General features: G+C 75.6%; 46 protein-coding genes and 1 tRNA gene (1 of these 47 running past the window's edge). 19 read left to right on the top strand and 28 right to left on the bottom strand.

The window, feature by feature from the left end:
* Positions 1 to 13 precede the first annotated feature (13 nt).
* From G6R13_RS06845 to G6R13_RS06805, 9 genes are all read right to left on the bottom strand, one after another.
* Positions 14 to 1,759, bottom strand: a complete 1,746-nt coding sequence (locus G6R13_RS06845; protein ID WP_163721281.1) for an LpqB family beta-propeller domain-containing protein — start codon at positions 1,757 to 1,759, stop codon at positions 14 to 16.
* Positions 1,756 to 3,696, bottom strand: a complete 1,941-nt coding sequence (mtrB, locus tag G6R13_RS06840; protein ID WP_163721279.1) for an MtrAB system histidine kinase MtrB — start codon at positions 3,694 to 3,696, stop codon at positions 1,756 to 1,758. The genes G6R13_RS06845 and mtrB overlap by 4 nt, the downstream gene beginning before the upstream one ends.
* A gap of 4 nt (positions 3,697 to 3,700) precedes the next feature.
* Positions 3,701 to 4,381 carry an MtrAB system response regulator MtrA gene (gene mtrA, locus G6R13_RS06835; protein WP_061867002.1) on the bottom strand — a complete coding sequence of 227 codons (681 nt, stop codon included), beginning with the start codon at positions 4,379 to 4,381 and terminating at the stop codon, positions 3,701 to 3,703.
* A 152-nt stretch (positions 4,382 to 4,533) separates the two neighbouring features.
* Positions 4,534 to 5,649 carry a hypothetical protein gene (locus G6R13_RS06830; protein ID WP_002854876.1) on the bottom strand — a complete coding sequence of 372 codons (1,116 nt, stop codon included), beginning with the start codon at positions 5,647 to 5,649 and terminating at the stop codon, positions 4,534 to 4,536.
* Entirely contained in the window at positions 5,642 to 6,031 is a 390-nt protein-coding gene (locus G6R13_RS06825; RefSeq protein ID WP_002854878.1) for a chorismate mutase, read from the bottom strand. Before G6R13_RS06825 ends, G6R13_RS06830 begins: the two co-directional genes overlap by 8 nt.
* A gap of 9 nt (positions 6,032 to 6,040) precedes the next feature.
* On the bottom strand, positions 6,041 to 7,177 hold the full coding sequence (gene mnmA / locus G6R13_RS06820) for a tRNA 2-thiouridine(34) synthase MnmA (protein ID WP_163721277.1): 1,137 nt from the start codon (positions 7,175 to 7,177) through the stop codon (positions 6,041 to 6,043).
* Positions 7,178 to 7,216: 39 nt separating this feature from the next.
* Positions 7,217 to 8,419, bottom strand: a complete 1,203-nt coding sequence (locus G6R13_RS06815) for a cysteine desulfurase family protein (RefSeq protein WP_159833285.1) — start codon at positions 8,417 to 8,419, stop codon at positions 7,217 to 7,219.
* A 37-nt stretch (positions 8,420 to 8,456) separates the two neighbouring features.
* Positions 8,457 to 9,146 carry a TrkA family potassium uptake protein gene (locus tag G6R13_RS06810; RefSeq protein WP_044659771.1) on the bottom strand — a complete coding sequence of 230 codons (690 nt, stop codon included), beginning with the start codon at positions 9,144 to 9,146 and terminating at the stop codon, positions 8,457 to 8,459.
* Positions 9,139 to 10,497, bottom strand: a complete 1,359-nt coding sequence (locus G6R13_RS06805; protein WP_205521337.1) for a potassium transporter TrkG — start codon at positions 10,495 to 10,497, stop codon at positions 9,139 to 9,141. Before G6R13_RS06805 ends, G6R13_RS06810 begins: the two co-directional genes overlap by 8 nt.
* 65 nt (positions 10,498 to 10,562) lie before the next feature.
* Here G6R13_RS06805 and folP point away from each other — a divergent pair, with 65 nt between their 5' ends.
* The 5 genes from folP to G6R13_RS06780 are packed head-to-tail and all read left to right on the top strand — an operon-like array spanning position 10,563 to position 15,332.
* A complete protein-coding gene (gene folP / locus G6R13_RS06800; protein ID WP_036315981.1) occupies positions 10,563 to 11,555 on the top strand; it encodes a dihydropteroate synthase in 993 nt (330 codons plus the stop codon).
* Complete coding sequence (locus G6R13_RS06795) at positions 11,552 to 12,343, top strand: pyrimidine reductase family protein (protein WP_036315978.1); 792 nt, start codon at positions 11,552 to 11,554, stop codon at positions 12,341 to 12,343. The genes folP and G6R13_RS06795 overlap by 4 nt, the downstream gene beginning before the upstream one ends.
* On the top strand, positions 12,340 to 13,293 hold the full coding sequence (locus G6R13_RS06790) for a DnaJ domain-containing protein (RefSeq protein ID WP_163721276.1): 954 nt from the start codon (positions 12,340 to 12,342) through the stop codon (positions 13,291 to 13,293). Before G6R13_RS06795 ends, G6R13_RS06790 begins: the two co-directional genes overlap by 4 nt.
* Before the next feature lie 40 nt (positions 13,294 to 13,333).
* Positions 13,334 to 13,894 (top strand): tRNA (cytidine(34)-2'-O)-methyltransferase, encoded by a 561-nt coding sequence (locus tag G6R13_RS06785; RefSeq protein ID WP_044659766.1) that lies wholly within the window; start codon positions 13,334 to 13,336, stop codon positions 13,892 to 13,894.
* Positions 13,895 to 13,901: 7 nt separating this feature from the next.
* A complete protein-coding gene (locus G6R13_RS06780) occupies positions 13,902 to 15,332 on the top strand; it encodes an anti-sigma factor (protein ID WP_041105211.1) in 1,431 nt (476 codons plus the stop codon).
* 22 nt (positions 15,333 to 15,354) lie between these two features.
* Here the strand turns inward: G6R13_RS06780 and G6R13_RS06775 are convergent, their stop codons facing one another.
* Positions 15,355 to 16,134 (bottom strand): PIG-L deacetylase family protein, encoded by a 780-nt coding sequence (locus tag G6R13_RS06775; protein WP_036314367.1) that lies wholly within the window; start codon positions 16,132 to 16,134, stop codon positions 15,355 to 15,357.
* Positions 16,131 to 17,411: a trypsin-like peptidase domain-containing protein gene (locus tag G6R13_RS06770; RefSeq protein ID WP_240335716.1), complete on the bottom strand. Its 1,281-nt coding sequence runs from the start codon at positions 17,409 to 17,411 to the stop codon at positions 16,131 to 16,133. Before G6R13_RS06770 ends, G6R13_RS06775 begins: the two co-directional genes overlap by 4 nt.
* A gap of 254 nt (positions 17,412 to 17,665) precedes the next feature.
* On the opposite strand from G6R13_RS06770, the gene G6R13_RS06765 reads away from it, so the two are divergent.
* The 3 genes from G6R13_RS06765 to G6R13_RS06755 all read left to right on the top strand — a co-directional run bounded on the left by G6R13_RS06765 (position 17,666) and on the right by G6R13_RS06755 (position 22,313).
* A complete protein-coding gene (locus G6R13_RS06765; RefSeq protein WP_159833295.1) occupies positions 17,666 to 19,798 on the top strand; it encodes a TPM domain-containing protein in 2,133 nt (710 codons plus the stop codon).
* Positions 19,799 to 19,914: 116 nt separating this feature from the next.
* Positions 19,915 to 20,733, top strand: a complete 819-nt coding sequence (locus tag G6R13_RS06760; protein WP_002854906.1) for a PspA/IM30 family protein — start codon at positions 19,915 to 19,917, stop codon at positions 20,731 to 20,733.
* A 179-nt stretch (positions 20,734 to 20,912) separates the two neighbouring features.
* On the top strand, positions 20,913 to 22,313 hold the full coding sequence (locus G6R13_RS06755) for a sodium:glutamate symporter (protein WP_049147311.1): 1,401 nt from the start codon (positions 20,913 to 20,915) through the stop codon (positions 22,311 to 22,313).
* A 133-nt stretch (positions 22,314 to 22,446) separates the two neighbouring features.
* On the opposite strand, the gene G6R13_RS06750 is transcribed toward G6R13_RS06755, so the two are convergent.
* From G6R13_RS06750 to G6R13_RS06740, 3 genes are all read right to left on the bottom strand, one after another.
* Positions 22,447 to 22,520: transfer RNA gene (locus tag G6R13_RS06750), tRNA-Met, on the bottom strand.
* 176 nt (positions 22,521 to 22,696) lie between these two features.
* The gene (locus G6R13_RS06745; protein WP_049147309.1) at positions 22,697 to 25,840 is read right to left on the bottom strand and encodes a UPF0182 family protein; all 3,144 of its coding nucleotides are present in this window, start codon (positions 25,838 to 25,840) and stop codon (positions 22,697 to 22,699) included.
* 126 nt (positions 25,841 to 25,966) lie between these two features.
* Positions 25,967 to 27,037, bottom strand: a complete 1,071-nt coding sequence (locus tag G6R13_RS06740; protein ID WP_236601343.1) for a PDZ domain-containing protein — start codon at positions 27,035 to 27,037, stop codon at positions 25,967 to 25,969.
* A gap of 196 nt (positions 27,038 to 27,233) precedes the next feature.
* Between G6R13_RS06740 and G6R13_RS06735 the strand changes: the two genes are divergently transcribed.
* A complete protein-coding gene (locus tag G6R13_RS06735; RefSeq protein WP_044659760.1) occupies positions 27,234 to 28,634 on the top strand; it encodes a zinc-dependent metalloprotease in 1,401 nt (466 codons plus the stop codon).
* A gap of 64 nt (positions 28,635 to 28,698) precedes the next feature.
* On the opposite strand, the gene G6R13_RS06730 is transcribed toward G6R13_RS06735, so the two are convergent.
* Positions 28,699 to 29,370, bottom strand: a complete 672-nt coding sequence (locus G6R13_RS06730) for a M48 family metallopeptidase (protein WP_078025608.1) — start codon at positions 29,368 to 29,370, stop codon at positions 28,699 to 28,701.
* A 97-nt stretch (positions 29,371 to 29,467) separates the two neighbouring features.
* Between G6R13_RS06730 and G6R13_RS06725 the strand changes: the two genes are divergently transcribed.
* Complete coding sequence (locus tag G6R13_RS06725; protein ID WP_078025607.1) at positions 29,468 to 30,196, top strand: ThiF family adenylyltransferase; 729 nt, start codon at positions 29,468 to 29,470, stop codon at positions 30,194 to 30,196.
* Positions 30,197 to 30,238: 42 nt separating this feature from the next.
* Here the strand turns inward: G6R13_RS06725 and G6R13_RS06720 are convergent, their stop codons facing one another.
* On the bottom strand, positions 30,239 to 32,368 hold the full coding sequence (locus tag G6R13_RS06720) for an ATP-dependent DNA helicase UvrD2 (protein WP_078025606.1): 2,130 nt from the start codon (positions 32,366 to 32,368) through the stop codon (positions 30,239 to 30,241).
* A gap of 15 nt (positions 32,369 to 32,383) precedes the next feature.
* Positions 32,384 to 33,373 (bottom strand): NAD(+) diphosphatase, encoded by a 990-nt coding sequence (gene nudC, locus G6R13_RS06715; RefSeq protein ID WP_159833297.1) that lies wholly within the window; start codon positions 33,371 to 33,373, stop codon positions 32,384 to 32,386.
* Positions 33,374 to 33,445: 72 nt separating this feature from the next.
* Here nudC and G6R13_RS06710 point away from each other — a divergent pair, with 72 nt between their 5' ends.
* Entirely contained in the window at positions 33,446 to 34,552 is a 1,107-nt protein-coding gene (locus G6R13_RS06710; protein ID WP_060774607.1) for a phosphotransferase, read from the top strand.
* Here the strand turns inward: G6R13_RS06710 and G6R13_RS06705 are convergent.
* Genes G6R13_RS06705 through G6R13_RS06695 form a run of 3 tightly spaced genes read right to left on the bottom strand, consistent with a single transcriptional unit; the run spans position 34,527 to position 41,886 of the window.
* Positions 34,527 to 38,051, bottom strand: coding sequence for an ATP-dependent DNA helicase (locus G6R13_RS06705; protein WP_159833299.1), 3,525 nt, complete (start codon positions 38,049 to 38,051; stop codon positions 34,527 to 34,529). The genes G6R13_RS06710 and G6R13_RS06705 overlap by 26 nt on opposite strands.
* Positions 38,039 to 41,479, bottom strand: coding sequence for an ATP-dependent DNA helicase (locus G6R13_RS06700; protein WP_159833301.1), 3,441 nt, complete (start codon positions 41,477 to 41,479; stop codon positions 38,039 to 38,041). The genes G6R13_RS06705 and G6R13_RS06700 overlap by 13 nt, the downstream gene beginning before the upstream one ends.
* Positions 41,476 to 41,886, bottom strand: a complete 411-nt coding sequence (locus G6R13_RS06695; RefSeq protein WP_098092311.1) for an MGMT family protein — start codon at positions 41,884 to 41,886, stop codon at positions 41,476 to 41,478. Before G6R13_RS06695 ends, G6R13_RS06700 begins: the two co-directional genes overlap by 4 nt.
* A 44-nt stretch (positions 41,887 to 41,930) precedes the next feature.
* On the opposite strand from G6R13_RS06695, the gene G6R13_RS06690 reads away from it, so the two are divergent.
* A complete protein-coding gene (locus tag G6R13_RS06690; RefSeq protein ID WP_036381094.1) occupies positions 41,931 to 42,617 on the top strand; it encodes a 3'-5' exonuclease in 687 nt (228 codons plus the stop codon).
* 28 nt (positions 42,618 to 42,645) lie between these two features.
* Here G6R13_RS06690 and hemL read toward each other — a convergent pair whose 3' ends face one another.
* Together hemL and hemB are read right to left on the bottom strand one after the other, a co-directional pair.
* Entirely contained in the window at positions 42,646 to 43,971 is a 1,326-nt protein-coding gene (gene hemL / locus G6R13_RS06685; protein WP_036381097.1) for a glutamate-1-semialdehyde 2,1-aminomutase, read from the bottom strand.
* On the bottom strand, positions 43,968 to 44,954 hold the full coding sequence (hemB, locus tag G6R13_RS06680) for a porphobilinogen synthase (RefSeq protein ID WP_036381100.1): 987 nt from the start codon (positions 44,952 to 44,954) through the stop codon (positions 43,968 to 43,970). Before hemB ends, hemL begins: the two co-directional genes overlap by 4 nt.
* 107 nt (positions 44,955 to 45,061) lie before the next feature.
* Here hemB and brnQ point away from each other — a divergent pair, with 107 nt between their 5' ends.
* From brnQ to G6R13_RS06665, 3 genes are all read left to right on the top strand, one after another.
* Positions 45,062 to 46,456 carry a branched-chain amino acid transport system II carrier protein gene (brnQ, locus tag G6R13_RS06675; protein WP_036381103.1) on the top strand — a complete coding sequence of 465 codons (1,395 nt, stop codon included), beginning with the start codon at positions 45,062 to 45,064 and terminating at the stop codon, positions 46,454 to 46,456.
* Between the two features lie 10 nt (positions 46,457 to 46,466).
* On the top strand, positions 46,467 to 47,567 hold the full coding sequence (locus G6R13_RS06670) for an NYN domain-containing protein (RefSeq protein WP_134377033.1): 1,101 nt from the start codon (positions 46,467 to 46,469) through the stop codon (positions 47,565 to 47,567).
* A 99-nt stretch (positions 47,568 to 47,666) separates the two neighbouring features.
* On the top strand, positions 47,667 to 47,948 hold the full coding sequence (locus G6R13_RS06665) for a hypothetical protein (protein WP_134377034.1): 282 nt from the start codon (positions 47,667 to 47,669) through the stop codon (positions 47,946 to 47,948).
* Between the two features lie 27 nt (positions 47,949 to 47,975).
* On the opposite strand, the gene G6R13_RS06660 is transcribed toward G6R13_RS06665, so the two are convergent.
* From G6R13_RS06660 to hemE, 6 genes are read right to left on the bottom strand one after another with little or no spacing between them, the layout of a single operon-like run.
* Positions 47,976 to 48,815, bottom strand: coding sequence for a uroporphyrinogen-III synthase (locus G6R13_RS06660; protein WP_036314324.1), 840 nt, complete (start codon positions 48,813 to 48,815; stop codon positions 47,976 to 47,978).
* A gap of 1 nt (position 48,816) precedes the next feature.
* Positions 48,817 to 49,950: a hydroxymethylbilane synthase gene (gene hemC, locus G6R13_RS06655; RefSeq protein WP_134377035.1), complete on the bottom strand. Its 1,134-nt coding sequence runs from the start codon at positions 49,948 to 49,950 to the stop codon at positions 48,817 to 48,819.
* Between the two features lie 4 nt (positions 49,951 to 49,954).
* Positions 49,955 to 51,304 carry a ferrochelatase gene (locus G6R13_RS06650; protein ID WP_163721274.1) on the bottom strand — a complete coding sequence of 450 codons (1,350 nt, stop codon included), beginning with the start codon at positions 51,302 to 51,304 and terminating at the stop codon, positions 49,955 to 49,957.
* The gene (hemQ, locus tag G6R13_RS06645) at positions 51,304 to 52,020 is read right to left on the bottom strand and encodes a hydrogen peroxide-dependent heme synthase (protein WP_041103343.1); all 717 of its coding nucleotides are present in this window, start codon (positions 52,018 to 52,020) and stop codon (positions 51,304 to 51,306) included. Before hemQ ends, G6R13_RS06650 begins: the two co-directional genes overlap by 1 nt.
* Before the next feature lie 50 nt (positions 52,021 to 52,070).
* A complete protein-coding gene (locus G6R13_RS06640; protein WP_036381112.1) occupies positions 52,071 to 53,579 on the bottom strand; it encodes an FAD-dependent oxidoreductase in 1,509 nt (502 codons plus the stop codon).
* Positions 53,576 to 54,799 (bottom strand): uroporphyrinogen decarboxylase, encoded by a 1,224-nt coding sequence (gene hemE / locus G6R13_RS06635; protein ID WP_041103347.1) that lies wholly within the window; start codon positions 54,797 to 54,799, stop codon positions 53,576 to 53,578. Before hemE ends, G6R13_RS06640 begins: the two co-directional genes overlap by 4 nt.
* 136 nt (positions 54,800 to 54,935) lie before the next feature.
* Between hemE and G6R13_RS06630 the strand changes: the two genes are divergently transcribed.
* The 4 genes from G6R13_RS06630 to G6R13_RS06615 all read left to right on the top strand — a co-directional run.
* Positions 54,936 to 56,288: a glutamyl-tRNA reductase gene (locus tag G6R13_RS06630; RefSeq protein ID WP_122054455.1), complete on the top strand. Its 1,353-nt coding sequence runs from the start codon at positions 54,936 to 54,938 to the stop codon at positions 56,286 to 56,288.
* A gap of 25 nt (positions 56,289 to 56,313) precedes the next feature.
* Positions 56,314 to 56,970 (top strand): TetR/AcrR family transcriptional regulator, encoded by a 657-nt coding sequence (locus G6R13_RS06625; RefSeq protein WP_044659417.1) that lies wholly within the window; start codon positions 56,314 to 56,316, stop codon positions 56,968 to 56,970.
* Between the two features lie 120 nt (positions 56,971 to 57,090).
* The gene (locus G6R13_RS06620; protein WP_002854967.1) at positions 57,091 to 57,315 is read left to right on the top strand and encodes a DUF3107 domain-containing protein; all 225 of its coding nucleotides are present in this window, start codon (positions 57,091 to 57,093) and stop codon (positions 57,313 to 57,315) included.
* Between the two features lie 68 nt (positions 57,316 to 57,383).
* Positions 57,384 to 57,671, top strand: the 5' portion of a protein-coding gene (locus tag G6R13_RS06615; protein WP_063189558.1) for an RNB domain-containing ribonuclease. It continues 1,278 nt past the right edge of the window; only the first 288 of its 1,566 coding nucleotides appear in the window; it begins with the start codon at positions 57,384 to 57,386; its stop codon lies off the right edge, out of view.

Raw genomic sequence — 57,671 nt, 5'->3', positions numbered from 1 at the left:
GCGCCGGCCCGGCTCAGTCCGGGAACGAGAGGTCGCGTACCCCGCGGTCGAGCTCCTGCGCCCGCCACGAGGAGCCCACCAGCAGGAACACGAACTCCTCCGTCTCCGCGTAATAGGCGCCGTCGTCGCCGGCGGAGATCCCCCGCAGGCCGCCCAGTGGGTTGAGCTCCCGGACGGTGCCATCGACCGAGACGATCCGCGGCACCACGCGCTCGTCGGGCTTCGCGGCGTACGCCGAGACGAGCAGGTTCGTGTCGCCGGCCCACTCCACCGAGTCCTCCGACCCGGAGGAGGGCAGCAGGATCGGCTCGGTCAGGGCGTTCGGCACCCCGTCCGAACCGCGCACGACGCCGGACACGCGCAGGGTGGTCCGCTGGCCGTCGTCGACGAGCATCGCGGCCCGGGCCCCGCTCCGGGCCAACCGCAGGTCGACGATCCGCTCGCCGGGGCGCAGCCAGGTGGCCGTCACGATGCGCTCCTGCCCGCCGGGCTGGGCCGAGACGGCGCGGATCCGCGAGGTCGTGCCCCGGTCGGCCGCCCACACCCAGCCCAGGAGGTCCAGCGACGGGACGGTAAGCCCGGTGCCGCGCAGCACCTCCCGCAGGGAGCCGTCCGTGCCGGCGACGTGGACCGCCGTCCGGTCACCGGTGACGAACGCGAATCGGCTGCGGTCGCCGGACATCGTCGGGCGGACCGGATCGAGCGCGGTGACGTCCGGAGCGCCGCCCACCGGCGTGACGCTGCTCCCCTGCACGTACACGAGTCCGCCCGTCGCCGCGTCGATGCCCACCTGGACCGATCTGACGGCGGGGTCGGTCTGGACCGGGGCGGGGCCGTCGTCTCCCGACGTGGACAGCTGGGCACCGGCGACGGTCACCTCGACCTCCTTGACCGACTGGAGGCCCCTCAGGGTCAGCTCCAGCTGCTCCCGCATGCGGTGCCGCCGCTCGGCGTCGGCCCCCTCGGCGGCCGCCTGGGTGAGGTCGACGTGGGCCACGCCGTCGTCGTCGACGGGCACCGTGGGCGCGGCCAGGTCCGTGCCGGTGCGCAGCGGGAAGGCCGTCTCCACCGCCCCGGCCAGATACGGTGCCGGCCCGCGCAGCAGCGCTCGCGTCACCGCGGTCACGGTGGTGCCCCGATTGACGAACCACCGCACGTCCGGCACGATATAGCGCTTCGCGGTGTCGTAGAAGGCGAGCTCGTGCGGCGCGAACAGCTGTCCGAACTGCGCCTGGGAGAGCAGCGTGCCGTTCTCCGTGGACGTGATCCGCATGCCCTGGGGCCGTTCCTGCACGGTGACCGCCCAGGCCCGTGTGGTCCCCGGCGGCGCGACGGTCCGCAGGCCGTACTCGTCGATCTCCGAGTCGACCTCGACCTGGATCTGGTAGTCCCCGTCGCCGTCGCCCCGGGTGATGCGCGGCTCCGCCGAGTACACGAGGGTGCGCTGCCAGGGCGTCCACTGGGTGGCCGCGGGGCCGTCGAGGAACTCGCGCGCCACCGCGTAGTCGTCCTGCGGGCTCGTGCCCGCGAGCAGGAAGCCCCGGATGGCCTCCTCCGCCGTGTCCGACTCGGCGGGTCCCGGCGGATGGAACTGCGGCGCGTCGGCGGCCGCGCTGGCCCCGTCGACCGGGTCGGCGCTGCGCACTTCGGAGCTCTGGGGGATCTGGGTGCAGCCGCTGAGGGCGAGCACCAGGGCGACGATCACCGCGACGACGGCGACACGCGGCGGGCGGGGCGGCTGCGGATCCACGGTGGTCATCGGGCCTCCTCTGCCGCGTCCTCGCCGGTCCGGTCCCCGGCGGCCGGCCCGTCGGCGGGATCCCCCGGAGGGGCCACGCGCACCGGCCGGGTCGGTGCGGTCAGGGCCTGCTCGGCCTGGCGCGCGGACGGTGGGGCGTCCGCGGCCGTGGCGGCGACGTCCGCGACCCTGCCGACGGCGTCGGCGTCGGCGTCCGCCTCCTGCGGGACGGGTCGGGACAGGTCATCGGCGTACCGGCGGTCCGCCGTGCTGTAGCGGGGCGGGATGGGCAGCACGGAGCGGCCGATCGGTTCCGGGGCCTCCGCGCCCTGCGCGGCCGGGCGCGGCGCCCGCGGCAGGGTCACCATGAACGTGGACCCCTCCCCCAGCTCGCCCCACGCCTCGAGCCGGCCGCCGTGCAGCCGGGTGTCCTCGGTGGCGATCGCCAGACCCAGTCCGGACCCGCCGGTGGTGCGCTTGCGTGAGGGGTCGGCCCGCCAGAACCGGTCGAACACGCGCTGCACCTGCTCGGGGCTCATGCCGATGCCGTGGTCCACGACGGCGAACGTGACGGCCTCCTCGTCGGCCGCCACGAGCACGTCCACCGGCCGGCCCTCGGCGTGCTCGATCGCGTTGTTCACCAGGTTGCGCAGGATCCGTTCGATCCGCCGCGGGTCGACCCAGGCGACGTGGCCGTCGGCGCGGTCCCGGTCCATGGGCACCACGTACACGGGCACGCCGCTCTGATCGGCCAACGGCTGAGAGGTGAGCACGACGTCGCGGGCCAGCTCGAGCATGTCCGTGGCCTCGAGGGCCGGGGTGGCGGCGCCGGCGTCGAACCGGGTGATCTCCAGCAGGTCCGCGAGCATGGCCTGGAAGCGATCGACCTGGTGGTAGAGCAGCTCGGTCGAGCGTCGGTTGACCGGGTCGAAGTCCTCGCGCGAGCCGTACAGCACGTCGGCCGCCATCCGCACGGTCGTCAGCGGCGTGCGCAGCTCATGGGAGACGTCCGAGACGAACCGCTGCTGCATCTGGGACAGCTGGGCGAGCTGGCCGATCTGGTCCTGGATGCTGTCCGCCATCCGGTTGAAGGACATGCCCAGGCGGGCCATCTCGTCCTCACCGTCGACCGGCATCCGCACGGCCAGGTTGCCGCTCGAGAGGGACTCGGCCGCCCGGGCCGCCTGCTGCACGGGCAGGGTCACACGCCGCGAGACCCACCACGAGACCAGCACGTTGATCACCAGGAATCCGACGCCGAACACCAGCAGCACCCCGAGCACCGAGTCCAGCGAGCTCTGGACGTCCGCGAGGTCGTAGACGAGGTAGAGCCCGTAGGTGGCACCCGGGGGCAGCACCACCTGGGCGCCGAACACGAGGCCGGGCCGGGTGCCGCCGCCGGGGTCCGGCAGCGCCACGCTCGCGTCGTACACGCCCGGCCCGGAGGCGACCGCGTCCTGCAGCTCCTGGGGGATCACCGCGGGATCGAGACCGGCGGAGGAGATCGTCCCCACGTACGCGGACTCGGAGCCCGGCAGCGGGGCGAGGTGGTAGCGGCGGCGGATCGTCGTGCCCGAGTCCCCCTCGAGGGCACGCAGGGTCTGGGTCACCAGCACGTCCGTGCTCTGCGCGTCCGTGGCGGTGGTCTGCGCGAACGTCTCGCGCACCTGACTCAGGCCACGGCGGGCCTCGGCCTGGACCTGCTCGTAGCGGGCCTCGAAGAGGGCCTGGGTGATCTGCTGCGTCAGGAACGCGGCGACCACGAGGCCCGCGAGGATCGAGAGCAGGGCCGCGAGCACCGCCGTGCGCAGCCGCAGGGACCGACGCCACCGGCGGCGCAGCGCACGCCACGCGGGGCCGGGGACCCACGACCGTGGGCGGCCGGCGGCGGGCTCGACCGGCTCGGCGCCGGGCTCGGCCGCCGGGGCCGCGCTCAGACCCGGGCCGGACACCGTCATGCCCTCAGCCCTGGCCGGCCTTGTACCCGACGCCGCGGACGGTCAGCACGACGCACGGGTTCTCGGGATCCGGCTCGACCTTCGAGCGCAGGCGCTGGACGTGGACGTTCACGAGCCGGGTGTCGGCCTGGTGCCGGTACCCCCAGACCTCCTCCAGCAGCATCTCGCGGGTGAAGACGTGGCGCGGCCGCCGGGCGAGGGCCACGAGGAGGTCGAACTCCAGCGGGGTGAGGGCGATGCCGACGCCGCCGCGGGTGACCTCGTGGCCCGCCACGTCGATCTCGAGGTCCCCGATGTGCAGGACCTCCGCCGGCTTGGCCTCCCCCTCACGCAGGCGGGCCCGGACGCGGGCCACGAGCTCGGCCGGCTTGAACGGCTTGGGCACGTAGTCGTCCGCACCCGACTCGAGGCCGCGCACGACGTCCGCCGTGTCCGACTTGGCCGTGAGCATCACGATCGGCACGTCCGACTCGTCTCGGATGAGCCTGCAGACCTCGATGCCGTCGATGCCGGGGAGCATGAGGTCCAGCAGCACGAGATCGGGACGCTCGCGGTGGAACGCGGGCAGTGCGGAGGTGCCGTCCGCGGCGAACGCCGGCTCGAAGCCGTCGTTGCGCAGGACGATGCCGATCATCTCGGCCAGCGCCTCGTCGTCGTCCACCACCAGGATCTTGGCCTTGCCCATCCTGACCTCCTCGTCAGCGCTCCCCCCGGCGCCGCAGGCGGGACCGGCCCCGGGCACAGGAAATTTTCAGGATCAGCCCGATGATACCCGCCGGGCGGGCCCGTCCACGGCCGACGACGCCGGAGGTCGTCCCGGTCCGTCGGGGCGCCGGCTCAGCCGCGCAGCTCGGCGAGCCGCGCGGCCAGCTCCTCCGCGTCCCGCCGCAGAGTGCGGAGCACGGCGGGGTCGTGCGGCCCCGCCGCCGTGAGGCCGACGTCGCCCACCCGTCCGGGGTCCACCCCCAGCCGTTCCCACGTGCGGACGACGTCGACCGGGCGCACGCCCGGCTCGGGGGCCAGGGTCAGCCCGCGCCCGACGTCGGCCCAGCCGGCCGCCGCCTCCCACGCCTCGCGGGTGCCGGGCGAACCGTCCGCGCCGTCGTCGAGGGGGCCCACGCCCACCACGAGCGAGACCGGGGCCCGGGCGGGCGCGTCCGCGGCTGCGTCGGGCCTGGGCAGGGACTCTCCCGTCAGCGTCGCCAGCGCGGCGGGCCCGGGCAGCTCGGCCCCCGGGGAGGCGGCGCGGCGGCCCGGCGCGAGCCACACTCGGGCGACGTCGGGCAGGGCGGTGAGCCTGGCGAGGGCGGCGCGCCACAGTCCGCGGGCCTCCTCGCGCGGCAGCGACCGGACGGTGCGGTACCCGCTCGCGGTGGGCAGGGTCCCGGCGAGGACGGCCCCCGCCCACGGCTCGTCGACGACGACGCCGAGGCGGGCCGCCCCGGTGGCCCTCCGGAGGCGGGGCAGGGCGTCCTGCAGTCCCTCGAGATAGGACTCGGCGACGTCGCGGCGGGCGCCGTGGTCGCCGAGGACGCGCTCTCCCCCGGGCAGCCAGAGGCCGGCGAGCAGGCTGAGCGGGCCGCGCACCCGCACGGCCAGACGTTCGACGACGGCGCCCTCGGCCCCCGCGGTGTCCGCCCAGCGGTGCGCGTCCTCGCGCCAGAGGGAGACGGCGCGGCGTCGGTCGCGGCCGGAGCCGGCGGCCCCGGGCGGGCTGACCCGCCAGCCGTGCGGCTGCAGGTCGACGGCCAGCTCCTGCAGGAGGGCGGCCGAGCGGCCGGTGGCGTCGGCGCCGGGTCCGCGCTCGGGCAGCTCGGGGAGCACCGGCCAGTGGTCCGCGCCGAGCTCGCCGAGCGTGACGCGCTGCGCCTCTGCGACGTCGGTGCCGCGCCACGGCGTGCCGCCGAGGGCGACGGGGCCGGTGGCGCCGTCGTCGTGGGCGGCCTCAGTCATCCGCGTCCCCGGAGCCCGCCCCCGGCTCCGCCTCGGCGTCCGGCCGGCCCTCGGCCGCCAGCGCGCGGTGGTGGCGGATGACCTCGGCGATGATGAAGTTCAGGAACTTCTCGGCGAACGCGGGCTCGAGGTCGGCCTCGAGCGCGAGCCGGTGCAGCCGCGCGATCTGGGCGGCCTCACGCCCGGGGTCCGAGGGCGGCAGGTCGTGGCGGGCCTTCAGCGCACCGACCCGCTGCGTGAACTTGAACCGCTCGGCCAGGAGGTAGACGAGCGAGGCGTCGATGTTGTCGATGCTGCCGCGGATCGCGAAGAGCTCGTCGAGGACCGCCGGGTCCGCGGTGCCGGGCAGCGAGCTGGCGTGGGGGTCGTAGTCCGGGCTCATGGCCGAAGCCTACGCATCCGCGGGGGCGGACAGCCGGGCATTGCGGGCGGTGTCGATGGTGGCCTGGCCGAGCACGCGGGTGCCCCGGTACAGGACGGCCGTCTGACCGGGGGCCACGCCGCGCAGGGGGCGCGCCGGCTCGATCTCCCACCCCGGATTCCCCGCCTCGTCCGCGCGCTGGCGGGCGCGGGCCTCGACGATCTCGCCGTGGGCCCGGAACTGCAGGGCGCAGTCGAACCAGGCGCCCGTGCGGGCTTCGGGCACCGGGGCGCCGGCCCACGACGGGCGGATGCCGGTGATGCGGTCGACGTCGAGCAGCTCGCGGCCGCCGACGACCACGGTGTTCTCCTTCGGCCGCACCTCGAGCACGAACCGGGGCTTGCCGTCGGGCGCGGGACGGCCGATGGCCAGGCCCTTGCGCTGGCCGACCGTGAACGCCTGGGCGCCCGCGTGGGTGCCGAGCTCCCGCCCCTCCGGGTCGACGATGGGGCCGGGGGCCAGGTCGATGCGCTCGGCGAGCCAGCCGCGGGTGTCGCCGTCGGGGATGAAGCAGATGTCGTGGGAGTCCGGCTTCGCCGCCACGGACAGACCGCGCTCGGCCGCCTCGGCGCGCACGAGCTCCTTGGACGGCGTGTCCGCGAGCGGGAAGAGGCAGTGGGCGAGCTGATCCGCGGTCAGCACGCCGAGCACGTAGGACTGGTCCTTCGCGTCGTCCGCGGCGCGGTGCAGCTCCAGCGAGCCGTCCGGACCGGGCCGCACGGCGGCGTAGTGGCCGGTGCAGACAGCGTCGAAGCCCAGCTCGAGGGCGCGCTCGAGCAGCGCCGCGAACTTGATGCGCTCGTTGCAGCGCATGCACGGGTTGGGCGTGCGGCCGGCCTCGTACTCGGCCACGAAGTCGTCCACGACGTCCTCCGCGAACCGCTCGGAGAAGTCCCACGTGTAGAAGGGGATGCCGAGCCGCTCGCACGCGCGCCACGCGTCCGAGGCGTCCTCGATGGTGCAGCAGCCACGCGAGCCGGTGCGCAGGGTGCCGGGCATGCGGGACAGGGCCAGGTGGACGCCGACGACGTCGTGCCCGGCGTCCACGGCACGCGCCGCGGCGACGGCGGAGTCGACTCCCCCGGACATGGCGGCCAGGACCTTCACGGGCGGACTCCTCTCTCGACGACGGACGGGCGCTCCAGTCTAGACGCCCGGCCCCAGCAGCGTCCGCAGCGCGTCGATGAGCGCGGCCGTCTCGGCCAGCGTCGTCGTCCGGCCGAGGGTGAACCGCTGGGTGGCCCGCGCGTCGGCCTCCGTCCGCCCCGGCAGGGCGGCGACCACGTGCGACGGTTCCGCCACCCCGGCGGTGCACGCCGACCCGGACGAGGTGTCCAGTCCGGCCATGTCGAAGGAGAACAGCAGCGCGTCCGCCGTCCGGCCCGGCACGGTGATGTGGACGTTGCCGGGCAGTCGGCGCGTCCCCGGCGACAGCACCTGCCCCGTCGCCGGGTCGAGGTCTCGCGGCCCGGTCAGGCGCACCCCGTCCAGGGCGTCGACGGCGGCGATCACCTCGTCCCGCAGCCCGCCCAGGCGGGCGGCCTCGGCGGGCTGCTCCCCGACGGCCTCCGCCACGGCGGCCGCCAGCGCTGCGGCCAGGGCCACCGACACCGTGCCCGAGCGCAGGCGACGTTCCTGGCCGCCGCCGTGCACCACGGCCTCCAGCGTGACGTCCCGGCGCACGAGCAGGGCGCCGACACCCACGGGGGCGCCGACCTTGTGCCCCGAGACGGCCAGGGTCGCGGCCCCGGACGCGGCGAAGTCCACGGGCACCGCCCCGAGGGCCTGGACGGCGTCGGTGTGCAACGGGACCCCGTGGTCGGCAGCGAGCCGGGCGGCCTCGGCCACGGGCTGGACCGTGCCGATCTCGTTGTTGGCCCACATCAGCGTGGCCAGGGCGGTCCGCTCGGGCGCGGTCGCCAGCGCGGCCTCCCATGCGACGAGGTCGACCCGCCCGTCGTCGTCGACCGGGACGAGCACCGGCTCGGCACCCTCGTGTGCGGCGAGCCAGTCCACCACGTCGAGGACCGCGTGGTGCTCGATGCCGGTCAGCACGATCCGGGTGCGCTCCGGCGCGGCCGCGCGGCGGGCCCGGTACAGCCCCTGGACGGCGAGGTTGTCCGCCTCGGTGCCCCCGGACGTGAGGATCACCTCGGTGGGGTGCGCCCCGAGCGCCGCGGCGATGCGCTCCCGCGCTTCCTCGAGGCGCAGCTTGGCCCGGCGGCCCGAGGCGTGGAGGGAGGCCGGGTTGCCCGGGAGCGCGGCCGCCTCGGCCAGGGCCGCGAGCGCGGTGGGGCGCACCGTCGTGGTGGCGGCGTGGTCCAGGTGCACGCGGTCCGGGGTGGTCACCCGGCCAGTCTAGGAGCCGCGCCGGATGTGCACCGGCTCAGTCTCGGGCGAGGAACCGCTCGACGTCACGGGTCGGGCCCAAAAGGAGGATCGTGTCCTCGGGCTCGAGGACGTAGTGACTCGGCGGGTAGAGCCACGTGTCGCGGCTGCGGACGGCGACCACGCGTATGCCCCGCTCCCCCGCGAGTCCGGTGGCTCGCAGGTCCCTGCCCAGCAGGCGCGACGGCGGCGTGGCCCGGACCATGGCCAGGCCCGGCTCGACCTCGACGAAGTCCTGGAAGGACGTGCTGACCAGGTGCGCCACGCGGCGGCCCATGTCCCGCTCCGGGTGGACCACGTGCTCCACGCCGAGCTGACGCAGGATCTCGCCGTGGCGGTCGTCATTGGCCTTGGCCCAGAGCTGGTGCGTCCCGAACCGCCGCATCAGCGAGACGGTGAGGATCGAGTCCGCGAGGTCGCCGCCGATGGCGACGACGACGTGGTCCATCTCGTGGACCGAGAGCTGGCGCATCGCCTCCTCGTCCGTGCTGTCCGCGCGGACGACGTGGGTCAGCCGGCCGTTGAGCGCCTGGACGGCCTCGGCATCGGCGTCGACCCCCAGCACGTGGCAGTCGGACTCCATGAGCTCGCGGGCGACCCCGGAGCCGAACCGGCCGAGCCCGAGGACGGCCACGGTGGGGCGGTCGCCCCGGCGGGGGGCGAACAGGGAACGGGTGAGATCAGCCAATGAGGGGCCTCTCCTTCGGGTACTCGAAGTGGCGGGTGCGGTCGGTCAGGGCCAGGCTGCCGGCGACGGTGGCGGGGCCGATGCGGCCGACGAACATGAGGAGCATGAGGATGCCCTGCGCGGCCGGCGGCAGCTGGGCGGTGATGCCGGTGGACAGGCCCACCGTGCTGAACGCGGACACGCACTCGAACAGGATCTGGTCGGTCGTGAACGAGGACAGGCCCATGAGCGCCATCGTGGCGACGGCGATCGCGGTCGCGGAGAGCATGATCACGGTGATCGCCTCGCGGTGCGCGGTCCGGGAGAGCCGGCGGCCGAACGCATGGACGGCGCCCTCCCCCCGGATCTCCGCGAGCACGATGAACAGCAGGACGCTCGCCGTCGTGATCTTCACGCCCGAGGCGGTGCCGGCGGGGCCGCCGCCGATGAACATGAGCACGTCGGTGGCGAAGAGCGTCACGGGGTGCATCTGCCCGTAGTCCAGGGTGTTGAAGCCGGCGGTACGGGTCGTGACGGACTGGAAGAACGCCGCGAGCACGCGCGAGGCCGGGTCCAGACCGCCCAGGGTCCGCGGGTTGGACCACTCGAGGACGAGGTACATGAGCGTGCCGCCCACCAGCAGCACCGCGGTGCCCACGAGCACGAGCCGGACCGTGAGGTTCCACCGCTCGGGTCGGCGCAGGTCTCGCCGCAGGGTCAGCACGACCGGCAGGCCCAGGCCGCCCAAGATGATCGCCGCCGCGATCGGCAGGCAGATGAACGGGTCCGAGACGAAGCCCATGAGGTTGTCGCTGAACAGCGCGAACCCGGCGTTGTTGAATGCGGAGACCGCGTGGAAGACCCCCTGCCACAGTGCCTGGCCCGGGGACATCCCCGCGCCCAGCCAGAAGCGCAGGCTCAGCAGCAGCGCCACCGAGGCCTCGACGGCCGTGGAGTACAGGATCAGGGCCCGCAGCACCCGGGGCAGGTCCCCGATCCCCTCGGCCCGGGTGGAGGCCGCGGCGTCGAGGCGCTGGGTGAGGCCGAGCCGCCGGAGGATCACCAGCCCCAGCAGCGACGTGAACGTCATGACGCCCAGGCCACCGAGCTTGATGAGCGTGAGGATCACGAGCTGACCCAGGGGTGTCCAGAACGTCTGGGTGTCCACGACGCCGAGGCCCGTCACCGTGGTGGCGCTGGTCGCCGTGAACGCGGCCTCCAGCGGGGTGGGCGCGCGGCCCTGATACGAGGCGGGCAGCAGCAGTGCGCCGGTGCCCGTCACGATGGCGACGAGGAAGGACCCGACCACGAGCTGGGTCGGACGGATGCGGGGCCGACGCGGGCCGACCCGCGGCGACGAGGTAAATGTCACGGGAGGGAAACATAGTCCTTCCGGGGCGCACTGTCACCGTGCGGCGCCGGTGGTTGAATGGCCGGGTGCCGACCCCCTCCGTCCCGCTCGTCCACCCGGTGCACCGGTTCGCCCACCACGAGATCGACTTCCGCCGCCGGATCGTCACGATGGCCGTGGTCAACCGCACCCCGGACTCCTTCTACGACGACGGCGCCGGCGCCGTCCTGGAGGACGCCCTCGCCCAGGCCCACGCCGCGGCGGACGCCGGAGCCGAGTGGGTCGACGTCGGCGGCGTGCCGTTCGCGCCCGGGGCGGAGCTCGACCCGACCGAGGAGGCGGCGCGGGTGGTCCCCCTGATCGCGGCCCTGCGGAGCGGGGACGGGGCCGGGTCGTCCGAGGCATCGCGCCGGCTGATCCTCTCGGCGGACACGTTCCAGCCGGCCGTGGCCGAGGCGGCCCTGGCGGCGGGGGCGGACGTCGTCAACGACACCACGGGACTGTTCCACGCGGACCTGGGCCGGGTGGTGGCCGCCGCGGGCGCGCACCTCGTGGTCACCCACTCCCTCGCCCACGTGCGCGGACCCCGGGCCGTGGTCCCCCGGCCGACCTACGGCGACGTCGTCAGGGAGGTCCGCGACCACCTGCGGCGCACCGTCGACCGGGCCGTGGCGCTCGGCGTCCCCGAGGAGAGGATCATCGTGGACCCCGGCCACGATCTGAACAAGAACACCCGGCACACCCTCGAGATCACGCGGCGGCTGGACGAAATCGCCACCCTGGGGCTGCCCGTGCTGGCCGCGGTCTCGAACAAGGACTTCATCGGCGAGAGCCTGGACCGGCACCGGCACGAGCGCCTGCCCGGCTCGCTGGCCGCGGCCGCGGCCTGCGTGTACGGCGGCGCCCGGATCCTGCGCATGCACGACGCCGACGCCTCCGTCTCGGCGGCCCGCATGCTCGAGTGCGTGTTCGGGTGGCGTCAGCCGGCGCGCCTGGTCCACAACATGGGCGCGGAGAACCCGCCGCCGGACCGCAGCACCCTGGCCGGACACCGCGCCCACCGCGGGGGGCGGGCATGAGACGGCTGACCGAGACCGGCCCCGGCCTGGACGACGACGCCCTCCGCACCGCCCTCGCGGCCCCGGCGGCTGAGGACACCGGCCCCGGACCCTGGGTCCGCGTCGTGTTCATCGCCTCCGCCGACGGCGCGGCCACCCTGGACGGCCGTGCGGGCGGGCTCGGTTCCCCCGCGGACCAGCGGCTGCTCTCGCTGTCCCGGCACGACGCCGACGTCGTGCTCGTGGGGGCCGGGACCATCCGGGCCGAGGGCTACGAGGGTGCGCTGCTGTCCGAGGAGGACCGGCGTCGACGCGCGGAGGCCGGCGGGCCCGCGGACCCGCCCGTGGCCGTGGTCAGCGGCAGCCTGGACCTGGACCCGGCGTCCGCGTTCTTCACGGCCGCCCCGGTGCGCCCCTGGATCCTGACGTCCCGGGCCGCCCTCGCGGCCGAGCCGGAGCGGGCGGCGGCGCTGGCCGCGCGCGCGGACGTGCTGGCGGTCGGCGAGGAGCACGTGGACCCCCAGACCGTGGTGGCGACCCTGCACGCGCGCGGCGCCCGCGTCGTCCACTGCGAGGGCGGACCGCGCCTGTTCGGCAGCCTCGCGGCGGCCGGCCTCGTGGACGAGGTGCACCTCACCGTGGCGCCGCTGCTGGCCGGACCCGCCGCCGGCCGCGTCCTGACCGGCGAGGACGGCCCCGGCCTCCCCGCCCGGCTGCAGCTGGTCCAGGTGCTCCACGACGACGGCATGCTGTTCCTGCGCCTGCACCACGAGCGGCACGCCTCCCCCGGCCCGGACCCCACGCCGTGAGCGCGGCCGAGGAGCACCGCACCGCCTACGAGGTCCTGGGCGTGCCCCGCGACGCGACCGCCGAGGAGGTCCGGCGGGCCTACCGCCGCGCGGCCCGGGCCGCGCACCCCGACGTCGGCGGCGACCCCGCCGCCTTCCGGGCCGTGACGCGGGCGTGGGACCTCCTCGGCGACGCCGAGGCCCGGCGCCGATACGACCTCTCGCTGCCCGGCCCGGACGTCGGTCCCCGCGGCCCCCGCGCGACGGCCGGATCAGGGCGGGCGAGACCGTCGGGACGGTCCGGACCCGGCGGACGTGCCGCCCGCCCCGTGCGCTACGAGCCCCCGCCCGGCGAGGCGGAGGCGGACCCGACCGTGCTGGACCTGCCGCGATCGAGCCAACGCGTCCACGGGGCGCCGCGGCCGCGCGGGATCCTGCCGGACGAGCACCGGGTGCTGCGGCAGGCCCGCACCCTCGACGTGCTGCTGCGCCACGTGGCGGACGCGCTCCCGGCCGCCCGGGTCCTGACCGGGCTGCGGCTGGGCGGGCGCTGGGGACGGCACCTCGACGTGGACCACGCGGTGCTGTGCGGCCATCGCCTGGCGCTGATCGGCTCCGTCATGGTCCCGGAAGGGACCTACACCTGGGACGGGGCGGACCTGCGCTCCCGGAGCCGTCCCGTGGCCCCGCCGCTGCTCGGCCCCGCGATGATGGCGTGGCAGCAGGCCCTGCCCCAAGTCACCGTCGGCGGATTCGTGCACGTGATGACGGACCGCGACGCGCGGCACGCACCCGTGATCCGCCACACGCGCGGCGCCGACGCGCCGGAGGCGCAGGCCGACCTGCTCACCGCCCCGCCCGCGCCCGGGATCGCGTTCGCGCGCGAGGTCGCGCTCTTCCTGGGCACCGGCACGGACCCGGATCTCGTGGACCGGCGCGCGCTCGGCGCGCTGGTCGACCGGCTCCACTGAGGCACGCCCCCGCCCGGCGGCGCCCCACTAGGCTGGGCGCGTGCCCGACTCCCCCACCCCACCCCGCCCGAACCCGCACGAGGGCGCCGACCGCGCCCCGGCGCCCGGCACCCCCGGCTTCCGGATCCTGCTGCTCACCCCGGAGATCCCCGGCAACACCGGCAACGCGATCCGGCTCGCCGCCCTCACGGGGGCCGAGCTGCACCTCGTGGAGCCGCTGGGCTTCGGGTTCGAGGACGCCCACCTGCGCCGCGCCGGCCTGGACTACCACGACCTCGCGGTGGTGACGGTGCACCCGGACCTCGACGCTGCGCTCGCGGCCCTCGCCCCCGCCCGTGTGCTGGCCTTCACCGCGCGCGGGTCCGTGCGGCACGACCGGGTCGCCTACCGGCCCGGCGACGTGCTGCTCTTCGGCCGCGAGTCCACCGGCCTGCCCGAGGAGGTGCTGACCGATCCGCGGGTCACCGAGACCGTCTGCCTGCCCATGCAGCCGGCCCGTCGGTCCCTGAACCTGGCGAACGCCGTCTCCATCGCCGTGTACGAGGCCTGGCGCCAGCACGACTTCGCCGGGTCCGCTGCCCGCCCCGATTCCCTAGACTGAGGCCACCATGCAGACTCCTGACGCGTCCGAGCCCCACGCCGACCGCCCCGATGACGCCGGCCAGCCCGCCCTGGACACCCTCCTGCGCCGCAGCGCCGAGGGTGACCGGGCCGCGTTCTCCGCGTTCTACGACGCCACGGTCCCGTGGGTGCACGGCCTGGCCGAAGCGATGTTCGGCCCCGGCGACGACGCCGCCGCGGCCACGGTCCGCACCTACCTGACGGCATGGGAGGAGGCCTCCGAGGCCGGGCTCGACCTGAGCGAGCGTGACGACGCGACCCACCGCGAGCGCCAGGTGTTCACGTGGCTCGAGGTCCTCGCCCACCGCGTGATGACCTCGCTGCGCCGCGCCGGCGGCTCCGCGGCGGAACGTGGGCGTCGTCCCGGCCCGGCCGGGCCCGCGCCGTTGCCCGAGGACCTCGTCGACCGCGTGGCCCCGGACGCCTACGAGGCCGTGCGACTGGCGTGGCTGGGCGGCTGCACCGACCGGGAGGTCGCCGATCGGCTGGGTCTGCCGGCCGACCAGGCCCGCACCCTCCTGCGTGACGGCGTGCGGCAGGTCGTGGCGGCCCGCCGCGACCTCACGCAGGACGCCGCCCGGCCGTCCGCGCCGGCCCCGGCGACCGGCCCGGCACTCGGCGCGGACGTGCGCGAGGACGTGGACGCCGGCCGCGCACTCGAGCTGGCCGACCTCTCGGCCGTGCACGCCCTCGACACGGCCGGGCACACCGCGGCCTTCTCCGCCGTGCAGCGGCGGGGCGGCGAGCTGGCCCTGTGGCGCTCCCGGGTGGACGGTGCGCGCCAGGCGGTGGCCTGGGCGTTCCGGTCCGTGACGGCCGAGCCGCCGTCGGCCCTGCTCGACGAGGTCCTGCGTCGCCTGCCCGCCCAGGACGTGGGCATGGACCTGATCGGCGACGAGTCCGCCCCCGCCGGCCCGCCGCGGGACCGCCTGCGCTGGCTCAAGGTGACCGCCCTCCTGCTGCTCGCGGCCCTCGTGCTCGGCGTCGGCGGGTGGACGGTGTGGAGTCAGTTCACGCGGCCGGGCATCGTGCACCGCATCGACCAGTCGAAGGACCTGTTCACGACCTCGGAGTACCCGGCCCAGGACGGCGGCACGGTCCAGGCGTTCCTGTCCCGGGAGCAGAACAGCGGCTACCTGACGATCAGCGGGATGCCCCAGCTGCCGGAGGGTCAGTCCTACCAGCTGTGGCTCTACCCCTCGGACGGCACGGCCCCGGCCTCGCTCGGCACGTTCGACGCCAACGGCTTCGGCGAGCCCGTCACCTTCCGGGGGCTGGACCGCTTCGCGGCGATGGGCATCTCCGTGGAGCCCAGCTCTGGCTCGGAGGTGCCGACGTCGGAGCCCGTCGTCGGCGTGGACCTCGACCCCACCGCGCAGACCGGCCCACGCTACGGCGGTCGGCCGAGCACCAACTGAGATCCCCCGCAGGGGGGGCGGTTCAGAACCCGGCGATGGTGCTCGGACCGTTGACCGTGACCAGGTGGAACGCCTCGGCGTGACCCGGCGCGGCGGCCGGGCCGGCGGCGCGCCGGTGATGTTCGGCCATCTGGGCGAGCACGTGCCGCCGCATCGCGTCGACGTCCGGGTGCTGGGAGAGGTGGGCGTCGAGGGCGCGCAGCTTCTGCTCCGCCAGGCCCGTGACGTCCACGACCGTGTTCCGGCGCGCGGCGGGGGCGGCGTACAGCAGCAGGTTCCGGACCTTGAACGCCTCGAGCCCCTCCGCCGCGAGCTCCGGGTACGCGTACGGGTTCTCGGCCGCCGGGTACGCGGCGCGCACCACGGCCTCGCCGCAGGCGAGGTGGTCCGGGTGGGCGGCCTGCATCCGCTCCCAGTCCCGCTCCGGGTGGGTGCTGAGCACCACGTCCGGGCGGACGCGGCGCATCAGCGCCACGAGCTTGCGGCGCACGCCGTGGTCCGGCTCGAGGTGTCCGTCGCGCTCGCCGAGGAAGTGGACCTCGGCGGCACCGACGACGGCGGCGGCCGCGCGCTGTTCGGCGTGCCGGCGGGCGGTCATCGCCTCCGGGCCCTCCGAGTCGAAGCCGCCGGCGTCCCCGTCCGTCACGATGCACAGCTCGATGTGCAGCCCGGCCGCGCGGAAGCCGGCCAGGGTGGCGGCGGCCCCGAAGTCGAGGTCGTCCGGGTGGGCGCCGACGGCCAGGACCCGGCGCCAGCCGTGGTGGGCCGCGAGCGCGGCGGGGGTGGTGAGCGTGGTGGTCACGAGCGGGTGTCCTCCGTGAACGTCACCTCGGTCGTCTGCTCCGCGCCGTCGCGGAGGTAGGTGACGTCCACCGAGTCTCCCACGCGGTGCTCGCGGACGACGGCGGTGAGGGACTCGGAGTCGATCACCGCGCGGTCGCCGACGGCGGTGATCACGTCGCCCTCCTTCAGCCCGGCCGCGTCGGCCGCCGACTCTCCCACGACCTGCTGGACGCGGGCGCCGTCGCTGAACATGGTCCGGGCGTTCTCGCTGCCGCCCTGCACCTCGGCGGGCTCCGGGGTGACGCTCACGCCGAGCATGGCATGCGTGGCCTTGCCGTGGTCGATCAGGTCCTGTGCGACCCGCTGGGCGTAGTCCACGGGGATGGCGAAGCCGACCCCGATGTTGCCCGCCTCGCTCGGGTCCTGGCCGGCCGAGGCGATCGCGACGTTCACGCCCACCAGGCGACCCTCGGCGTCGACGAGCGCGCCTCCGGAGTTGCCGGGGTTGATGGCCGCGTCGGTCTGCAGCACGTTGATGTACACCTCGCCCCGGGTGCCCTGCGGGGTGCCCGGCAGCTGGAAACGGTACTGCTCGGCGCCGGAGGACGAGCCGGAGCTCTCGCCCTGCGGCTCGGGCGCCTCGGAGGACGCCACCGCGATGGTCCGGTCCAGGGTGGAGATGATCCCGTCGGTCACGGTGTTCGGCAGGCCCAGGGGGGCGCCGATGGCGACGGCCTCGTCCCCGACCTTCAAATCCCCGGACCGGCCGATCTGGATGGGGGTGAGGTCCGGGGCGTCGATCTTGATGACGGCCAGGTCGGACAGCGGGTCGGTGCCCACGACGGTGGCAGCGTAGACCTCCCCGTCCGAGGTGCGCACCGTCAGCTCGGCGTCGTTGGCCTGGCCGCCGAGGGTGACCACGTGGGTGTTCGTGAGGATGTGCCCCTCCGTGTCCAGGATCGACCCGGAACCGGAACCGGAGGCGGAGCTCGACGTCGCGGAGATGGTCACCACGGAGGGCAGCGCGGTCCTCGCGGCGTTCCCGACGGCGGTGTCCGCCACGGGCTGTCCCCCGGCCTCGGCCGAGGTGTCCGTCGCCTGCGAGGAGGAGGAGCTCGCGGCCTCGGACGCGGCCTCGCCGCCGTCCTCCGCGACCGCGCAACCGGAGAGCCCCACCATGAGCACGGCTGCGGCGAGCAGGCCCGCCCCGGCACGGGCGCGGGACTGGGGCCGGGGACGCGCGACGGTGCGGGCCGTCGGCACGGGGGGCTGGGTGGGGGCGGCGGTCTGGTCCACGGGGTCCTCGCTTCGGGTCGGGCCCCGGGCGGTCGACACAGACGCCCGTCGTCTTGCGGACGCGCGCCCCGGGGCACGTCCACGCTAGCGTGCATGACTGAACGCCGCCTAGAGGCCGAACGTCCGCTCCTCCCACGGTCCCGGCCGCGCCGGATCCCTGGTGCCCGATTCCCACGCCGCCCTACACTCAACCCCAGGATCCGGCGGGTCCGCCCGGTGCGGCGGCTCGCCTCCGCCGTCGAAGGAGACCCCGCATGACCGTGCCCACCCGCCCCGCCGATGTCGGCCGTCTGGCGCGCGCCGTGACCGCCGCGGGTCTGGGAGGCCTGGGCCTCCTGGTGGCGGCACCCGCCTCGCACGCCGTGACGGTGCCGCCGGGCGTGTACGTGGTGGACGAGGCCGGGGTGCTCTCGACCTCCGATGAGCAGCGGCTGACCCAGGAGATCCAGGACCTGCGCCGGGACACCGGGCAGGGGCTGTACGTCGTCTACGTGGATGAGTTCAGCACGGACGCCCAGACGCTGGCCCAGGACGTGGCGCGCCAGCGCGGGCTCGGGACGAACGACTCGGTCCTGGCGATCGCGGTCGAGGACCGCGCCTATGGGCTGGACAGCGGCGGGGACGCGGACCTGCAGAACCAGGTGACGCGCACCTACGTGGGCCCGGAGCTGTCCAAGATCGGCACGGACCCCGGCTCGGCGGAATGGCTCGCGGCGGGCACCGCCGCGGTGCAGGGGCTCGACGACGCCGCCGACGGCACGCTCGACGGCACGGGGGCCAGCGGGGCCGAGTACGATCCGGCCGGTGCCCTGCCGGCCGGCACCGCGGGCGACGGGAGCACGGCCCAGGGCGCCTCCGGCGGCGGGGCCCTGACGGCGGTGCTCGGCGCGGGCGCGGTGGCCGCGGCCGTGGGCGGCGGCGTGCTCGTGGCCCGCAGCCGGAAGCGCACGCAGGGCGGCGCGGTCGAAGGGGGCCGCACCGAGGAGGTCCGCCGCGACCCCCTCGACGAGCTCAGCGTGGAGCAGCTGCGCACCCAGGCCGGCTCGAAGCTCGTGGCCGCGGACGACGCCATCCGCTCCTCGGAGCAGGAGCTGGGCTTCGCCGAGGCGTCCTACGGGGAGAAGTCCGTGGCGACGTTCCGCGAGGACATCGATCGGGCCAAGGAGCACATGCGGGCCTCGTTCCAGCTCCAGCACCAGCTCGACGACGAGATCCCGGACACCGAGGCCGAGCAGCGCGCCTGGCTCAAGGAGATCATCCAGCGCAGCGAGGCCGTGGGTGCGGCCCTCGCGGCGCACAAGAAGGAGTTCGACTCCCTGCGCGACCTCGAGAACCAGGTGCCCGAGGCCCTGGAGCGCGTCGACGCCCGCCTGCCCGAGGCGCGGTCCCGGGTGCAGGAGTCCGAGTCGGCGATCGCCGCGCTGCACGGCCAGTACGCGGAGTCCGCCCTCGCCGAGGTCGCGGACAACGCGGCGCAGGCCCGGGAGCGGCTCGAGTTCGTGGAGACCGCCGTCGCGAAGGCGCGGAGCGCGTGGGACGCCCAGGACCGCTCCACGGCGGCGCTGGCCGTGCGTGCCGCCGAGGAGGCGCTCAGCCAGGTGGACACGCTCACGGAGGCGGTGGGCAAGGCCGAGGGGTCCCTGCGGGCCATGCTGGGCAACCTGCAGACGGGCCTCGCCCAGTCCGAGCAGGACGTCGCCGAGGCCGAGGCGCTCGTGGTCAACGGGTCGAACCCCGAGCTGGCCGGCCCGGTGGCGGGGATGAAGAACGCTGTGAACGCGGTGCGCCGAGCCCTCGCGGCCGGCCGCCCGGACCCCCTGGAGCTGCTGCACCAGCTCGAGGCCGCGCACCGCCAGCTCAACACCCCGCTGGCCGGCGTCCGCGACGCTCGGGAGCAGGCCCGCCAGGCCTCCCAGGTGCTCACCTCCACGATCGCCCAGGCCCAGGCGCAGATCGACGGCACGGCCGACTTCATCGGCGCCCGGCGCGGTGCGGTGGGCTCGGAGGCCCGGACCCGGCTCGCGGAGGCCGACCACACGCTGCGTTCGGCGATCAGCCTCGGCCGCACCGACCCCGTGGCCGCCCTCCAGCAGGCGCAGCGCGCCTCCCAGCTGGCCGAGCGCGCGAGCGAGCTGGCCCGCGCGGACGTCGAGGGCTTCGGCTACGGCCCCGGCATGGTGGGCGGCATGTACGGTGCACGCCCGCGCGCCGGAGTGGGCGGCAGCTTCGGCGGCGGCCTCGGCGGCGCACTGCTCGGCGGCATCCTGATGAACTCGATCCTGAACAGCGGCAGCTGGGGCGGCGGTGGCTTCGGCGGGTTCGACGGCGGCGGCCTCGGCGGCGGCGACTTCGGCGGGTTCGGCGACATCTCCGGCGGCGGCTTCTGACCGCCGCCCCATGAACTCCGGCGCCCCGGGCGCCGGCCCGGCCCGCACGCGCGGGACGGGGTGGACGCAGGCCGACGGTCTGCGCTGACGTGAAAGACCGACGAAAGGCAGACACCATGGTCAAGCAGTCCATCTTCGGCCGCATCAGCACGCTGGCGAAGGCCAACATCAACGCGATGCTGGACAAGGCCGAGGACCCCCAGAAGATGCTGGACCAGATGGTCCGCGACTACACGAACAACATCGCGGAGGCCGAGGCCGCCGTCGCCCAGACGATCGGCAACCTGCGAATGATCGAGGACGACTACCGCGAGGACCAGGACGCGTCCCGCAGCTGGGGCCAGAAGGCGCTGGCCGCCTCCCAGAAGGCCGACGACTTCCGCACCAAGGGTGACACCGCCTCGGCGGACAAGTTCGACAACCTCGCCAAGGTGGCCATCGAGCGCCAGATGGACTTCGAGCGCCAGGCGAAGTCCGCGGAGCCGACCATCGCCTCGCAGCGCGAGATCGTGGAGCGCCTGAAGACCGGTCTGGACCAGATGAAGGTCAAGCGTCAGCAGCTGGTCGCCAAGCGCGACGAGCTGACCGCCCGCGCCAAGTCCGCCCACGCCCAGTCCGCGGTGGCCGACGCCGTGAAGTCGATCGACCTGCTGGACCCGACCTCCGAGGTCTCCCGCTTCGAAGAGAAGGTCCGTCGCGAGGAGGCCCGCGTGCGCGGCCAGCAGGAGATCGCCGCCTCCTCCCTCGACGCCCAGTTCGAGTCCCTCGAGGACCTCGGCGAGAAGACCGAGGTGGAGGCCCGCCTCGCCGCCCTCAAGGCCGGCGGCGCCGGCCAGGCCGCCCTCACCTCGGGCGACGTCGACGCCGATGAGACCCTGACCCTCGACTACGCGGCCGAGGGGACCGCCGAGGAGACCGGCACCGCGCGCGGCTGACCCCGCCCCTCCCCACGGCCCGTCGCCCGGCCCACGCCGGCGCGGCGGGCCGTCCTCGTGCGCCCCGGCCCGGTGCTCCTCCCGGACGCGCCCCGGCCCCCGCGCTCCTTTGGTACTGTCCCGGGGTCCCTCGGCACGCTCCGCGGGACGCCCCCGTCCCCGCACAGAGGAAGAACCCCATGCAAGAGCAGTTCACGGCCTGGTCCGTGCTGGTCGACGCCGGCCTCATCGGCGCGCTCCTGGCCGTGGGCACGCTGGCCCGTGCCGTCATCACGCCCCTCCAGACCCTGATGATCCCGGCCTCCGTCATCGCCGGCATCCTGGGCCTGGTCCTCGGCCCGAACGGCCTGGGCTGGCTGCCGTTCAGCTCCCAGCTGGGCACGTACGGCTCGATCCTGATCGTCATCGTGTTCGTGTGCATCGCGCTCACCGACGACTTCGACGTCCGCAAGATCGGCCGCCCCGTGGGTGCGTTCGCGTCCTACGGCGTGCTGATCTACGCCTCCCAGGTGGCCATCGGCGCCCTCGTCACGCTGGTCCTCCTGCAGCCGCTGTTCGACGCGCCCGACTCGTTCGCCGCCCTGCTGTTCGCCGGCTGGGCGGGCGGCTTCGGCTCCGCGGCCGCCGTGGGCCAGGCATACGCGGCCAACGGTGATGCGACCGTCACCTCGCTGGCCTACACCTCGGCCACCGTCGGCATGATCGTCGGCGTGGTGGGTGGCATCATCCAGGCCAAGATCGGCGCGCAGCGCGGCCACGCGCGGGAGTTCGCGGGCCTGACCTCCATCCCGGAGGAGCTGCGCACCGGGGTGCTGAACCAGGTGGAGGAACGCCCGGTCATCGGCCGGCACACCTTCTCGGCGGCCTCGGTGGAGTCACTGGCCTTCCAGGTCGGCGTCGTCGCGATGATCGCGGCGGCCGCGCACGGCGTGGTCTCCTGGATCACGTCCGTGTGGCCGAGCGTCGTGGGCGAGGACGGACCCCAGCTGATCATCCCCGCGTTCGCGATCGCGTTCCTCCTCGGCCTGATCGCCCGCGTCCTGTTCCAGGCCACGAAGACGGCGAAGTTCCTCGACCCGGGCTCGCTGAACTCGGTGTCCGGCACCGCCACGGACATCCTCATCGTCTGCGGCATCGCCGCGATCGCCCCGACCGTGGTCGTGGACTACTGGCAGCCGCTGCTGCTCCTGTTCGTGATCGGCCTCGCGCTGGCCCTGTTCCTGGGGATCGTCGTGGCGCCGCGCGTCATGACCGACGCGTGGTTCGAGAAGCAGCTGTTCACGTGGGGCTGGGCCACCGGCGCCGTCGCCACGGGCGTGGCCATGCTGCGCATCGTGGACCCGAAGCTGAAGTCCGGGACCATGGAGCAGTTCGGCGTGGCCTACATCCCGGTGGTGCCCGTGGAGATCGCGGCCGTGTCCTTCGTGCCGCTGCTGCTCCTCGCGGGCCTGTCCTGGGCCGTCGTCGGCATCTGGGGCGCCATCGCGGTCATCGCGATCATCGCTGCCGTCTGGCTGCGCCGCACCGACCCGGGCCGCCGCACCCCGGCCCAGCAGGCGGTCCGGGCCTCGAGCCGCTGACGCTCCCGCTCCCCCGCGTTGATCGCCCGAGGGCGGTCGGCTCGCCCGCCGGCACCGTGCCGGCGGGCCGGGGCGACCGGGTCCGGACATGCGAGAAGGCCCCCAGCAGATGCTGGGGGCCTTCTCCTTCTCGTTGCGGGGGCAGGATTTGAACCTGCGACCTCCGGGTTATGAGCCCGGCGAGCTACCGAACTGCTCCACCCCGCGGCGACTTCTAGAACTATACACACCTGTTCCGTCGAGTTCAAATCGGCGTCAGCACCCCGCCACCCGGCGGCCATGCGGCGGCCACCTGCCCCGAGACGACAGCGGCCCCGACCACGCGCGGTGCGTGGCCGGGGCCGTCGTCGACGGTCCGGCGGGCCCGGCCCGCCGGCGCCGACTCAGCCGCTCGGCGTCGGGCTGGGGCTCGACGACGGCGCGGGGCTCGCCTCGGCCGGGGCCTGCTCCTGGGCAGGCGCGTCGCCGCCCAGGGCGTCGTCGGCGGCGGTGGCACGCTTCAGGGCCTCGTTGAGACGCTTCTGCTGCTCGCCGTAGCCGGCCCAGTCGCCCTCGGCCAGACGCTCCTGGCCCTGGGTCAGGGCGTCCTGAGCCTCCTCGAGGGCCGCCGAGAGCTCCTCCTCGACGGTGCCCGGAGCCGTCGGCTCCTCGCCCGGCGCGGGCGCCTCCGCCTGCTTCTCCTCCGGGGTGACCGCGCCCGAGTCCCCGTCGAACACCTGGTCCAGGGCCTCCTGGAGGGTGTCCGCGAAGCCGACCTTGTCGCCGAAGGAGACGAGCACCTTGCGCAGCGTCGGGTAGGTGGTGCCGCCCGAGGAGCGGACGTACACCGGCTGGACGTAGAGGATGCCGCCGGCCACCGGCAGGGTGATCATGTTGCCGTTGAGCACCTCGGACGCGCCCTGGCGCAGCAGGTTCAGCTCCCGCGAGACGTCCGCGTTCGAGTCGAAGTTGGCCTGCGCCTGGCCCGGGCCGGGCACCGTGGTGGACCGCGGCAGCTCGAGCAGTCGGAGCTGCCCGTAGCCCTCGGCCTTCACGCCGTCCTCCCCCGTGCCGGCGTCGCCGGCGGCGGAGAGGAACCCGTAGAGCACGTTGCGCTGCTGGGCACCGTCCGTGATCTGCGGTATGTAGCTGCTGGTGAGGGAGAACGCCGGCTCGTCCTGGCCGGGCATCTGCAGCGTCATGTAGTACGGCGGCTGCTTGACGTCCTCCTCGCGCGTGGGGTCCGACGGCACGGACCACGCGTCGTTGTTCTCGTAGAAGTCGTCCGCGTCGGTCACGTGGTAGCGGCCGAGCAGCTCGCGCTGGACCTTGAACATGTCCTCCGGGTAGCGGACGTGGTCCAGGAGTCCGGCGCTCATCTCCGAGTACGGGCGCAGCGAGGACGGGTAGACGTTCTGCCAGGCCTGCAGCAGCGGATCCTGGTCGTCCCACGCGTAGAGAGACACCGAGCCGTCGTACGCGTCCACCGTCGCCTTCACCGAGTTGCGGATGTAGTTCACCCGGCCCTGGAGCGCCGGGTTCTGGCCCTGGCTCAGGGAGTCCACCGTGACCTCGCCCAGCTGCTGCGCGGTGGAGTACGGGAACTGGTCCGAGGTCGTGTAGGCGTCCACGATCCACTGCACGCGGCCGTCGACGATCGCCGGGTAGGGGGCGGTGTCCACCGTCAGGTAGGGCGCGACCTTGCGGACGCGCTCGGCCGGGTCGCGGTCGTAGAGGATCTGCGAGGCCTCGTTCACGTCCGAGGACAGCACCAGCTCGGGCGAGCCGAACTTCACCGCGTACGCGAGCCGGTTGAACAGGTTGCCCACCGAGGGGCCGCCGTCGCCGGAGAAGGTGTACGCCGTGTCCTCCTGGGAGTCGGCCGTCTGCGGCCGGTCGCGTTCGACGGCCGGCGCGCCCTCGGGCGCACCCACCACCGAGTACGAGGGCGAGTTGAGCCCGAAGTAGATGCGCGGCTCGTAGTCCTGGTCGGAGGCCAGCGGCCCGCGCGTCGGGATCTCGGAGAGCAGCCACTGGGGCCGGCCGCCGGCCGCGACCTCGGAGGCGTCGGCCACGACCATGCCGTAGCCGTGCGTGTAGATGGTGTGGCGGTTCACCCACGACTGCATGTCGTCCACGTTGACGTCACGGGCCGCCAGGATGGTGTCCCGCGTCTGGCCGTCCACCTCGTAGCGGTCCACGTGCAGCGTGGTGGGGAACGAGTAGTACGGACGGAACTGCTGGAGCTGCCCGAAGGTCTGGGAGATCAGGTTCGGGTCCATGAGACGGACGTTGGCCGTGTTGGCCTCCTCGCCCGCCAGGGCCCCGGCCTCGGGGTCCGTGGCGCCCTCATAGTTCGTCACCTCGACGTCGTCCAGGCCGTACGCCTCGCGCGTCATGGCGATGTTCCGCTCGATGTACTGGGATTCGAGCGTGCGCTCGGACGGCTTCACCTGGTACTCCTGCACGATGAAGGGGTACGCCGTGCCCACCACGAGCGCCGTGATGACCAGGACCGCGGTGCCGATCAGCGACAGCCGCCACCGGCCCGAGACCACCGTCCACACGAACAGGCCGGCCACGATCACGGCCGTGACCGCCAGGATCGCCGACGTCGGGATGACCGCGTTCACGTCCGTGTAGAGCGCGCCGGCCCAGTTGCCGGTCTGCGACTGCGTGGTGCGGTAGCGGTTGAGCCAGAAGTTGACGCCCTGCAGCAGCAGGAACACGGCCAGGGTGATGCCGATGTGGGCGCGCGCCGCCGGGGTGATCCGCACGCTGCCGCCCTCCTCCACGCGCACCGCGCCGTACAGGTAGTGCACGAGCAGACCGGTGATGCCGGAGACCAGGACCACCGAGATCAGGTACCCGACCATGAGCGTCAGGAACGGCAGGGTGGCCATGAAGAACATGAGGTCCAGGCCGAACTCCGGGTCCGCCTGGCCGTAGGGCACCTGGTTCAGGAACAGCAGGACCGTGTTCCAGCCGTTCATCGCGGTGGAGCCGGCGAACACGCCGAGCACGAGCGGGACACCCAGGAACACCAGGCGGCGGATGGGCTCGAGCTGGCGCTGGGCCTGGCTGAGCGAGTCCCGCGCGGCCGCGGACGCGTCCGCGGGACGGTGGCGCCAGGCCGTGCGGATCGCCAGCCACACGGCGAGGGCCATCCCGAGCCCGGCGATCAGGAACAGCGCGGCCTTGGCGAGGACCTCGGTCCAGAAGACCTCGGTGAAGCCCAGCTGCGAGAACCACAGCACGTCCGTGTAGACGTTCGTGAACACCACGAACAGCCCCACGAGCACGGCCACCGCGATGATGGTCAGCACGAGCGCGCTCGGCCGGCCCGGCCGGCCCCTGCCGCGCGCGGCGGAGGACCCGCCCCCGCCGAACGGGCCACCAGGACCGCGGTCGCCGTCGTCGCCCGGGCCGCGCGGGGCGCCGCCGAAGGGGCCGAACGCCCCGAACGGGCCGGACTGGCCCCCGGCGGTCCCGCCGCCGTCACGGGGCGGGCCGCCGAACGGTCCGCCGCCTCCCTGTCCGAAGCTCACTGCTCTGTCCTCTTCCCTCCCGCGTCCGCGGGGCTCTGCTCCGGTCCGGGGCGCTGCGCCCCGGACATGTCGTCCGGTCTGGTGGTCTGGTGGTCTGGTGGTCTGGTGGTCCTGGTGTGCGTCGGCTCAGCCGCACGTCCGGGCGGCGGCCGGGCTCTCCCCCCGGGCCACCGCCTCGACGATGTCGCGGGCCTGGCCCAGCGTGTCCACGGGGTACACCGTCAGACCCTCGGGCACACGGCCGGCCAGCTCCTCGCAGTTCGCCGTGGGGGCGAGGAACGTCGTGGCCCCCGCCTCGGCGGCGCCGCGCACCTTCTGCGGGATCCCGCCGATGGGACCCACGACGCCGTCCCCCGTGATCGTGCCCGTTCCGGCGATCGAGGCGCCCCCCGTCATCGCCCCCGGGGTCAGCCGCTCGATCACGGTGAGCGCGAACATCAGACCCGCCGAAGGTCCGCCGATGTCCGGCACGGTCAGCTCGACGTCCACCGGGACGTCGTAGGCGGTCTCGATCAGGGCCCCCATCTGCCACGGCTGGGGCGCGCCCTCGGGGGCGGCCGCCACCGGCACCTCGAGGTCCTGCTCCACGCCGTCGCGGCGGACCGTCAGCGTGACCGGGTCGGGCCCCGCGGCCCCGACGGCGGCGCGCACGGCCTCCAGGTCGGCCACGGGCCGTCCCTCGGCGGCGATCACCTCGTCCCCGGCCCGCAGGACGCCCTCGGCGGGCCCGCCGGGCACGAGCTGCTGCACGACGAGCCGCTGGGGCACCTCGCGTCCGAGCTCGTGCAGGGCCGCGGCGGTCGCGGTCTGCTGGGAGTCCGACATGGCCGCCGAATTGGCCTCGCCGACCTCGTCGGAGGTGACGCCGGTGGGATACATCAGCTCGCGCGGGGCCACGTCCACGGCGGGGTCCGTCAGGCCGCGGCCGAGGTCGAGCAGGGAGGTGGTGCCGATGGGAGGACCCCCGACCATCACGGTGGTCATGTGCAGGGTCCCCTCACCCGGGTCCGCCTCGCCGCCCTCGACGCGCAGCACGGGTCGACCCTCGCGTTCGCCCAGCAGGTCCACGGCGGGGCCGGGGCCCTCGAGGATGTAGGGGGTGGGGGCCAGCAGTGCCAGCCCGGCGCTGCCCAGGGCGAGCCATCCGGAGAAGGGCACGCGGGCGGCGCGGGTGGTCCTCGAGGGCACTGCGCGCACGCGACACCGTCTTTCCTGGGGGTCCTGATCGGGCCGTCCTCGCCGCCGGGCACGGGCCGCGCGGCGACGGTCACACCAGTCTACGCGGGGCCGCGACCCCCGCCTGCCCCGCGCGACGCCGTGCGCCATGGGCGAACCGCGCCGCCGCGACGTCGGGAGGGCGGGCGCGCCGCGCCGACGCGGATACGCTGGAGACATGAGCAACGACGCGCGCACGCCCGGATCCGACGACGGCCGCGACCCCCTGGAGGAGATGCTGCGGCAGCTCTTCGGCGGCCAGGGCCCCGACCCGGACGAAGTCCGACGCGCCATGGAGGGCCTGGGCGGCCCCGGCGGGGTGCCCTTCGACCCGTCCCAGCTGAATCCGGCCATGATGCAGCAGGCCATGGCCCAGTTCCAGGCGATGATGAGCTCCGGCTCCGGCTCGGACGGCCCCGTGAACTGGGCTCTGGCGAAGCAGGCCGCCCGCCAGGCCGTGGCCGGCGAGGACCCGGCCGTCGGCTCGTTCGCGCGACGCGAGGTGGACGAGGCGCTGCGGCTGGCCGAGCTGTGGCTCGACGGCGTCACGCAGACCGAGCCCGTCGGCAGCGTCGGCGTGGCCTGGTCCCGTGCCGAGTGGGTCGAGGCGACCATGGACCAGTGGCGCCGGCTCACCGAGCCCGTGGCCGTCTCGATGTCCCGCGCGATGTCCGCGGCCATCGAGCAGCAGCTGCCGGGCCAGCTCCCCGAGGGCATGGACGCCTCCCTGCTCGGCGGGCTGCAGCCCATGCTGAAGAACATGGGCGGCACGATGTTCGGCCTGCAGCTCGGCGGCGCCGTGGGCGCCCTGGGCAAGGAGGTGCTCTCGGGCACGGACATCGGCCTGCCCGTCGCCGGCCACCGTCTCGCCCTCGTCCCCGTGAACATCGAGGAGTTCGGCGACGGGCTCTCGGTGCCGGACGACCAGATCCGCATCTACCTGGCCCTGCGCGAGGCCGCACGCATGCGCCTGTTCCTGCACTCGCCGTGGCTCGAGCGGGACCTGTACGCCGCCGTCGAGCAGTACGCCGCGGGCATCCGCCTGGACACCGAGGGCATCGAGCGGGCCGCGCAGTCGGTGGACCCGATGGACCCCGGCTCCCTGCAGGCCGTGTTCGACGGGGCGTCCTTCATCGCCGCCCCGGACGCCACCCAGCAGGCCGCGCTGGACCAGCTGGAGCTGCTCGTCGCCCTCGTGGAGGGCTGGGTGGACGTGGTGGTCGCCGAGGCCGCGCGCCCCCTCGAGTCGGCGGCCGCCCTGCGCGAGACCATGAACCGCCGCCGCGCCTCGGGTGGCCCGGCCGAACAGGCCTTCGCCGCCCTCGTGGGCCTCGAGCTGCGCCCGCGCCGCCTGCGCGAGGCCGCCGCGTTCTGGGAGCACGTCACGGCCGAGCACGGCACGGAGTACCGCGAGGAGATCTGGCGCCATCCCGAGCGTCAGCCCACGGCGGAGGACCTCGAGGACCCCGCCGGGTACGCCGGGCGCCGCTCCGCCGCGGACGCCAGCGCCGAGTCCCTCGACGACGAGCTGCGCAAGCTCCTCGAGGGCGGCTTCGGCGACGCGCCGCGCGAGGGCTGAGCCCCTCCCGGCACGACGGCGGCGGGCGGTCCGGCACCTCGGGTGCGGGCCGCCCGCCGTCGTGTCAGCCCGCGTCCTCGTCCTCCGCCCACCGGTCCGGCGCCGTGCGACCGCGGCCCTCGGCGAAGGTGACCCCCTCGAGGAAGGCCATCGCCTCGGCGTAGCGCGGGTACCGGTCCACGAGGCGTCGGAAGGCCGGGCCGTGTCCGGACTCCAGCAGATGGGCCAGCTCGTGGACGAGCACCGCCGCCACCACCCAGTCCGGCATGCCGCGCAGCTGCGTCGAGAGCCGGATGGTGCCGCGGGCCGGCGTGCACGAGCCCCAGCGGCGGCGCTGCCGGGCCGACCACGTGACCGCGACCGGACGGGCCCGCCCGCCCAGGTGCGCCGCCGAGAGCCGTCCCGCCCAGGCCAGGAGCGCGTCGTCGGAGCGGGCGTCGGCGGGGCGGCCGTCCGGGTCGGCCGCGGGCTGCCCCGTCCCGCCGCGTGCGCCCACCTTCGCAACCATCCGGCCGATCCACTCGCGCTCCTGCGCGGCCGAGAGCCGGGCCGGGACATTGACCTGCAGGCGGCCGTCGCGCCACGCCGCCGAGACGGTGCGGGTGCGGGCCGTGGAGCGCACGAGCCGCACGGGCGTGCCCTCCCAGTCCAGATCGATGCTCTCGCGGGCGGGACCGCGGTGGGCGGCCGGGACAGCACGGGGAGGGCGGCCGGGGGTGGGCGGGACAGGGCGCATCCGGCCATTGTCCGGCATGGGCAGCAGGCTGTGGACAATCCGGCGCGGTCCGGGAGTGCCCTGGCAGGGTGGGAGGCACCGAGCTGAGAGGAGAGCCGTGCGCACCGTCGCCGAGACCGTCACCACCGTCCCTCATGACGCCGCCGCGTCAGCGCTGGAGCCGGGGGCGTGGGCCCCGCCGACCGACGTCCATGTGGCGGGCCTCGACGCGGTGGGCGCGGCGATCGCCCACGCACTCGCGGGGGCCGGGGCGCTGCGCCTGGCCCTGTGGGATCCGCGGCCCGTCGACGCCGCGGACCTGGGGACCGGCCTGCTGCCCGGGGACCTCGGTCGGCCCCGGGCGGGTGCGCTCGCGCGCCGGCTGGGCGATGTGGCCCCCGGGCTGCGCCTCTACGCGCACCACGGCCCGGTGCCGGTGCTCGTGGGGCAGGCGACGGTGGCGGTGGGGTCCGTGCTCGACGCGGACCTGGCCGCGCACGCCCTCGCCGCCGACCACCCGCTGCTGCCGGTCACGGTGGGGCCGAGAGCGGTCACGGTCGGACCGTGGTGCGCCCCCGTGGTGCGCGGGTGCCCGCTGTGCCGATGGCCCGCGGACCCGGCGGGCGTCCCCGGTGCCCCGACGGCGCCCGGCCCGTCGGCGCACCGGGGACAGGTGGACGGGCTCGCGGCGCTGCGGGCCGCCGTGCTGACCGTGGACGCGCTGCGGACCGGACCGGCCCCCGGCGTGCTGCGGGCCGATCGGGTGACGGGACGCACGCGCCGAGTGAAGGTCCGCCCCCGGCCCGGCTGCGCCTGCGACCCGGACGCGCTCGGCTGGGCGTTCTGACGGGGGCGGCGCCGCCGGCGGAACGGGGTGCGGGCCCGCGGCTCAGGCCGTCGGGGTGCCGTGCAGCAGCTCGAGCAGCTCCGGTCCGTGCTTCTCCAGCTTGGCCTTGCCGAGGCCGGGCACCTTCAGGAGCTCTGCCGGGGTCCTCGGCATGGCCTCGGCGATGGCCACGAGGGTGGCGTCCGTGAACACCACGAACGCGGGCATCCGCATCTCGGCGGCCGTGCGGGTGCGCCAGTCGCGCAGCTCCTCGAGCACCGCCTCGTCGTAGGTGGCGGGGCAGTCCAGGCAGCGGCCGACCTTGCGCTCGGCTCCCGTCTCGAGGGGCTTGCCGCACGTGCGGCACACGGCGACCTTCGCACCCCGGCGCCGCGGCGCCGTCGGGCCGGCCGCGGATCCGCGGGCCGGGGCGTGCTCGCGGGTGCCGCCGAGGGTCGGGTCGATGGCCCACAGGAACCGGGAGGGCCGCCGGGTGGAGCGCCCGCCCGTGCCCCGCGAGAGCGTCCACGTCAGCGACAGGTGCTGGCGGGCACGCGTGATCCCCACGTAGAGCAGGCGCCGTTCCTCGTCCACCTCGGCCTGGGTCTCCGCGAAGGAGATCGGCATGAGCCCCTCGGACAGGCCCACGAGGAACACCGCATCCCACTCGAGGCCCTTGGCCGAGTGCAGCGAGGCCAGGGTGATGCCCTGCACCGTCGGCGCGTGCTGGTGCTGGGCCCGCTCGTCGAGCTCGGCCACGAGCTCGGTCAGCGTGAACTCGGCCCCGCGCGTCGTGGCGAGCTGGTCGGCGAGGTTGACGAGGGCGTGCAGGGACTCCCACCGTTCACGGGCCGCGCCGGTGGCCGACGGCGGTTCGGCGGAGTAGCCGAGCGAGGAGAGCACGTCCCGCACCCGGTCCGTGACGTCGTCGCCCGTCAGGTCCTGGGCCGCGCGGGCGGCCGCCCGCAGCTGCAGGATCCCGTCGCGCACCTCGCGCCGGGAGAAGAACCGCTCGCCGCCGCGCAGCTGGTAGCCGATCCCCGCCGAGGACAGCGCCGTCTCGAAGGCCTGGGACTGGCCGTTGGTGCGGAACAGGACGGCGATCTCGGAGGCGGGCACGCCGTCGTCGATCAGCGCCGCGATCCGGTCGGCGACCCAGCCGGCCTCGGCCTCGTCGTCGGTGCACTCCGCGAACACGAGGTCGGGGCCGGCCGGCCGCTGGGAGACGAGCTCGAGGGGGTCGGGCCAGCGCGGCATCGTGCGGTCCCGCTCCCCCGCCTTGGTGCGGTCCGCCAGCAGGCGGTTGGCCGCCTCCACGATCTGCGGGCTGGACCGGTAGTCGCGCACGAGCCGGACCACCGTGGCCGCGGGGTACCGCTCACGGAAGTCGGTGAGGAAGCGGGAGGTCGCGCCCGTGAACGAGTAGATCGTCTGGGAGGCGTCGCCGACGACGCACAGGTCGCCGCGGTCGCCGAGCCAGAGGTCGAGCAGGCGGTGCTGCAGCGGCGAGACGTCCTGGTACTCGTCCACCACGAACACGCGGTACTGGTCCCGGATCGTGGCCGCGATCTGCGGCTCGGTGGACAGGATCCCCACGAGGATCAGCAGCACGTCCTCGAAGTCGATCATGTTCCGGGCTGTCTTGGCCTCCTCGTAGCCGGTGTAGAGACGGGCGACGGTGGTGGCGGTCCAGCCGGCGGGCATCTCCCGCTCCTTCGCGGCCTCGGCGTAGCCCTCGGGGGCGTGCAGGGAGACCTTGGCCCATTCGATCTCGCCGGCGAGGTCGCGCAGTCCGGCCCGGTCCACGGTCATCCGCATGCGCTGGGCGACCTCGGTGAGCAGGCGCACCTTGTTCTCGATCAGCGAGGGCATGGGGCCGCCCACGGCCTGGGGCCAGAAGTACTGCAGCTGGCGCAGGGCAGCGGAGTGGAAGGTGCGGGCCTGGACGCCGGCCACGCCGAGGTCGCGCAGGCGGGTGCGCATCTCCGCGGCCGCACGCGCCGTGAAGGTCAGGGCGAGGGTGCGGTGCGGGTCGAAGACGCCGGAGGCGACGCCGTAGGCGATGCGGTGCGTGATGGCGCGGGTCTTGCCGGTGCCGGCGCCGGCCAGGATGCAGACGGGCCCGTGCAGGGCCGTGGCGGCCCGGCGCTGCTCCGGGTCGAGGCCGCGGAGGATCTCGTCGGGAGTGCTCATGCGGGACGAGTCCTCCTAGGTGATCAGGGTCTGCGCATCGGGCAGCGTCCCACCGTACCAATCCTCGATGAGCGCCCGCGCGATGGACACGGCCCCGGGCAGGGTGACGTCGCCCTCGCGGGCCAGACGCGCGAGCTCCTCCCGCTCGAACCAGCGCACGGAGAGGATCTCCTCGCCGTCCGGAACCGGCTCGGCGCCGGCCGGTGCCAGCGCGGTGAACCCGAGCATGAGCGAGCGCGGGAACGGCCACGGCTGGGAGCCGCGGTAGCGCGGCTGCGTCACCGTGACCCCGGACTCCTCCGCGATCTCCCGGACCACCGCGTGCTCCAGGGACTCCCCCGGCTCCACGAACCCGGCCAGGCAGGAGTACAGCCCCTCGGGCCACGCCGCGTTGCGGCCCAGCAGGATCCGCCCGGCCGGGTCGATGACGGCCACGATCACCGCCGGGTCCGTGCGCGGGAACTGCTCCCGGGAGCAGTCGCGGCAGCGACGCACCCAGCCGGCCGCCTCGACGTCCGTGACGCCGCCGCAGAACGCGCAGAAGCGGTGGGTGGCGTGCCAGTTGGCGTTCGCGACGGCGGCCACGAACAGCCCGGTGTCCGCGTCGCTGAGGGCGGCGGCCGCATCGCGGAGGCCGACCCACACGGCGTCCGCGAGCGCGGTGGCCGCGTCCTCCGGCAGGGCCGCCGGCGGCTCGACGGCGACGGAGACCACCGCGCGCTCCCGCCCGTGCGGGCCCCGGTCCGCCGCGGTGCCGCGGCCCAGATACGCGGCCTCGGCCGGCACGGGACCGGAGGGCGCGGTGAAGACGAGCCGGCCGTCCGCGACGGGTGCGCGGCCACCCTGCAGCCACAGGACCTCCGTTCCCTCGCGCGCCCAGGACGCCGCCAGGTGGCCCGGGTCGAGGCGGGCCACGGCACCGCGGTCCAGCTCCTCGCGGGCCAGCGGCAGGGCCAGGGGTGGTGCGGCGGTGGGGTCGGACGACGACGGGGGGCAGGAGGCCATGCGTCCAGGCTAGCGACCCGTCTCCGGTGCGCCCGACGACGGGGGAGGGCGTTCCGCGCCTAGGCTGGAGGGGTGGATCGTCAGCCCCTTCGTCTCGCAGCCCTGGCCGCCGCGGCCGTCCCCGGCCTCGCCCCCGTCTCCGTGGAGGCGAGCCCGGACGACCCCGCGGACTTCTCGACCGCCGTCGTCGTGGACGGTGAGGGCCAGCGGTGGCGGGTCCGCTCGCCCCGCACCCCGGAGGCGGGCATCCGTCTCGAGACGGAGCTGCAGGTGCTGGCGGGCCTGACCCCGGCGGTGCGCGCCGGCCTGCCGTTCCGCACGCCCTCCGTGGCGGGCGCGGTGCGGCTCGAGGGGCTGCGCACCTTCGTCTACCAGGACATGCCCGGGCGTCCCGTCACCCTGGATGAGCTGGCCCGGCTCGGCGAGCCCGCGGTGCAGGACGTGGGCCGTGTGCTGGCCGCGATCCACACGCTGTCCTCGGATGTCGTGGACCACGCGGACCTGCCCTCCTACACGGCGGAGCAGATCCGGCAGCGTCACCTCCACGCCCTCGACCAGGCGGCCACCTCCGGCCGCGTGCCGCCCCTGCTGCTGCGCCGCTGGGAGGAGGCCATGGAGGAGGAGGCCCTGTGGCGGTTCACCCCGGTGCCTGTGCACGGTGACCTGCACGAGGACAACCTGCTCCTCGAGCGCGGCCGCGTGGTGGGCGTGACGGGCTGGACGGACCTGCACGTGGGCGACCCGGCCGGCGACGTCGCCTGGCTGGCCGCCGCCACGGACCCGGACCTGGCCGACCGCGTCCTCGACGCCTACGCGGCCCGGCGCGCCGACGCGGGGGCCGCCGACGACGGCGACGCCCACCTGATGCGCCGTGCGGCGCTGCTCGCCGAGTTCGCCCTCGCCCAGTGGCTCACGCGGGGCCTGGACCGGCACGACGAGGGGATGGTCGCCGAGGCGGAGGCCATGCTGGCCGAGCTCGCGGGCGACGTGCGCGCCGCGCAGGAGGCGGCCGCGCGCCAGGCGGAGGCCGACGCGGCCGCCGACGCCGCCGAGGACGCCCGGGATGCGGCGGAGGACGCCCGGGAGGCCGCGGCCGCGAGGACCGCGGACCCGGAGACGGGCCCGCTGCCCGCCGCCGAGGTGGTGCGGCCGATCAACGGCGGGCCAGGGCGTCCGTGATGTGACGCTCGAGCTCCTCCTCCCCCGGCAGGTCCGGGAAGGAGCGCTCCTGCCCGTGGGCCACGTACACGAAGCTGGCCCCGATCCGTTCCAGCGGGATCCCGTGCAGCCGTGACCAGGCGAGCCGGTAGACGGCCAGCTGCAGCGACTTGAGCTCGAGGTCGCGGCCCCGCGGCACGGCGCCGGTCTTCCAGTCGACGAGCTCCCAGTCGGCCTCGGGGTCGAAGGGCAGGCGGGGGTCGCCGCCGGAGCGGTAGATCGCGTCGACCCGGCCGCGCAGCGTGATCCCGCCGACCGTCGTCTCGACCGGGGCCTCGACGAAGGCCGGGGTGCGCTCCGCCCAGCGCGAGGAGCGGAACCACTCCTGCATCGGGCCGAGGTCGAGGGCCTCGTCGACCCACAGGTCCGCGGCGTCCTCGGCCGAGTCGATGTCCAGCATGCCGGTGGCCCCGAAGCGCTCCTCGAGCCACGCGTGGAACGCCGTGCCGCGTCGCGCCGCGTGCGCGGGCGGCCGGGGCAGGGGCCGGCGCAGCTGCTCGGCCACGGCCTGCGGGTCGGCGGCGAGCTCGCCGTAGAGGGACACGGAGACGTGCTCGGGCAGGGCGGTCTCCCCGCCCGTCCCGGCGACGTCCCGGCGGCGCAGCAGCACCCAGTCCACCTGGCGGGCCAGCTCCGGGTCGTCCCCGAGCGCCGCCGGGTCCGCGGCGTGCACGGCCGCGGCGGCCGCCTCCACCCCGTGCCGGCGGGCCCGGGAGCGGTGCGGCAGCGGCTGCCAGCGTTCCTCGTCCTCGGGGTCCTCCGGGTCGGCGACGAAGGCCTCCGGGCCGTCGAGCGGGTCGAAGGGCCAGCGGGCGACCAGCGTCCGGGCCGCGGCGGGGTTGGCCTCGGGCAGGTCGTCCTCGGCGGGGGCGGGGCCGAGCGCGACGCCGGGCACCTCCCCCGCCAGACCGGCCACCTCCTCGAGGAAGGCCGAGGCCGGCAGGGGCTCCTTGTTGACTCCCTTGAACAGGGAGGTGCTCAGCCACAGGGCCGATCGCGCGCGCGTGTACGCGACGTAGGCCAGGCGCCGCTCCTCGCGCTCGGCGTGGGCGGCCACGGCCACGGCATAGGGGTCCGGGTTGCCCTCCTGGGCCGCCTTGGAGCTGTACTTGGTGCCGGCCGACTGGACCCAGTCCCGCTGGTCCTGGGCCCACGAGCCGTCCCACTGCGGCAGCGACGCGCGGTCCCCGCGCAGGGGCCACGGCAGCGCGCCGGCCCCGGGGCTGGTCCAGCGGTCCGCCCGCGTGGACGGGAACGTGCCCTCCTGCAGGCCGGGGACCGCGACGACGTCCCACTCGAGCCCCTTCGAGGCGTGCGCGGTGAGCACCTGGACCAGGCCGGGGGTGGGTTCGGCGTTCTCGACGCCGAGGCCGTCCTCGTGCTCGAGGACGGACTCCGTCCAGGCCAGGAACGCCGTCAGGTCCGTCGCCGTGGTGCCGGCGCCGAAGTCGCGGGCCGCGTCCTGGAACGCGTTCAGGTGCCGCCGGGCCGCGGCCGCGGAGACGCCGGGCCGCAGGGCCACCTCGACGTCCAGCCCCGTCTCACGGATCACCTCCGCGATGAGGTCGGCCGGGTCCTCCCCGGTGCGCGTAGAGAGCCGGCGCAGCTCGGCGTTGACGGCCCTCAGTCGGGCCAGGCCCTCGGGTGAGAAGCCGCGGCCGCGCGAGCCGACCCAGTCCGTCCCCTCCCCGGGCAGGGAGTCGAGGGCCTCCAGCAGGGCGGCGGCGTCGGCGTCCTCCTCGGGGCTCACGTCCCGGGCCGGGTCCGGGGCGTCCCCGGCGGGGTCCTCCCGCCCACCGCCGGCCCGCCGGGCCCGCAGCCGCGAGACGAACCGGGCGCGCTCCTGCAGCACCTCGAGGTCGGCCACGCCGATGCGCCAGCGCGGGCCGGTGAGCAGGCGGACGAGCTGGTCGCTGCGCGTGGGGTCGGCCAGCACGTGGAGGACGGCGAGCACCTCGGCGACCTCCGGCAGCGCCAGCAGCCCGGAGAGCCCGAGCACCTCGTAGGGCAGGCCGGCGGCGTCGAGCGCGTCCAGCACGGGGCCGAACTGGGCGCGGGTGCGGCACAGGACGGCGCGGCTCGGGGTGGTCCCCCCGGGCCCGGCCCCGGTGAGGGCGCCGAGGCGGGCGACGACGTCGGCGGCCTCCTTCTCCGCGGTGACGAACCGGTCCACCCGGACGACGCCCTCCCCCGCGCCCGGCCGGGGCCGCAGGGTGCGCACCTTCACCGGCGCGCCGCCCGTCGCGGCGGCGTGGGCGTTCAGCGGTGCGGCGACAGCGTTGGCGACCGCCAGGATCGACTCCTCGTTGCGCCACGCGATCGTCAGGTGCGAGACGTCCGCGTTCACACGCCGCGGAGCGCCGCCGGGGCCGGTCTCCAGCCGGGGGAAGGCGTGCGGGAAGGCGAAGAGCTGCCCGGCGGAGGCGCCGCGGAAGCCGTAGATCGACTGGTGGGGGTCGCCCACCGCGGTGACGCAGTGCCCCAGCCCGAGCGCGTCGTCCTCGGCGCCGCGCGGGCCGAACAGCCCGGCGAAGATCCGCATCTGGGCGTGGGAGGTGTCCTGGAACTCGTCCAGCAGCACCACGGGGAACCGCGCGCGCTCCTGCTCGCCGGCCGCCGGCACCTCGACGGCGATGCGCGCCGCGTGGCGCAGCAGGTCACCGAAGTCCATGACGTCCTGCTCGCGCTTGACCTCGTCGTAGCGGGCCACGAGGTCCGCCATGAGGGCGCGGTCCGCCAGACCGGTCAGGAACTCCTGGATCTCCTTCGAGGGGGTCTTGGCGCGCGGGGGCAGCGGCAGGGCGCTCCCCTGCTCGGCCAGCCGGGCGAGGAACCCGCGCACCTCGTCCGCGGTCACCAGGTGCTCGGCCATGTCCCCGGCCAGCCGCAACGCCTGCGTGATGAGCCGGGACGGGGCCACGCCGAGGGTGTCCGCGACCACCGGATGCGAACGCACGACGGCGCCCATGAGCCGGTGGGCCTCCGCGCCCCCGAGCAGCCGCGCCTCCGGTTCCACGCCGATCCGCAGACCGTGGTCCCTGACGAGCGCGCCGGCGTAGGAGTGGTACGTGGACACCGAGGCGCGGCCCAGGTCCTCGGGCTCCCCGTCGAAGCCGGGGATCTCGAGGCCGGAGCGCAGCAGGGCGTCCACGCGCCCGTTGATCCGCTCGGCGAGCTCACCGGCCGCCTTCCGGGTGAACGTGACGCCGAGGACCTCGTCCGGGCGCACGAGCCCGTTGGCCACGAGCCAGACCACGCGGTCGGCCATGGTGGCGGTCTTGCCGGAGCCGGCGCCGGCCAGCACCAGGCGCGGAGTGAGCGGGGCGGTGACCACCTCGGCCTGCTCCTGCGTGGGCGGGGGCAGCCGCAGCCGCGCCGCGATGTCCCCCGGGGAGTGGACCGCGTCCTCGACGCGCGGGCGATCGATCGGGGCGGCGGGATCGCCGGTCAGCGGGGCCATTCGGTGACCTGCCTTCCTTCGGAGCAGAGCGGACAGACGGAGGGCAGCGCGCACCGACGGGCGCCGGCCTCGTGGAGGGCGAGGAAGCGCGGCCCCGTGGTGCGGCGGGCCGCCGTGAACACCTGCTCGAGCGCCCAGGTGTCCTCGTCCTCGAGGGCCGGCTGGTCCTGCACCTTGGTCTTCTGGGTGCCGGCGCCGAGCTGGACGAGGGCCGCGCCGGCCGGCGTCGCGGGCCGCTCCAGCCCGGCGAGCGCGGCGCGCAGGGCGGGGTCGGTGGCGGGGTCGTCCCGGACCTGCTCCAGACCGCCGGCGCGGACGGCCACCTGGTAGGCGGCCAGCTGGGGCTGGCGCGCCATCTCCGCACCGGTGGGCGCGCTGCGGCCGGTCTTGAGGTCGGCGATGAAGGGCCGGCCCTGCGCGTCCGCCTCGAGCCGGTCCACGACGCCGGTGATCCGGACGGTGGTCCCGCCCCAGGTCAGGTCCGCGAGGAGCCGCACCTCCTGGGCCACGGGCCGACGCCCGGCCGCCCGGGCGATGCTCCAGTAGCCGATGTAGGCGTCCACCAGGCCGCGGGCCCGGTCGTGCTCGATCTCCGTGATCCAGCCCTCCGGCAGGCCGAGTTCGGGCAGGCGGCGCTCCAGTTCGGCACGCACGTCCTCGGGCATGCCCTCGGGATGGTGCTCGGCCACCGAGTGCACGAGCGTGCCCACGGACTGGGCGAGGGTTCCGCCCGCGTTCGCGCCGACGTGGTACAGCACCCAGTCCAGCGGATTGCGCAGGGCCGTCTCCACGCGGGAGGGCGAGAGCGCGACGACCTCGTGCTTCGGGTCGACGAGCGCGGCCTCGGTGGACAGCGGCAGCAGGCCCCACCAGCGTCGGGGGTCCGCGACGGTCACGCCGTCCTCGGCGAGGGCCGCCAGGCCGGCGGCCGCCGCCGCCCGGGGTGTCGCCCCGTCGGCCGCGTCCGCCTCGTCCCCGGCCTCCAGGACGCGGCGCAGCCGGCCGACGAGCGCGGGCGCCGTGATCGGGTCGGGGACCGCGGTGAGCCGCCGGACGCCGGCGGCGTCGCGCGCCTCGGCGGGCAGCCGTTCGGGCGGGTCCACCAGGTCGAGGAAGTCGGAGGGGCCCTCATCTGGCGAGCGCACGGCCGTGGCGACCACCTGGCGCCGTGCCCGGGAGACGGCGGCCGCGAGCATGCGCAGCTCGTCCTGGCGGACCTCGCGCAGCCGGGTGCGGTGGTCCGTGGGCCACGGGGCGTCCGCGGGCAGGGTCACGAGGTCCACGAGGTCGGTGGCGCCGAGCAGCTGGCCGCGCAGCCGGGTGTTCGGCCACACGCCCTCCTGCAGGCCCACGACGATCACCGTGTCCCACTCCTGGCCGGCCGCCGCGGCGGGGGTGCGCACGTGCACGGCGTCACCGGACTCGGCACGGCGGGCCAGGGTGTCCACGGGCAGGTCCTGGGACTCCATGTAGACGGCGAACGACTCGGGCGACGCGCCCGGGAACTGGTCCACGAAGCGCTCGGCCACCTTGAACAGGGCGACGACGGCGTCGAGGTCCGCGTCCGCCCGGCGGGACTCGCGGCGGTCGTTCGCGTGCTCGGCGGGCCGCAGCGCGAGCGAACGCCACCGCTCGGCCCGACCCGAGGCGGACCACAGCGCCCACAGCACGGTCTCGGGCGAGGCCGAGGGGGCGCGGGCGGCCTCCAGGCCGTCCCGGAGCATCCAGTGGACGCGGCGCAGGGCGCGGTGCCGCTCGTGCTCGGGGCCGGCCAGGCTCGGGTCCAGCAGGGCCGCGGCGAGCAGCGCGTCCGAGGTGCGCCGGCCGCCCCGGCCCCGCTCGGCGGCCAGCAGGTCCTGGCGCAGCCGCCGCACGTGCAGCGCGCTGGCCATCCCGTACCGGCCGGTGAGCAGTCCCACGACCTCGTCCGGGTCGAGCACGTCCTCGACCCGGGCCTCCGGATCCTCCGCGAGCGCCCCCGCCGCGTCCACCAGCGTGAGCAGGGGCGCGACGGCGGGCTCCTCCTTCAGCACGAGCCCGGCGGCGTCGCGCAGCACGGGGACGCCCTCGGCCTCCAGGTGGCGGGCGAGCGCGGCCACACGGGAGCCGGAGCGGGCGACCACGAGGATCCGGTCCAGGGGCACCCCGTCCTCGTGGTGGACCCGCAGCACCCGTTCGAGGACGAGCTGGTCCTCGTGGGCGCGGGTGGGCACGACGTGCGCGCGGACGGCGCCGTCACCGTCCGCCGGGACGGTCTCGGTCCGGGTCCGTTCGACGCCGGCGGTGCGCTGGCGGACCCGGCGGGCCACGCGCAGGTAGGCGTCCTGGACCTCGGCGCGCATGCGGTGCCCGCGCGTCAGCACCCGGACGCGCCCGTCCGGGGACGCGGGCGGGGCGGCCCCCGGCACGGGATCGGGGTCGAGGACCCCGGGGTACCGGGCGAGGAGGTCGGGCCGGGCGCCGCGGAAGCCCTCCACGGTGGTGTCCGGCGACGCGGTGAGCAGCACGTCCCGCCCGCGTCCGAGCACGGTGAGCAGGTCGTGCACGGCGGGGGTGGCCTCGTGGAGGTCCTCGACCACGAGCACGGCCAGGCGGTCCCGCTCCGCCGCCACGAACGCCTGCGCCGCGGCGTCGCGCTCCGGGTCCTCGGGATGCCGCTCGGTGAGCACGCGGACGGCGGCGGACAGCAGCCCGGCGGCGTCGAACGCCTCGGCCATGCCCAGGTCGATCCGGTCCCGGTAGTCCTGCAGCAGCACGGCCGCGGCCTCCCACTCGGGGCGCCCGTGGGCGGTGCCGAGCTCCTGCAGGCGGCCCGGCTCGAGGCCGAGCTCGCTCATGCGGTCCACGAGCTCGCGGACCTCGCGGCGGAATCCCCGCGCCTCCACGGCGGGGGCGACGTCGGCCGGCCAGTCCGGCGCGGCGGCGAGGCCGGCGGCGTAGCCCTCGAGCAGCTCGGCGATGACCGTGTCCTGCTCGGCACCGGTGAGCAGCCGGGGGGCGACCTCCAGATGCCTCAGCGGTCCCGTGACGCGGGCGCGGCGCAGCAGGTCGAACGCGTAGGAGGACCAGGTCCGCACGGGAGTGACGGCGCGGGTGCCTCGACCGGCGGCGGCGAGCCGGCGGGTCAGGGCGTCGCGCAGCCGCGCCGCCGCGTCCCGGCTCGGGGCCAGCAGCAGGAGGGACTCGGGGTCCAGCCCCTCCTCGATCCGGCGGGCCGCGTACTCGACCGCCACGGTGGTGCGCCCCGTGCCGGGGGCGCCCAGCACGAGCACGGCGCCGTGCCCGGGGGCGAGCGAGGCGATCGCCTCCTGCTCGTCCGTGAGCGTGATCCGGTCCTCGGGCGCGGCGGCCGTGCGCACCAGCCGGGCGGCCCGTTCCGGCGCCGCCGCGTCGTCGTCGAAGGGGTCCACCCCGTGTTCCCTGGTCATGGCCTCATCCTCGCACCGGGCCCGGACACGATACGGTCGGCGATCGCACGGATCGCCCGCGCGGCGCCGTCGTCGGGCTCCCAGCGGGCCCGGCGCAGGTCCACGCGCCCGGCCGGGGTGCGGGGCGTGGCCTCCCGTTCGTGCTCGACGGCGGCCCGCGCGGCCAGCTCCGGAGGCAGCGAGCCGTCGGCCCGGACCACGCGCCACCACGGCGTGCCGGGGCTCGATTCGGCCATCGCCCGGCCGGCGTGCCGCGGACCGCCGACCCCCAGCAGGCCGGCCAGCCCCCCGTAGCTGACGGCGCGTCCGGGCGGGACCAGACGGGCGAGCGCCTCGAGCCCCTCGCCGAGGGTGAGCGGTCCGTCGTCGCGGTGGCGAGCGCCGGGGAGCACAGGGTGATCGGTCACGACCCCATCCTGTCGTGTCCGCCGGTCCGGGTAGCGTGAGGCGCGTGACTTGGCATGAGAGCATCCGCGCCGGCTTCGACCTCGAGACCACCGGACGTGATCCGCGCACCGCGCTGATCGTGACCGCCACCCTGGTGATGGTGGACGAGCACGGCCGCGCCGCGTCGTCGGCCGAGTGGCTCGTGGACCCGGGCGTGCCCATCCCCGCCGAGGCGGCCGAGGTCCACGGCGTCACCACGGAGCGGGCGCAGGCGGAGGGCATGCCCGCCGCGCAGGGCGTCGCGGAGATCACCGAGACCCTGCGGGACCTGTTCGCCGCGGGCATCCCCGTGGTGGCCTTCAACGGCGTGTACGACTTCACGGTGATGGACCGGGAGGCGCGCCGCCACGGGCTGACGCCGCTCGAGGCCCGCCCCGTGATCGACCCGTTCGTGCTGGACAAGCAGGTGGACCGGTTCCGCAAGGGCAAGCGCACGCTCTCCGCGGTGTCCGAGCACTACGGGGTGACCCTGGAGAACGCGCACACCTCCGCGGCGGACGCCCTCGCCGCCGTCCAGGTGGCCGACGCCCTGGCCGCCCGGTACGAGCAGCTGCGCGTGGCGCCGACGGACCTGCACGAGCGGCAGGTCCGCTGGAAGGCCGAGCAGGCGGAGAGCTTCGAGCAGTACCTGCGACGCAAGGACCCGCAGGCCACCGTCTCGCGCCACTGGCCGGTCGAGGCCGAGCGCTGAGCGCCCGGCCCCGACCCGCACCCGGGTCTCAGCCCTGGGGCGTCGCCGCCGCGGCCGCTTTCGCCGCGGCCGGCAGCGCGTCGAGCACCCGGGTGACCGCCGCGTCGTCGTGGGCGGCGGAGACGAACCAGGCCTCGAACACGGACGGCGGCAGGTACACGCCGGAGGCCAGCATCGACTGGAAGAACGGGGCGTAGCGGAAGACCTCCTGGCCCTGGGCGTCCCGGTAGTCCCGCACGCCGGTGCCGGAGGTGCCGAACGCCAGGGAGAACAGGGTGCCGGCCCGCTGGATCGAGTGGTCCACGCCCTCGGCGTCGAGCGCGGCCACGAGGCCCTCGCGCACGGCGTCCGAGGCGCGCGTCACGGCCGCGTAGACGGCCTCGTCGGCGCGGGAGAGCGTGGCGTGGCCGGCGGCCATGGCCACCGGATTCCCGGAGAGGGTGCCGGCCTGGTACACGGGGCCGAGCGGGGCCAGGTGGTCCATGATCTCGGCGGAGCCGCCCAGGGCGGCCGCGGGCATGCCGCCGCCGATCACCTTGCCGAAGCACCAGATGTCCGGGGTCCAGCCCTCGGGCTGTCCGGACAGGCCCCAGCCGCCCGTGGCGGTGGCGCGGAAGCCGGTGAGCACCTCGTCCCAGATCAGCAGCGCGCCGTGGCGGCGGGTGATCTCGCGCAGGAACGCGTTGAAGCCCTCGGCGGGCTCCACGACGCCCATGTTGCAGGGCACGGCCTCCGTGATGAGCGCGGCGATGCGCTCACCGTGCTCGGCGAACACGGCCTCGACGGCGGCGCGGTCGTTGTAGTCCACCACGAGGGTCTCGGAGGCGGCGGCCTCGGTGACGCCCGCGGAGCCGGGCAGGGCGGCGGTCGCCACGCCCGAGCCGGCCGCGGCCAGCAGGCCGTCCGAGTGGCCGTGGTAGCAGCCGGCGAACTTCACGATCAGGTTGCGGCCGGTCACGCCGCGGGCCAGGCGCAGGGCCGTCATGGTGGCCTCGGTGCCGGTGGACACGAAGCGCACGCGCTCGACCGGGACCTTGGAGGCGATCAGCTCGGCCAGCGCGGTCTCCTCCAGCGTGGAGGTGCCGAAGCCGAGGCCGCGGTCCACGGCGGCGTGCACGGCCTCGACGACCTCGGGGTGCTGGTGGCCCAGCAGCATGGGGCCCCACGAGCAGACCAGGTCCACGTACTCGTTGCCCTCGACGTCGGTCAGGTACGGGCCGCGTGCGCCGGCCATGAACCGGGGCGTGCCGCCCACCGAGCCGAAGGCGCGCACGGGTGAGTCGACGCCGCCGGGGATGACGGCCTGGGCCGCGGCGAAGGCGGCGGCGTTGGTGGTCGGCTGGGACGCGGTCACAGGGACCCCTCCTTCATCCAGCGGCCGAGCTCGGCCGCCCAGTAGGTGAGCACGGAGTCGGCGCCGGCGCGCCGGATGGAGAGCACGGACTCGACGATCGAGGCCTTCCGGTCGATCCAGCCGTGCGCGGCGGCGGCCTCGATCATCGCGTACTCCCCCGAGATCTGGTACGCGGAGACGGGCACGTCCGCCATGTCCGCCACGTCGCGCACGATGTCCAGGTAGCTCATCGCGGGCTTGACCATCACCATGTCCGCGCCCTCCTCGAGGTCGAGGGCGACCTCGAGCAGGGCCTCGCTCCGGTTGGCGGCGTCCATCTGGTAGGTCTTGCGGTCGCCCGTGAGCTGGGAGTCGACGGCGTCGCGGAACGGCCCGTAGAACGCCGAGGAGTACTTCGCGGCGTAGGCGAGGATCGCGGTCTCGTGGTGGCCGGCGCCCTCGAGGGCCTCCCGGATCACGCGGACCTGGCCGTCCATCATCCCGGAGGGGCCGAGCACGTCCGCACCGGCCTCGGCCTGCGCGACGCCCATCCGGGCGTAGATCTCCAGCGTCGCGTCGTTGTCCACGGTGCCCTCGGCGGTGAGCACGCCGCAGTGGCCGTGGTCGGTGAACTCGTCCAGGCACAGGTCGGACATCACGACGAGCCCGTCCCCCACCTCCGCCTTCACGTCCCGGATGGCCCGGTTCAGGACGCCGTCCGGGTCCAGGGCGGCGCTGCCGACGGCGTCGCGCGTGGTCGGCACGCCGAACAGCATGATGCCGCCCAGGCCCAGCTCGGCGGCCTCGGCCGCGGCGGCCTTGAGCGAGTCCGCGGTGTGCTGCACGACGCCCGGCATCGAGGCGATCGGCACGGGCTCGGCGGCGCCCTCCTTGATGAAGGCCGGCAGGATCAGCTCGGCGGGGTGCAGGCGCGTCTCAGCGACGAGGCGGCGCATCGCGGCGGACCGGCGCAGACGCCGGGGACGGTGCAGCGGGAAGGACATGACGGGGTCACACGCTCCTGGTTCGGGGACCCGTCCAGTCTAGGCGCGGAGGCTGACCGCGCGCCGGGTACAGTCGTGGCGCCCCGTCCGCCGTCGAGAGGCCCGTGATGCCCCCGCGCCTGCGCCCCGGTCAGACCCTGCTGCTGGCCTCGCTCGTCTTCGGCCTGTTCTTCGGCGCGGGCAACCTGATCTTCCCCGCCGGCCTGGGCCGGGATGCGGGCGCCGCGGTCACGCCGGCCACGCTCGGCTTCCTCGTCACGGCGGTGGGGCTGCCGGTCCTGGGCATCGTCGCCTCGGCGGTGACGGGGGCGCGCTCGGTCCGTGAGATGACGGCGCCCGTCTCCCGGCGCTTCGCCGTGGCGTTCACGTGCCTGCTGTACCTGACGATCGGCCCCCTCTTCGCCATCCCCCGCACCGCCACGGTGTCCTATGAGATCGGTGTCGCGCCCCTGGCGGGCGACGGCGGCCTGCGGCTGCTCGGCTTCACGGCGGCGTTCTTCGCGGTCGCCGCGGTCGCGGCGTTCCGTCCGGGCCGGCTCATGGAGTGGGTGGGGCGGTACCTGACCCCGGCGTTCCTGGTCCTGCTCGGCGCTCTGGTGGCGGCCGCCGTCGTGGCCCCGATGAGCACGGGCGCCCTGCCCTCGCCGACCCCCGCCTACGCCGACGGGGCGCTCGTGCGGGGCCTGCTGGACGGCTACGCCACGATGGACGCGCTCGCCTCGCTCGCCTTCGCGGTCGTGATCGTCGACGCCGCCCGGCGCCTGGGCGTGACGGGCCCGCGCCGCATGGCGGTGGAGCTGGGCAAGGCGGGGCTGCTCGGCGGCGCGGCGATGACGGTGGTCTACGCCTCGCTGGCGTACGTCGGCGCCACGAGCCACGGCGCGTTCGCACAGGCCGCGAACGGCGGCGACGTCCTCGCCCGCACCGCGAGCCACTTCTTCGGCACGGCGGGCGCGTACCTCATCGCGGCCATCGTCTTCGTCGCGTGCCTGAAGACCTGCATCGGACTGATCGTGGCGTGCGCCGAGATGTTCGCGGAGATGTTCCCCGGGTCCTACCGGCTGTGGGCGAGCCTCTTCCTCGTGGTGTCCTTCGCACTCGCCAACCTGGGCCTGGAGGCGATCATCGCCTGGTCCGTCCCGGTGCTGATGTTCCTCTACCCGATCGCCGTCGTCGTCATCCTGCTCGGCCTCGCCTGGGCCTGGGTGCGGGGCCGCCCGGCGGTGGCCCGCTGGGTGGTCGCCTGCACGGGGCTCGCCGCCTCCTTCGACCTGCTGGGCGCCCTGCCGGAGGCGCTCGCGACGACGCCGCCCGTCACCGCCCTGACGGGCCTGGCCGGCCGGGTGCTGCCCGGCTACGCGGTCGGCTTCGGCTGGGTGGTCCCGGCGCTCGTCGGGCTGGTCGTCGGCACAGTGGCCGCCGCCTCGCGGCCCCGCCCCCGCCGGGGCGAGCGGGAGGCGATCCCGGTCACCGCCGGCCACGGGCGCACCGCCGCCGACTAGGGTGGGACACATGCCCGAACCCACCCCCGCATCCCTGCGCATCGCCGTCCTGATGGACAGCGACAACGTCTCCCCCAAGTTCGCCCCCCTGATCCTCGAGGAGCTCGCCACCTACGGCACCCCCACGATCAAGCGCGCGTACGGCGACTGGACCACGACCAACCTCAACGGCTGGAAGAAGGCGCTGAACCACCACGCGATCCAGCCGGTCCAGCAGTTCGCCTACACCGTGGGCAAGAACTCCTCGGACTCCGCGCTCATCATCGACGCGATGGACCTGCTCTGGATGGGCAACGTGGACGCGTTCGCCCTCGTCTCCTCCGACTCCGACTTCACGCGCCTGGCCACCCGCCTGCGCGAGGGCGGCAAGCGCGTGATCGGCCTGGGCGCCCGCAAGACCCCCGCCTCCCTGCGCAACGCCGTGGACCAGTTCATCTACCTCGAGCTGCTCGGCACCGCCACGGACCACGACGTCGACGACGACGAGACCGGCGAGGACGCCCCCGCCAAGGAGGAGAACGCCAAGGCGTCCGAGGGCTCCGGCCGCTCGGGGTCCCGCCGCGGTGGTCGAGGCCGCGGTCGCGGGGCCAAGACCACCGACGCCACCGACACCCCCGAGGCCACCGACGCGGACGCCGAGGCCCCCATTGCCGACGAGGCCCCTGCTGCCGACGAGGCCCCTGCTGCCGACGAGGCCCCCGCCGGGGACGCCGCCGCCGGCAAGGACGGGAAGGTCGCGGAGGCGAAGTCCGGGGCCGGCCGTCGGGGCCGCCGTGCGTCGTCGTCGGACGTCACCGAGGACCCGACCCCGCCCGAGGTGCCGGTCGAGGCCGAGCCCGAGCACGACGAGGCCGACGCCGCCCCGCGCATCGACCTGCAGGCCGCGCTCACCAAGGCCGTCAACGCCACGAGCACCGACGACGGCTGGGCCACGCTGTCCCTGATCGGCCAGCACCTGAGCCGCACCCACGTGGACTTCGACCCGCGCGACTTCGGGCACTCCAAGCTCTCCACCCTCGTGGAGGACCAGCCGTACCTGCGCACCCGCACCGAGGGCCGCACCATGGAGGTCTCGCTGGTCCGCCGCCGCAGCCGCCGCGCCGAGGGCTGAGCGGCACGGCCCGTCGTCCCCCGCGGCCGGCGGGCCGGTCCACCGGCCGTTCACCCGCCGGCCACCCGCCCACCACGCCCGCCCGGTAGGCTCCCCGCCATGGGGAACACTCTGGGCTTCCTGCGCGGCGTCGACCGCCTGCACGCCTTCTACACGGAGAACGTGCGCATGCTCGCGCACGCGTACGACCTGACGGACGAGGAGGCCTCGGAGCTGCTCGCCAACACGGGCTTCACCAACGTCTCGGTCGCCATCCTGCGCGGCCCGCGGGTGGACATCATGGCCGCCGCCACCGGCGTGCCGCAGGACGAGAGGCACGACGCCGGCCCGGCGCCGACGGAGGACGACGCGCCCGACCCGGACGGCGGCCGCCCCGACTGAGCCTCGCCTCGAGTGCGGACGGGCGGCTCAGGCCGCAGCGCGCAGCACGGCCAGCACTCCGGCCGCATCCGGCGTGGGGGCCGTCCCGAGCAGGGGCAGACCCCGCCGCGCGCATGTGTCCCGGGTCGGCGCGCCGATCGCCACGAGCCGCACCCGCTCCCCCACCAGCGGCGTCAGACCCGCGGCCACGAACTCCTCCGCCGCGGACGAGCTGGTGAGCACCACGGCGGTCCCCGCCGCGACCGCGGCCAGCCGCGCGGGCGTCACGACGTCCCCCCGGCCCTCGTCCGCCGCCCCGTCGAGCAGCCGCCTGCCGGCCTGCGCCGGATACGGCACCGTCCGGTAGGCGAGCCCGGTCCGCACGTCCCAGCCCGCCGCGCGCAGGCCGTCGGCGAGGCGGGACCGGGCCCGATCGGACTGGGGCAGCCACGCGCGGGCGCCGCGGGGATGCAGGGCGGCGAGTCCGGCGATCAGGCCCTCGGCGGAGCGGTCCTCGGGCGGCAGCCACGGCGCCGCGTCGCAGCCCGCCTCGGTCAGCACCCGTGCCGTGCCCGGTCCGGTGACCGCGATCCGCGCGCCCGCCGGGACATGGCCGTCCCAGCCGACGGCCCTGAGCGCGCGCACGGTGTTGGGGCTCGTCACCACGAGCCAGCGGGACCCGTCCGAGCGCACCGGCCCGGCCGCATCACCGTCGGCCCCCGCCCAGTCCGCGAGCAGCGCGCGCAGGGGGCCGTCGTCGTCGGGCAGTGCGAAGTCGGTCAGCGGCAGGAAGCCGACCCGCAGCCGCCGCCCCGCCACCTCGGTGCCGGCGAGACCGGCCTCGAGGTCGCCGGCCTGGGCCGGCTGGCGGGTGAGCAGGACGCGCATCTCAGGCCGGGTCGTCGGGGCGCGGGGCGCCGTCGCCCCGGTCCACCCCGCGCACCGTGCCGGGCAGCAGGTCGGCGCCCTCGGCCACGAACTGCTCGGCCACGTGCACGCCGAGTGCCTCCGCGGCCACGAACAGGGTGTCCTCGAGCCACTCGTCGCCGGCCGCCGGGTCGCCGGCCACGTCGGTCGGCACCGGGTCGAGCTGCACGGACGAGGTCCGGCGCAGCACGCGCGAGCCGTCGAGGGCGGCCACCATCGCGGTCATCTCGATGCGCGGCGCGCCGGCCTCGCCGTCGCTCACGCGGGCCACGGCCCCGATCGGCGCGGCGCAGCCGGCCTCGAGGCGGCGCAGCAGGGCCCGCTCGGCGGTGACCGCCACGTGGGTGTCCCGATCGTCGACCAGCTCGAGGGCGGCGTGCAGCCTCCCGACCGGCGCCTCGGGGTCCAGGAGCGCCCGACCGAGGAAGGACTCGTCCTCGGCCCGGATCTCCACGGCCAGGGCGCCCTGCCCGGGGGCGGGCACCATGACCTCCGGGTCGATCCGCTCGGTGATCACGTGGTCCAGGCCGAGCCGGTCGAGCCCGGCACAGGCCAGGATCACGGCGTCGAGGTCACCGCGGGGCGAACCCGCGGCGGCCGGGGCGTGATCGTCGTGCTGCTCCAGCCCGGGCACGCGGGCCAGGCGGGTCTGCACGTTGCCGCGGATGTCCACCAGCTCCAGATCCGGGCGCAGCGCCTTGAGCTGGGCCACGCGGCGCGGCGAGCCCGTGCCCACCCGGGCGCCCTCGGGCAGGGTCGCCAGGGTGAGGCCGTCGCGGGCGCACAGGGCGTCCCGCAGGTCGGCCCGGGCCGGCACCGCGGCGATCTCGAGGGTCTCCGGTTGGACGGCCGGCAGGTCCTTGAGCGAGTGCACGGCCGCGTCCACGACGCCGTCGAGCACGGCGGCCCGCAGCGCCGAGGCGAACACGCCGGTGCCGCCCAGCGAGGCCAGCGAGCCGGTGGTGACGTCGCCCTCGGTGCGGATCACCACCAGCTCGTGGGCCAGGCCGGAGCGCTCCGTGAGCGTCTCGGCCACGTGGGTGGTCTGCGTGGTCGCCAGGGCGGAGCCCCGGGTGCCGATGCGCAGGGGGGTCACGGTCTCAGGCCTCCTCGGCGGGGGCCGCGGCGCCCGCCTCGTGCTCGGCCAGCCCGCGCACGGCGGCGTCGACAGCGGACGTCGTCGGCCGCGTCGAGCCGTCCCGCATCACCTTGACGCAGCAGTCCGGCCGGCACACGTCGTACCACGCCGGGAAGCAGCCGACCGCGGCGCGACCCTCGCGCCGGCCCAGCCGCTCCTCCACGATGTCCACGAGCCCGGCCACGAACCGCGGGTCGGTGCCCGGGGTGGGGCTGCGACGGAACCCCACGCCCAGCCCCTCGGCGGTCTCCTTGGCCTCGGTGTCGAGGTCCCAGACCACCTCCATGTGGTCCGAGACGAACCCCAGCGGCACGACGATGAAGCCCGCCACGGCACGCCCCTGCGCGTCCGTCTCGGCGCCCTCGCCCGCGAGGTGCTCCATCGCGTCGTTGATGTCCGGCTCCAGCCACGGCACCGAGGGCGGGCCGGAGCGCGACTGGTACACGAGCGACCACGGCACGTCCGCGGCCTCGGGCACGCCGGCGAGGATCTCGCGGGCCACGTCGAGGTGCTGCGCCGAGTACACGTCCGCACCCTCGTCGCCCGGCTCCGCCCCCGCCTGCGCGCGCAGGTCTGCGGCGAGGCCGCGCGGGCCGGCCGCGGCGGCGTCGGAGGTGGGGATCGAGTGGGTCGCGAAGAGCACGTGGATCCGCGCGTCGTCCCCCAGCTCCGCGCGCAGCGACGCCAGGTCCGCGCGCAGGCCGTCCCGGAACGGCTCGATGAAGCCGGGGTGGTTGAAGTACTGGCGCGTCTTGTCCAGGTCCACCTTCCCGGTCAGGCCGGTCTGCTCCAGGGCCATGCCCATGTCCTCGCGGTACTGGCGGCACGAGGAGTAGCAGGAGTACGCGGAGGTGGTGACCGTCAGGATGCGGCGGTGCCCGTCGGCGTGCATCCGCTCGAGGGTGTCCGGGAAGTAGGGCTCCCAGTTGCGGTTGCCCCAGTACACGGGCAGGTCCAGGCCGCGGGCGGCCAGCTCGGCCTCGATGGCCGCCTTCAGCGCGCGGTTCTGCGCGTTGATGGGGCTGACGCCGCCGTTGGCGCGGTAGTGGGTGGCGACCTCCTCGAGGCGCTCGTCCGGGATGCCGCGCCCGCGCGTGACGTTGCGCAGGAACGGGATCACGTCGTCCTGGCCCTCGGGCCCGCCGAAGGAGGCGAGCAGCAGGGCGTCGTAGTCCTTGGGGGCCATCACGCCGCACACGTCGTAGTCGACGCCGGCGGCGGCCTTCTCGGGCGTCCGGAGGGCCGGGGCGACGCCGGCGTCCGGGCCGGTGTGGACGGGCGCGTCGGCGCGGGGCTCGGGGGCGGTAGTCATCAGGCCAGCACCTCCGCGATCTCGGCGGTCTCCAGACGGCGTCCGGTGTAGAACGGCACCTCGCTGCGCACGTGCAGGCGGGTCTCGTTGTTGCGCAGGTGGCGCATCATGTCCACCAGGTCCGTCAGCTCGTCCGCCTCGAGGCCCAGCAGCCACTCCCAGTCGTTCAGGCCGAACGCGCTGGTGGTGTTCGCCCACACCTGCGGGAAGTCCTGGCCGAGCTGGCCGTGCTCGCGGAGCATGCGGGCCCGCTCCTTCGGGTCCAGCAGGTACCAGTCGTACGAGCGCACGAACGGGTAGAAGCACAGCCACTTCAGGGCCTTGCGGCCCATGGCGAAGGCGGGGATGTGGTCCTTGTTGAACTCGGCCATGCGATCGGCGCCCATGGCCGAGAGCACCATCGTGGTGCCCTCGAGCAGACGGGTGCGGCGCAGCTCGCGGATGGCGGCCTGCAGGTCCTCGGGCACCTGGCCGTACATCCACACCATGACGTCGCCGGCCTCGCGCATGCCCGAGACGTCGTAGACGCCGCGCACGGTCACGCCGGTCTGGGCCACCCGCGCGACGGCCTCGTCGAACTCCTTGGCGGCCTTCTTCGCGTCGCGGCCCTCCAGTCCCAGCCAGCCTGGCTCGCCCTGCGGGCGGGCGAACACGGTGTAGGTGGTGAACCAGTCCTTGCCGGCCTCGGCAGGGGTGGTGGTGCTGTCCTTGGTCATGGTCCTCTTCCTTGGGATCCGATTGCGTCAGGGGTGGTCTGGGGGCGAGGTCAGCCGGCGGGCGGTGCGTCGGCGCCGAGGGTGCGGTCCACGCCGGCGACGACGGCGGCCAGCCCGGTGCCGTGCACCCAGCTGCCCACGAGGTCGAGGCCGGGCACGTCCCGTGCCCAGTCGATCAGCGTGTCCGCCTTCGCGCGGTCGGGGCCGGCCTGCGGCGGGATGGAGCGGCGCCAGCGGGTGACGGTGCGGGCGACGACGTCCTCCTCCGCCAGCGGCACCCCGGTGAGAGTCGCCGTGTCCACGAGCGCCTGCGCGAGCAGCTCCTCGTCCGCGCTGCGATGGCCCAGGGCCTCGGGCCCGCCGCCCTGGCGGCCGTAGGACAGGCGCAGCACATGGCGGTGGGGGTGACGGGCGACGCCGTCCTCCTGCGGCCGCGCGACGACCTCGCGCAGCCACGCCCACTTGGCGGTGGCGTGGGTCAGGGCCTTGGCGGCCACGTCCGTCCCGGCGCCGACCAGCACTCCGGTGCCGCGTGGCGCGTCGTCCAGGCCCGCGGCCTCGACGACGAGCGTGGCCAGCGCGATGCCCTCGCCGAGGGCGGGACCGGCGTCGGGGTCCAGGGCCTCGGCCGAGAGCGGGGCCAGCAGGTCCCAGGCGGTGACGCCGTCCACGGCCAGCACGACGCGGTCCACGTCGAGCCCGCGGACGACCTCGTCGTCCCGGTCCGAGATCTGGGCCCACCAGCCGCCGGTGGCGGGCACGCGGGACAGGGCGGCCACCCGGACGCCGCGCAGGACGGTGGCCCCGTCCTCGCGCAGCGCCTCGACGAGCCGGCCGGTGAGGCGGACCATGCCGCCGTCCAGACCGGCCACGAGCGAGCCGGGGGTCCCGGTGGACCGCAGCGCGGCGACGCCCGCGGCCAGCCCGCCGTGCTCCACGGCGGCGGCGAGCAGGCCGGGGGCCACGCGCTCCAGCTCGACGACCGCGGGGTCGGCCGAGTGGACTCCGGCGACGACGGGGGCCACGAGGCGGTCGAGCACCTCGTCGCCGAGGCGGTCGGCCACGACCTGCGCGACGGTCACCGGCTCGCCGGCCGCGAGCGCGGCGGCCCAGCGATCCATGGGGGCCTCGGCGTCCTGCCGGGCGCGCTCCAGGCCGGCCGGCGTGAGGGCGGCGGCGAGGTCCTCGGCGTCGAGGTCGCCGGGGATGCCGACGATGCCGAGACGCGGGGCGCGCACGGGGCCGGCGGGACCGTGCAGCCACGAGCCGAGGGGCTCGGGCGCGACGATCTTCTCGCCCAGCCCGAGCTCCTCCACGAGCGCGCGCACGGCGGCGCCGCGGACGGCGAACGACTCGGCGCCGCCGTCGAGTTCGAGGGTCTGGGTCTCGGGGGCCCCGGTCTCGCCGTGCGAGGGGACGTCGAGGAAGCGCGGGGAGACCGCGCCCCCGAGCACGGAGGTGGCCTCGGCGAGGGTCACGTCCCAGCCCGCCGCGGACAGTCGGTGGGCCGCGACGAGGCCGGCGATGCCGCCGCCGACCACGAGCGCCGTGCCGCTCATGCGCGCTCCTCCCGCTCGGCGGTCTCGACCCCCGGTGCCGGGTCCTGGCCCTCCCGCTCCGGCACGGGCAGGGAGTGGATCAGCTCGACCACGCGGGTCAGCACGGCCGCGTCCGTCTCCGGCGGCACGCCGTGGGCGAGGTTGACGACGTGGCCGGGCGCGACGGCGCCGGAGGCGACAACGTCGCGCACGTGGGCCTCGAGGACCTCCCACGGGGCGGCGAGCAGGGCCGGGTCGATGTTGCCCTGCAGGGGCACGGCGCCGCGTCCGTCGGGGCCGGGGTTCGCGCTGAGCCGGCGGTGCGCCTCGGCGAGCGTGAGGCGGTGGTCCACGCCGACGGCGGTCGCGCCCGCGTCACGCATGTGGTGCAGGAACTCTCCGGTGCCCGTGCCGAAGTGCAGGAGCGGGGCGCCGTCGGGGACGCCGGGCCCGGCGAGGTCGGCGACATGGGCGAGGGCCGCCGTCGAGTGCGGCTGCACGTGCTCGAGGTAGTCGTCCGCCGAGAGCGAACCGGCCCACGAGTCGAACAGCTGCGCGGCGGAGGCGCCGGACTCGAGCTGGGCGCGCAGGAACTGGCCGGACACGGTGGCGGCCCAGCCGGCCAGGGCGGCCCAGGTCTCGGGGTCGGCGTGCATCATGCGTCGCGGGCCGAAGTGGTCGCGGGAGGGACGGCCCTCCACCATGTACGCCGCCAGCGTGAAGGGGGCGCCGGCGAAGCCGATCAGGGGGCGCGGGCCCAGCTCGGCGACGGTGGCCGCGACGGCCTCGCGGATGACGTCCAGGGCGGCGTCCTCGAGGACGGGCAGCGCGGCGACGTCGTCGGCGGTGCGGACGGCCTGGCCGAGCACGGGGCCCACGCCGGGCTGGATCTCCACGTCCACGCCCGCCAGGCGCAGGGGGACCACGATGTCCGAGAAGAAGATCGCCGCGTCGACGTCATGGCGGCGCACCGGCTGCATCGTGATCTCCCGGACCAGGTCCGGCATGAGGCAGGAGTCGAGCATCCCGATCCCCTCGCGCACCTGGCGGTACTCCGGCAGCGAACGGCCGGCCTGCCGCATGAACCACACGGGGTGGCGGTCGGGGCGCTGGCCGCGCAGCGCGCGGAGGAGCGGGCTGGCCACGGTCGAGCGTGACGGATCCTCGGTGCGCAGCGGGTGCTCGGCGGGCAGTGCCGGGACGGCCGCGGGGGTCTCGGGGGTCTGGGACAGGGCGGACATGCCCCCAGTGTCCCACCGGTCGTGTCGCGGTGGCACATCCGCGTCCTCCGTGAGCGTCGTCACACTGGCCGACGGCACCCGGGTCAGGTCCGCCTTCCCGGACGGGCGGGGCGGTCGGGGCTAGACTTGGCCCGCTGTGACTGTCTTCTCTCTCGTCGCCTCCCACCATGACCTGGACCTGGACACGGTCGCCCGCCTCAGCGCCGGCGCGACCGGGGTCGGGCCCGCCCTGCCCGGCAGCGGCGCGGCGGGCGCCGTCGTGCTGGCCACGTGCAACCGCGTGGAGATCTACGCCGAGGCCGACGCGGCCGGCGTCGAGGCCGCCCGCGCGGGGCTGCTGTCCGCCGTCGCCGCCTCCACCTCCCTGCCGGACGAGGACGTGCACACCGCGTTCCGCACACTCGACGCCGACGCCACGGCCCGTCACCTCTTCGAGGTCGGCGCCGGACTGGACTCCGCCGTGGTGGGCGAGCGCGAGATCGCCGGTCAGGTCCGACGCGCCCTGACGGCGGCCCAGGAGGCCGGCACCGCCTCGGGTCCGCTCGTCCGCCTCTTCGAGTCCGCCACGCGCACGGCCAAGGACGTCGGCTCCCGCACGGCGCTCGGCGCGGCCGGCCGCTCGGTCGTCTCCGTCGCCCTGGACCTCGCGGAGGAGCTGCGCGGTCTCACCGACGCCGCGGCCCAGCGCGACTTCTGGGCCGGGGCCACCATCCTGCTGATCGGCACGGGCGCCTACGCCGGCACCACGCTCGCGCAGCTGGCGGACCGGGGCGCGACCACCGTCGGCGTGCACTCGGCCTCGGGCCGCGCGGAGCAGTTCGTCGCGGACCGCGGCGGCTGGGCCCTCGCGCTCGGCGGCGAGGCCGTGGCCGGCGCCGTCGCCGAGGCGGACGTGATCATCGGCTCCTCCGGCGGCGAACGCCAGATCAGCCCCGAGCGCCTCCAGGAGCTGCGCAAGGGCGGACGGCGTCCGCTCACGGTGGTCGACCTGGCCCTCTCGCGCGACTTCGACCCCGCCGTCGCGGACCTGCCGGACGTCGACCTCATCACCCTCGAGTCGGTGCGGCTGGCCGCCCCCGAGCAGGCCCAGGTCGCCGTCGCCGAGGCCCGCGCGCTCGTGGACGACGCCGTCGAGGAGTACCGCGCCGCGCAGCGCGGCCGCAGTGCCGACGCGGCGATCAAGGCCCTGCGCCGCCACACCCTCGGGGTGCTCGACCGGGAGCTCGAGCGCGTGCGCGCCCGCCACGGCTGCACGGCGGCCGCCGAGGAGGTGGAGTTCGCCCTGCGCCGCATGGTGAACCAGCTCCTGCACGAGCCCAGCGTGCGCGCCAAGCGGCTCGCCGCCGAGGGCCGGCTCGACCGCTATGAGGACGCCCTCGAGGCGGTCTTCGGGATCGAGGCCCCCGGCCGCCCCGCCCCCGCCGTGGGCACGGTCGAGGCGGCCTGCCCCGCGCACGAGGACGACGGCGGCGCCGCGCGCATCGCGTGAGCCCGCCCCGCGCCAGGAAGACCCCGTGACCGCCCACCCCGCCGCCACCGCGCCCGACGAGCCCGGGCGAGGCCGTCGTCTGCCCCGGCACAAGCGTCGCCGCCAGCTGCTGGACTGCGCCCGCGCGGTCTTCGCCGCCGAGCGGTACGCGGGGGCCTCCATGGAGCAGATCGCCGAGCGGGCCGAGGTCTCCAAGCCGGTCCTCTACCAGCACTTCCCCAGCAAGCACGAGCTCTTCCTCGAGCTGTTGGACGCCGAGGTCGCGAGCCTGCGCGCGCTCCTCGAGGCGGCGATGGACACCCGCCGGGACAACCGCGAACGGGTGCGGGCCACCGTCGCCGCCGTGTTCGAGTACATGGCCTCCCCCGAGCGGACCCACCGCCTCATCTTCGACTCCGGCATCGACGCGGACCCGGAGGTGCGCACGCGCAGCGAGGCCGTCCACCGGCTGCTCTCCTCCGAGGTCGCGCGCACCATCCGCGCGGACACCACCGTAGCCGAGGCCGAGGCCGAGGTGCTCTCCCGCGGACTCGTCGGCTATCTCCTGGGCGCCGCCCGCCACTGGGCGGACCGGCTCGACGCCGACGCCCGCCCCGCCGCCGCCGAGATGGCCCGCACGGTGGACGCGCTCGTCTGGCGCGGCCTCGCCTCGCTGCCCTCCGCGGACGACGCGCCGCGCTGACCCGGCCGTCCGGCCCGTTTCGCCCGCGGGTGAACCTCGTGGGCGCCCGTCCACCCCGCCGAGCGGTCCCGTAGGCTGACGGTGGACCGCACAGGACGCGACGAAGAGAAGAGGTTCCCCATGGAGATCCGCATCGGTGTGCAGCACGTCGGCCGCGAGGTCGTCATCGACAGCGAGCAGTCGGCGGACGAGGTCCGCTCCCTCGTGGACGCCGCCGTCGCCGACGGCACCCCGCTGGTCCTGGCGGACGCCAAGGGCCGCCAGGTGGTCGTCCCCGGCGACCGCATCGGCTTCGTGGAGATCGGCGCGAAGAAGTCGGGCCCGCTCGGGTTCGCCGCCTCTTGACCCGCCCGCACGCCCCGGTGATCCGCCGGGGCGTGCGTCGTCTCGGCCCCCTGCCCAGGAGCATCGCCATGTCGCCTCACGCCCTCGGCCTCCGCGGCCCCGCCGACCCGGCCCTGCTCGAGCGCCTCGCCGCCCTGCGGACGGAGCTCGAGCTGCCGCCGGCCTTCCCCGCCCCCGTCCTGGCCGAGGCGGAGGCGGCCGCGCGTGAGGTGCACGCGGGCCTGACCGGGAGCCCGGACCACGCGGACCGCACGGCGCTGCCGTTCGTCACCGTGGACCCCGCCGGCTCCACGGACCTGGATCAGGCCCTGCTCCTGACCCCCGCCGACGACGACGGCATCCTCGTCCGCTACGCG

The organism is Micrococcus sp. Alg238-R198 (genome assembly GCF_900537135.1).
In the GTDB taxonomy this organism is placed as follows: Bacteria; Actinomycetota; Actinomycetes; order Actinomycetales; family Micrococcaceae; genus Micrococcus; species Micrococcus luteus.
The sequence above is the reverse complement of the archived record's forward strand: the minus strand, read 5'-3'. Positions and strand labels throughout refer to the sequence as shown.

What these genes read in the sequence shown, in the direction of transcription:
- G6R13_RS06830 (WP_002854876.1), bottom strand. Translation starts at nt 5,649, where the DNA reads ATGACTGAGGCCGCCCACGACGACGGCGCCACCGGCCCCGTCGCCCTC.
- G6R13_RS06705 (WP_159833299.1), bottom strand. Translation starts at nt 38,051, where the DNA reads ATGGCCCCGCTGACCGGCGATCCCGCCGCCCCGATCGATCGCCCGCGC.
- G6R13_RS06795 (WP_036315978.1), top strand. Translation starts at nt 11,552, where the DNA reads ATGAGACGGCTGACCGAGACCGGCCCCGGCCTGGACGACGACGCCCTC.
- G6R13_RS06620 (WP_002854967.1), top strand. Translation starts at nt 57,091, where the DNA reads ATGGAGATCCGCATCGGTGTGCAGCACGTCGGCCGCGAGGTCGTCATC.
- hemQ (WP_041103343.1), bottom strand. Translation starts at nt 52,020, where the DNA reads ATGACCAAGGACAGCACCACCACCCCTGCCGAGGCCGGCAAGGACTGG.
- G6R13_RS06650 (WP_163721274.1), bottom strand. Translation starts at nt 51,304, where the DNA reads ATGACTACCGCCCCCGAGCCCCGCGCCGACGCGCCCGTCCACACCGGC.
- hemE (WP_041103347.1), bottom strand. Translation starts at nt 54,799, where the DNA reads ATGTCCGCCCTGTCCCAGACCCCCGAGACCCCCGCGGCCGTCCCGGCA.
- G6R13_RS06665 (WP_134377034.1), top strand. Translation starts at nt 47,667, where the DNA reads ATGGGGAACACTCTGGGCTTCCTGCGCGGCGTCGACCGCCTGCACGCC.
- G6R13_RS06760 (WP_002854906.1), top strand. Translation starts at nt 19,915, where the DNA reads ATGGTCAAGCAGTCCATCTTCGGCCGCATCAGCACGCTGGCGAAGGCC.
- G6R13_RS06845 (WP_163721281.1), bottom strand. Translation starts at nt 1,759, where the DNA reads ATGACCACCGTGGATCCGCAGCCGCCCCGCCCGCCGCGTGTCGCCGTC.
- mtrB (WP_163721279.1), bottom strand. Translation starts at nt 3,696, where the DNA reads ATGACGGTGTCCGGCCCGGGTCTGAGCGCGGCCCCGGCGGCCGAGCCC.
- G6R13_RS06735 (WP_044659760.1), top strand. Translation starts at nt 27,234, where the DNA reads ATGAGCAACGACGCGCGCACGCCCGGATCCGACGACGGCCGCGACCCC.
- G6R13_RS06720 (WP_078025606.1), bottom strand. Translation starts at nt 32,368, where the DNA reads ATGAGCACTCCCGACGAGATCCTCCGCGGCCTCGACCCGGAGCAGCGC.
- G6R13_RS06670 (WP_134377033.1), top strand. Translation starts at nt 46,467, where the DNA reads ATGCCCGAACCCACCCCCGCATCCCTGCGCATCGCCGTCCTGATGGAC.
- G6R13_RS06765 (WP_159833295.1), top strand. Translation starts at nt 17,666, where the DNA reads ATGACCGTGCCCACCCGCCCCGCCGATGTCGGCCGTCTGGCGCGCGCC.
- brnQ (WP_036381103.1), top strand. Translation starts at nt 45,062, where the DNA reads ATGCCCCCGCGCCTGCGCCCCGGTCAGACCCTGCTGCTGGCCTCGCTC.
- mtrA (WP_061867002.1), bottom strand. Translation starts at nt 4,381, where the DNA reads ATGGGCAAGGCCAAGATCCTGGTGGTGGACGACGACGAGGCGCTGGCC.
- G6R13_RS06780 (WP_041105211.1), top strand. Translation starts at nt 13,902, where the DNA reads ATGCAGACTCCTGACGCGTCCGAGCCCCACGCCGACCGCCCCGATGAC.
- hemB (WP_036381100.1), bottom strand. Translation starts at nt 44,954, where the DNA reads ATGTCCTTCCCGCTGCACCGTCCCCGGCGTCTGCGCCGGTCCGCCGCG.
- G6R13_RS06825 (WP_002854878.1), bottom strand. Translation starts at nt 6,031, where the DNA reads ATGAGCCCGGACTACGACCCCCACGCCAGCTCGCTGCCCGGCACCGCG.
- G6R13_RS06660 (WP_036314324.1), bottom strand. Translation starts at nt 48,815, where the DNA reads ATGCGCGTCCTGCTCACCCGCCAGCCGGCCCAGGCCGGCGACCTCGAG.
- G6R13_RS06640 (WP_036381112.1), bottom strand. Translation starts at nt 53,579, where the DNA reads ATGAGCGGCACGGCGCTCGTGGTCGGCGGCGGCATCGCCGGCCTCGTC.
- G6R13_RS06755 (WP_049147311.1), top strand. Translation starts at nt 20,913, where the DNA reads ATGCAAGAGCAGTTCACGGCCTGGTCCGTGCTGGTCGACGCCGGCCTC.
- nudC (WP_159833297.1), bottom strand. Translation starts at nt 33,373, where the DNA reads ATGGCCTCCTGCCCCCCGTCGTCGTCCGACCCCACCGCCGCACCACCC.
- G6R13_RS06730 (WP_078025608.1), bottom strand. Translation starts at nt 29,370, where the DNA reads ATGCGCCCTGTCCCGCCCACCCCCGGCCGCCCTCCCCGTGCTGTCCCG.
- G6R13_RS06700 (WP_159833301.1), bottom strand. Translation starts at nt 41,479, where the DNA reads ATGACCAGGGAACACGGGGTGGACCCCTTCGACGACGACGCGGCGGCG.